Source organism: Streptomyces sp. NPDC058279, assembly GCF_042881255.1.
Taxonomy (GTDB): Bacteria; Actinomycetota; Actinomycetes; order Streptomycetales; family Streptomycetaceae; genus Streptomyces.
Genome location: NZ_JBHVYA010000020.1, coordinates 1 through 55,051, shown reverse-complemented (window position 1 = coordinate 55,051; position 55,051 = coordinate 1). Strand labels below are relative to the sequence as shown.

58 protein-coding genes (1 of these 58 cut by a window edge) are annotated in these 55,051 nt (G+C 71.7%); 21 read left to right on the top strand and 37 right to left on the bottom strand.

Annotation, left to right across the window (positions count from 1 at the left end; translation table 11 throughout):
- Together mqnE and ACFVXJ_RS27450 are read right to left on the bottom strand one after the other, a co-directional pair.
- A protein-coding gene (gene mqnE, locus ACFVXJ_RS27455; protein WP_389665660.1) for an aminofutalosine synthase MqnE crosses the window boundary here: on the bottom strand, window positions 1–1,138 show its 5' portion. The gene continues 26 nt to the left of window position 1, outside the view; 1,138 of the gene's 1,164 nt are visible here — the first part of the coding sequence; the start codon lies at window positions 1,136–1,138; its stop codon lies off the left edge, out of view.
- A gap of 116 nt (window positions 1,139–1,254) precedes the next feature.
- Window positions 1,255–1,710, bottom strand: coding sequence for an Lrp/AsnC family transcriptional regulator (locus ACFVXJ_RS27450; protein WP_389665658.1), 456 nt, complete (start codon window positions 1,708–1,710; stop codon window positions 1,255–1,257).
- A gap of 123 nt (window positions 1,711–1,833) precedes the next feature.
- Between ACFVXJ_RS27450 and ACFVXJ_RS27445 the strand changes: the two genes are divergently transcribed.
- Window positions 1,834–1,968 (top strand): hypothetical protein, encoded by a 135-nt coding sequence (locus tag ACFVXJ_RS27445; RefSeq protein ID WP_268250203.1) that lies wholly within the window; start codon window positions 1,834–1,836, stop codon window positions 1,966–1,968.
- On the opposite strand, the gene ACFVXJ_RS27440 is transcribed toward ACFVXJ_RS27445, so the two are convergent.
- From ACFVXJ_RS27440 to ACFVXJ_RS27425, 4 genes are all read right to left on the bottom strand, one after another.
- Entirely contained in the window at window positions 1,965–2,651 is a 687-nt protein-coding gene (locus tag ACFVXJ_RS27440) for a UbiX family flavin prenyltransferase (RefSeq protein WP_389665657.1), read from the bottom strand. The two genes, ACFVXJ_RS27445 and ACFVXJ_RS27440, sit on opposite strands and share 4 nt — an antisense overlap.
- Before the next feature lie 105 nt (window positions 2,652–2,756).
- Entirely contained in the window at window positions 2,757–3,680 is a 924-nt protein-coding gene (gene mqnP, locus ACFVXJ_RS27435; RefSeq protein ID WP_389665655.1) for a menaquinone biosynthesis prenyltransferase MqnP, read from the bottom strand.
- Window positions 3,677–4,156 (bottom strand): hypothetical protein, encoded by a 480-nt coding sequence (locus ACFVXJ_RS27430; RefSeq protein WP_389665654.1) that lies wholly within the window; start codon window positions 4,154–4,156, stop codon window positions 3,677–3,679. Before ACFVXJ_RS27430 ends, mqnP begins: the two co-directional genes overlap by 4 nt.
- Window positions 4,153–5,610: a menaquinone biosynthesis decarboxylase gene (locus ACFVXJ_RS27425; RefSeq protein WP_389665653.1), complete on the bottom strand. Its 1,458-nt coding sequence runs from the start codon at window positions 5,608–5,610 to the stop codon at window positions 4,153–4,155. The genes ACFVXJ_RS27430 and ACFVXJ_RS27425 overlap by 4 nt, the downstream gene beginning before the upstream one ends.
- Before the next feature lie 90 nt (window positions 5,611–5,700).
- On the opposite strand from ACFVXJ_RS27425, the gene ACFVXJ_RS27420 reads away from it, so the two are divergent.
- A complete protein-coding gene (locus ACFVXJ_RS27420) occupies window positions 5,701–5,991 on the top strand; it encodes a PLD nuclease N-terminal domain-containing protein (protein ID WP_389665651.1) in 291 nt (96 codons plus the stop codon).
- 41 nt (window positions 5,992–6,032) lie between these two features.
- On the opposite strand, the gene ACFVXJ_RS27415 is transcribed toward ACFVXJ_RS27420, so the two are convergent.
- The 8 genes from ACFVXJ_RS27415 to hemL form a co-directional block, all read right to left on the bottom strand.
- The gene (locus ACFVXJ_RS27415; RefSeq protein WP_389665649.1) at window positions 6,033–6,536 is read right to left on the bottom strand and encodes an SRPBCC domain-containing protein; all 504 of its coding nucleotides are present in this window, start codon (window positions 6,534–6,536) and stop codon (window positions 6,033–6,035) included.
- Between the two features lie 25 nt (window positions 6,537–6,561).
- On the bottom strand, window positions 6,562–7,641 hold the full coding sequence (gene ccsB / locus ACFVXJ_RS27410; RefSeq protein WP_389665648.1) for a c-type cytochrome biogenesis protein CcsB: 1,080 nt from the start codon (window positions 7,639–7,641) through the stop codon (window positions 6,562–6,564).
- Complete coding sequence (locus ACFVXJ_RS27405) at window positions 7,638–9,392, bottom strand: cytochrome c biogenesis protein ResB (protein ID WP_389665646.1); 1,755 nt, start codon at window positions 9,390–9,392, stop codon at window positions 7,638–7,640. The genes ccsB and ACFVXJ_RS27405 overlap by 4 nt, the downstream gene beginning before the upstream one ends.
- Before the next feature lie 13 nt (window positions 9,393–9,405).
- Entirely contained in the window at window positions 9,406–10,194 is a 789-nt protein-coding gene (locus tag ACFVXJ_RS27400; RefSeq protein ID WP_389665644.1) for a cytochrome c biogenesis CcdA family protein, read from the bottom strand.
- A gap of 4 nt (window positions 10,195–10,198) precedes the next feature.
- On the bottom strand, window positions 10,199–10,828 hold the full coding sequence (locus ACFVXJ_RS27395; RefSeq protein WP_389665642.1) for a redoxin family protein: 630 nt from the start codon (window positions 10,826–10,828) through the stop codon (window positions 10,199–10,201).
- Window positions 10,829–10,894: 66 nt separating this feature from the next.
- Entirely contained in the window at window positions 10,895–12,121 is a 1,227-nt protein-coding gene (locus tag ACFVXJ_RS27390; protein WP_389665741.1) for a hypothetical protein, read from the bottom strand.
- Window positions 12,122–12,319: 198 nt separating this feature from the next.
- Window positions 12,320–13,009 (bottom strand): histidine phosphatase family protein, encoded by a 690-nt coding sequence (locus ACFVXJ_RS27385; protein ID WP_389665640.1) that lies wholly within the window; start codon window positions 13,007–13,009, stop codon window positions 12,320–12,322.
- A complete protein-coding gene (gene hemL, locus ACFVXJ_RS27380; RefSeq protein WP_389665638.1) occupies window positions 13,006–14,328 on the bottom strand; it encodes a glutamate-1-semialdehyde 2,1-aminomutase in 1,323 nt (440 codons plus the stop codon). The genes ACFVXJ_RS27385 and hemL overlap by 4 nt, the downstream gene beginning before the upstream one ends.
- A 295-nt stretch (window positions 14,329–14,623) precedes the next feature.
- Here hemL and ACFVXJ_RS27375 point away from each other — a divergent pair, with 295 nt between their 5' ends.
- The gene (locus ACFVXJ_RS27375; RefSeq protein WP_136216611.1) at window positions 14,624–15,061 is read left to right on the top strand and encodes a hypothetical protein; all 438 of its coding nucleotides are present in this window, start codon (window positions 14,624–14,626) and stop codon (window positions 15,059–15,061) included.
- A 48-nt stretch (window positions 15,062–15,109) separates the two neighbouring features.
- Here the strand turns inward: ACFVXJ_RS27375 and ACFVXJ_RS27370 are convergent, their stop codons facing one another.
- Window positions 15,110–16,195 carry a serine hydrolase domain-containing protein gene (locus tag ACFVXJ_RS27370; protein ID WP_389665636.1) on the bottom strand — a complete coding sequence of 362 codons (1,086 nt, stop codon included), beginning with the start codon at window positions 16,193–16,195 and terminating at the stop codon, window positions 15,110–15,112.
- 185 nt (window positions 16,196–16,380) lie between these two features.
- The gene (locus ACFVXJ_RS27365; RefSeq protein WP_389665634.1) at window positions 16,381–17,310 is read right to left on the bottom strand and encodes an RNA polymerase sigma-70 factor; all 930 of its coding nucleotides are present in this window, start codon (window positions 17,308–17,310) and stop codon (window positions 16,381–16,383) included.
- 180 nt (window positions 17,311–17,490) lie between these two features.
- Here ACFVXJ_RS27365 and ACFVXJ_RS27360 point away from each other — a divergent pair, with 180 nt between their 5' ends.
- The 3 genes from ACFVXJ_RS27360 to ACFVXJ_RS27350 all read left to right on the top strand — a co-directional run bounded on the left by ACFVXJ_RS27360 (window position 17,491) and on the right by ACFVXJ_RS27350 (window position 20,720).
- Window positions 17,491–17,976 carry a carboxymuconolactone decarboxylase family protein gene (locus tag ACFVXJ_RS27360; protein WP_389665632.1) on the top strand — a complete coding sequence of 162 codons (486 nt, stop codon included), beginning with the start codon at window positions 17,491–17,493 and terminating at the stop codon, window positions 17,974–17,976.
- A 404-nt stretch (window positions 17,977–18,380) separates the two neighbouring features.
- Window positions 18,381–19,163, top strand: a complete 783-nt coding sequence (locus ACFVXJ_RS27355) for a Mut7-C RNAse domain-containing protein (protein WP_389665630.1) — start codon at window positions 18,381–18,383, stop codon at window positions 19,161–19,163.
- 21 nt (window positions 19,164–19,184) lie between these two features.
- Complete coding sequence (locus ACFVXJ_RS27350; protein WP_389665628.1) at window positions 19,185–20,720, top strand: FAD-dependent monooxygenase; 1,536 nt, start codon at window positions 19,185–19,187, stop codon at window positions 20,718–20,720.
- 3 nt (window positions 20,721–20,723) lie between these two features.
- Here the strand turns inward: ACFVXJ_RS27350 and ACFVXJ_RS27345 are convergent, their stop codons facing one another.
- Entirely contained in the window at window positions 20,724–21,218 is a 495-nt protein-coding gene (locus ACFVXJ_RS27345; RefSeq protein ID WP_389665627.1) for a hypothetical protein, read from the bottom strand.
- 202 nt (window positions 21,219–21,420) lie between these two features.
- Between ACFVXJ_RS27345 and ACFVXJ_RS27340 the strand changes: the two genes are divergently transcribed.
- Together ACFVXJ_RS27340 and ACFVXJ_RS27335 are read left to right on the top strand one after the other, a co-directional pair.
- Window positions 21,421–22,182 carry an SDR family oxidoreductase gene (locus tag ACFVXJ_RS27340; protein WP_361313036.1) on the top strand — a complete coding sequence of 254 codons (762 nt, stop codon included), beginning with the start codon at window positions 21,421–21,423 and terminating at the stop codon, window positions 22,180–22,182.
- A gap of 145 nt (window positions 22,183–22,327) precedes the next feature.
- Window positions 22,328–22,915, top strand: a complete 588-nt coding sequence (locus ACFVXJ_RS27335; RefSeq protein WP_389665625.1) for a Uma2 family endonuclease — start codon at window positions 22,328–22,330, stop codon at window positions 22,913–22,915.
- Between the two features lie 58 nt (window positions 22,916–22,973).
- Here ACFVXJ_RS27335 and ACFVXJ_RS27330 read toward each other — a convergent pair whose 3' ends face one another.
- Window positions 22,974–24,167 carry an RtcB family protein gene (locus tag ACFVXJ_RS27330; protein ID WP_389665623.1) on the bottom strand — a complete coding sequence of 398 codons (1,194 nt, stop codon included), beginning with the start codon at window positions 24,165–24,167 and terminating at the stop codon, window positions 22,974–22,976.
- Window positions 24,168–24,360: 193 nt separating this feature from the next.
- Here ACFVXJ_RS27330 and ACFVXJ_RS27325 point away from each other — a divergent pair, with 193 nt between their 5' ends.
- From ACFVXJ_RS27325 to ACFVXJ_RS27315, 3 genes are all read left to right on the top strand, one after another.
- Window positions 24,361–25,251 (top strand): DUF3558 domain-containing protein, encoded by an 891-nt coding sequence (locus tag ACFVXJ_RS27325; protein ID WP_389665621.1) that lies wholly within the window; start codon window positions 24,361–24,363, stop codon window positions 25,249–25,251.
- 182 nt (window positions 25,252–25,433) lie between these two features.
- Complete coding sequence (locus ACFVXJ_RS27320) at window positions 25,434–26,294, top strand: DUF3558 family protein (protein ID WP_389665620.1); 861 nt, start codon at window positions 25,434–25,436, stop codon at window positions 26,292–26,294.
- Window positions 26,295–26,521: 227 nt separating this feature from the next.
- Entirely contained in the window at window positions 26,522–27,847 is a 1,326-nt protein-coding gene (locus ACFVXJ_RS27315; RefSeq protein WP_389665618.1) for a DUF2637 domain-containing protein, read from the top strand.
- A gap of 93 nt (window positions 27,848–27,940) precedes the next feature.
- On the opposite strand, the gene lysS is transcribed toward ACFVXJ_RS27315, so the two are convergent.
- Window positions 27,941–29,668 carry a lysine--tRNA ligase gene (gene lysS, locus ACFVXJ_RS27310; protein ID WP_389665617.1) on the bottom strand — a complete coding sequence of 576 codons (1,728 nt, stop codon included), beginning with the start codon at window positions 29,666–29,668 and terminating at the stop codon, window positions 27,941–27,943.
- A 181-nt stretch (window positions 29,669–29,849) separates the two neighbouring features.
- Between lysS and argS the strand changes: the two genes are divergently transcribed.
- Entirely contained in the window at window positions 29,850–31,631 is a 1,782-nt protein-coding gene (gene argS / locus ACFVXJ_RS27305; RefSeq protein ID WP_389665615.1) for an arginine--tRNA ligase, read from the top strand.
- Between the two features lie 68 nt (window positions 31,632–31,699).
- On the opposite strand, the gene ACFVXJ_RS27300 is transcribed toward argS, so the two are convergent.
- Entirely contained in the window at window positions 31,700–32,656 is a 957-nt protein-coding gene (locus ACFVXJ_RS27300) for an NAD-dependent epimerase/dehydratase family protein (RefSeq protein ID WP_389665613.1), read from the bottom strand.
- A 70-nt stretch (window positions 32,657–32,726) separates the two neighbouring features.
- On the opposite strand from ACFVXJ_RS27300, the gene ACFVXJ_RS27295 reads away from it, so the two are divergent.
- From ACFVXJ_RS27295 to ACFVXJ_RS27280, 4 genes are all read left to right on the top strand, one after another.
- Window positions 32,727–33,644 carry a LysR family transcriptional regulator gene (locus tag ACFVXJ_RS27295; protein ID WP_389665611.1) on the top strand — a complete coding sequence of 306 codons (918 nt, stop codon included), beginning with the start codon at window positions 32,727–32,729 and terminating at the stop codon, window positions 33,642–33,644.
- A gap of 74 nt (window positions 33,645–33,718) precedes the next feature.
- Entirely contained in the window at window positions 33,719–34,147 is a 429-nt protein-coding gene (locus tag ACFVXJ_RS27290; RefSeq protein ID WP_389665610.1) for a DUF3995 domain-containing protein, read from the top strand.
- A complete protein-coding gene (locus tag ACFVXJ_RS27285; protein WP_389665608.1) occupies window positions 34,144–34,653 on the top strand; it encodes an RNA polymerase sigma factor in 510 nt (169 codons plus the stop codon). The genes ACFVXJ_RS27290 and ACFVXJ_RS27285 overlap by 4 nt, the downstream gene beginning before the upstream one ends.
- Entirely contained in the window at window positions 34,650–35,105 is a 456-nt protein-coding gene (locus ACFVXJ_RS27280; protein ID WP_389665606.1) for a hypothetical protein, read from the top strand. The genes ACFVXJ_RS27285 and ACFVXJ_RS27280 overlap by 4 nt, the downstream gene beginning before the upstream one ends.
- Here ACFVXJ_RS27280 and ACFVXJ_RS27275 read toward each other — a convergent pair.
- Window positions 35,102–35,476, bottom strand: a complete 375-nt coding sequence (locus ACFVXJ_RS27275; protein ID WP_389665739.1) for an ATP-binding protein — start codon at window positions 35,474–35,476, stop codon at window positions 35,102–35,104. The two genes, ACFVXJ_RS27280 and ACFVXJ_RS27275, sit on opposite strands and share 4 nt — an antisense overlap.
- Window positions 35,477–35,615: 139 nt before the next feature.
- Between ACFVXJ_RS27275 and ACFVXJ_RS27270 the strand changes: the two genes are divergently transcribed.
- Together ACFVXJ_RS27270 and ACFVXJ_RS27265 are read left to right on the top strand one after the other, a co-directional pair.
- Entirely contained in the window at window positions 35,616–36,440 is an 825-nt protein-coding gene (locus tag ACFVXJ_RS27270) for a helix-turn-helix domain-containing protein (RefSeq protein ID WP_389665605.1), read from the top strand.
- Window positions 36,437–36,679, top strand: coding sequence for a DUF397 domain-containing protein (locus tag ACFVXJ_RS27265; protein ID WP_389665603.1), 243 nt, complete (start codon window positions 36,437–36,439; stop codon window positions 36,677–36,679). The genes ACFVXJ_RS27270 and ACFVXJ_RS27265 overlap by 4 nt, the downstream gene beginning before the upstream one ends.
- Here the strand turns inward: ACFVXJ_RS27265 and ACFVXJ_RS27260 are convergent.
- The 8 genes from ACFVXJ_RS27260 to ACFVXJ_RS27225 all read right to left on the bottom strand — a co-directional run bounded on the left by ACFVXJ_RS27260 (window position 36,661) and on the right by ACFVXJ_RS27225 (window position 44,364).
- A complete protein-coding gene (locus ACFVXJ_RS27260; RefSeq protein ID WP_389665602.1) occupies window positions 36,661–36,933 on the bottom strand; it encodes a DUF1876 domain-containing protein in 273 nt (90 codons plus the stop codon). The two genes, ACFVXJ_RS27265 and ACFVXJ_RS27260, sit on opposite strands and share 19 nt — an antisense overlap.
- A 56-nt stretch (window positions 36,934–36,989) precedes the next feature.
- Window positions 36,990–37,355 (bottom strand): hypothetical protein, encoded by a 366-nt coding sequence (locus ACFVXJ_RS27255; RefSeq protein WP_389665600.1) that lies wholly within the window; start codon window positions 37,353–37,355, stop codon window positions 36,990–36,992.
- Between the two features lie 146 nt (window positions 37,356–37,501).
- On the bottom strand, window positions 37,502–38,503 hold the full coding sequence (gene hemB / locus ACFVXJ_RS27250; protein WP_389665598.1) for a porphobilinogen synthase: 1,002 nt from the start codon (window positions 38,501–38,503) through the stop codon (window positions 37,502–37,504).
- 167 nt (window positions 38,504–38,670) lie between these two features.
- Window positions 38,671–40,338 (bottom strand): uroporphyrinogen-III synthase, encoded by a 1,668-nt coding sequence (locus ACFVXJ_RS27245; protein WP_389665596.1) that lies wholly within the window; start codon window positions 40,336–40,338, stop codon window positions 38,671–38,673.
- Window positions 40,335–41,303: a hydroxymethylbilane synthase gene (gene hemC / locus ACFVXJ_RS27240; RefSeq protein WP_389665595.1), complete on the bottom strand. Its 969-nt coding sequence runs from the start codon at window positions 41,301–41,303 to the stop codon at window positions 40,335–40,337. Before hemC ends, ACFVXJ_RS27245 begins: the two co-directional genes overlap by 4 nt.
- Window positions 41,300–42,985 carry a glutamyl-tRNA reductase gene (locus ACFVXJ_RS27235; protein ID WP_389665593.1) on the bottom strand — a complete coding sequence of 562 codons (1,686 nt, stop codon included), beginning with the start codon at window positions 42,983–42,985 and terminating at the stop codon, window positions 41,300–41,302. Before ACFVXJ_RS27235 ends, hemC begins: the two co-directional genes overlap by 4 nt.
- Window positions 42,982–43,812, bottom strand: a complete 831-nt coding sequence (locus ACFVXJ_RS27230; protein ID WP_389665591.1) for a redox-sensing transcriptional repressor Rex — start codon at window positions 43,810–43,812, stop codon at window positions 42,982–42,984. Before ACFVXJ_RS27230 ends, ACFVXJ_RS27235 begins: the two co-directional genes overlap by 4 nt.
- 273 nt (window positions 43,813–44,085) lie before the next feature.
- Window positions 44,086–44,364 carry a glutaredoxin family protein gene (locus ACFVXJ_RS27225; RefSeq protein ID WP_361313009.1) on the bottom strand — a complete coding sequence of 93 codons (279 nt, stop codon included), beginning with the start codon at window positions 44,362–44,364 and terminating at the stop codon, window positions 44,086–44,088.
- A 124-nt stretch (window positions 44,365–44,488) separates the two neighbouring features.
- On the opposite strand from ACFVXJ_RS27225, the gene ACFVXJ_RS27220 reads away from it, so the two are divergent.
- From ACFVXJ_RS27220 to ACFVXJ_RS27210, 3 genes are all read left to right on the top strand, one after another.
- Window positions 44,489–45,475 (top strand): HAD-IB family hydrolase, encoded by a 987-nt coding sequence (locus tag ACFVXJ_RS27220; protein ID WP_389665589.1) that lies wholly within the window; start codon window positions 44,489–44,491, stop codon window positions 45,473–45,475.
- 341 nt (window positions 45,476–45,816) lie between these two features.
- Complete coding sequence (locus ACFVXJ_RS27215; protein WP_361313006.1) at window positions 45,817–46,626, top strand: ECF subfamily RNA polymerase sigma factor, BldN family; 810 nt, start codon at window positions 45,817–45,819, stop codon at window positions 46,624–46,626.
- Window positions 46,627–46,848: 222 nt separating this feature from the next.
- Window positions 46,849–48,054 carry a DUF5667 domain-containing protein gene (locus ACFVXJ_RS27210; protein ID WP_389665586.1) on the top strand — a complete coding sequence of 402 codons (1,206 nt, stop codon included), beginning with the start codon at window positions 46,849–46,851 and terminating at the stop codon, window positions 48,052–48,054.
- Window positions 48,055–48,108: 54 nt separating this feature from the next.
- On the opposite strand, the gene ACFVXJ_RS27205 is transcribed toward ACFVXJ_RS27210, so the two are convergent.
- The 8 genes from ACFVXJ_RS27205 to ACFVXJ_RS27170 all read right to left on the bottom strand — a co-directional run bounded on the left by ACFVXJ_RS27205 (window position 48,109) and on the right by ACFVXJ_RS27170 (window position 54,859).
- Window positions 48,109–49,116: a lysophospholipid acyltransferase family protein gene (locus tag ACFVXJ_RS27205; RefSeq protein ID WP_389665584.1), complete on the bottom strand. Its 1,008-nt coding sequence runs from the start codon at window positions 49,114–49,116 to the stop codon at window positions 48,109–48,111.
- Window positions 49,116–50,189: an NAD-dependent epimerase/dehydratase family protein gene (locus tag ACFVXJ_RS27200; protein ID WP_389665582.1), complete on the bottom strand. Its 1,074-nt coding sequence runs from the start codon at window positions 50,187–50,189 to the stop codon at window positions 49,116–49,118. The genes ACFVXJ_RS27205 and ACFVXJ_RS27200 overlap by 1 nt, the downstream gene beginning before the upstream one ends.
- A 95-nt stretch (window positions 50,190–50,284) precedes the next feature.
- The gene (locus ACFVXJ_RS27195; RefSeq protein WP_003948845.1) at window positions 50,285–50,383 is read right to left on the bottom strand and encodes a 30S ribosomal protein bS22; all 99 of its coding nucleotides are present in this window, start codon (window positions 50,381–50,383) and stop codon (window positions 50,285–50,287) included.
- A 140-nt stretch (window positions 50,384–50,523) separates the two neighbouring features.
- Window positions 50,524–50,733, bottom strand: a complete 210-nt coding sequence (locus ACFVXJ_RS27190; protein WP_008738568.1) for a helix-turn-helix domain-containing protein — start codon at window positions 50,731–50,733, stop codon at window positions 50,524–50,526.
- Between the two features lie 114 nt (window positions 50,734–50,847).
- Window positions 50,848–51,678, bottom strand: coding sequence for a phosphatase (locus tag ACFVXJ_RS27185; RefSeq protein ID WP_389665737.1), 831 nt, complete (start codon window positions 51,676–51,678; stop codon window positions 50,848–50,850).
- A 102-nt stretch (window positions 51,679–51,780) separates the two neighbouring features.
- Complete coding sequence (locus ACFVXJ_RS27180; protein ID WP_389665735.1) at window positions 51,781–52,929, bottom strand: acetoin utilization protein AcuC; 1,149 nt, start codon at window positions 52,927–52,929, stop codon at window positions 51,781–51,783.
- Window positions 52,901–54,130, bottom strand: a complete 1,230-nt coding sequence (locus ACFVXJ_RS27175) for an MFS transporter (protein WP_389665580.1) — start codon at window positions 54,128–54,130, stop codon at window positions 52,901–52,903. The genes ACFVXJ_RS27180 and ACFVXJ_RS27175 overlap by 29 nt, the downstream gene beginning before the upstream one ends.
- Window positions 54,131–54,205: 75 nt before the next feature.
- Window positions 54,206–54,859 carry an HAD family hydrolase gene (locus ACFVXJ_RS27170; protein WP_389665578.1) on the bottom strand — a complete coding sequence of 218 codons (654 nt, stop codon included), beginning with the start codon at window positions 54,857–54,859 and terminating at the stop codon, window positions 54,206–54,208.
- Window positions 54,860–55,051: the final 192 nt, after the last annotated feature.

The window sequence follows — 55,051 nt, the reverse complement described above, 5'->3', positions numbered from 1 at the left end:
CGCGCAGGTCCGCCTCCGGGCCGGGGTACTCACGGATGATCTCGTAGCGCGTGTTGCGCTCGACCGGGCGGAAGCCGGCTTCCCGGATGAGCTCCAGGAGGTCGTCGCGGCCCAGCTTGTTCGGGGTGCCGTAGTTGTCGGCGTCGTGCGTGATCTTGTACTCGACGACCGAGCCGTCCATGTCGTCCGCGCCGTGCTGGAGCGCGAGCTGGGCGGTCTGCACGCCGTGCATCACCCAGAAGACCTTCACGTGCGGCACGTTGTCGAACAGGAGCCGGGAGACCGCGAAGGTCTTGAGCGCCTCGGCGCCCGTCGCCATCGTCGTGCGCGCCTGGAGCTTGTTGCGGACCTTGCCGTCCTGCATGTCCACGAAGTCGTGCTGGTAGCGCAGCGGGATGAAGACCTGGAAGCCGCCGGTCTCGTCCTGGAGCTCGCGCAGCCGCAGCACGTGGTCCACGCGGTGGCGCGGCTCCTCGATGTGCCCGTAGAGCATGGTCGAGGGGGTCTTGAGGCCCTTCGAGTGCGCCAGGCGGTGGATGCGCGACCAGTCTTCCCAGTGGGTGCGGTGGTCCACGATGTGCTGACGGACCTCCCAGTCGAAGATCTCGGCGCCGCCGCCGGTCAGCGACTCCAGCCCGGCCTCGATCAGCTCGTCCAGGATGTCGGAGGCCGACATGCCGGAGATCGTCTCGAAGTGGTGGATCTCGGTGGCCGTGAACGCCTTCAGCGAGACGTTCGGCAGCGCCTCCTTCAGCGCGGAGAGCGAGCGCGGGTAGTAGCGCCACGGCAGGGTCGGGTGCAGGCCGTTGACGATGTGCAGCTCGGTGAGGTTCTCGTTCTCCATGGCCTTGGCCAGGCGGACGGCCTCCTCGATGCGCATCGTGTACGCGTCCTTCTCGCCCGGCTTGCGCTGGAACGAGCAGTACGCGCAGGACGCGGTGCACACGTTGGTCATGTTGAGGTGGCGGTTGACGTTGAAGTGGACGACGTCGCCGTTCTTGCGCGTGCGCACCTCGTGGGCGAGGCCGCCGAGCCAGGCCAGGTCGTCGGACTCGTAGAGGGCGATGCCGTCCTCACGGGTCAGCCGCTCGCCGGAACGGACCTTCCCCTCCAGCTCACGCTTGAGCCCAGCGTCCATGCCGGTCCTCTCCTCTGTCTGTCCTGATCTGTCCTGCACTGCCCGTGCCCTGCCTACGCGCTGCCGCCGCCCGCGACCCGTGGTCCGGGTGGCCGCAACCGCCACCCACCGTACTCTCAGCCCTCCTCGGGCAGTTCCCCGACCCGGTTCTCCCACTTGGTGGAGAGCACGATGGTGGTGCGGGTGCGCGAGACGCCCTTGGTCCCGGAGAGCTTACGGATGATCTTCTCCAGGCCGTCCACGTCGTTGGCGCGCACCTTCAGCATGAAGGAGTCGTCTCCGGCGATGAACCAGCAGTCCTCGATCTCGGCGAGGTCGCGCAGCCGACGGGCCACGTCCTCGTGGTCCGCGGCGTCGGAGAGGGAGATGCCGATCAGCGCGGTGACACCGAGGCCGAGCGAGGCCGCGTCCACGGTCGCGCGGTAGCCCGTGATCACGCCCGCCGTCTCCAGGCGGTTGATGCGGTCGGTGACGCTGGGGCCCGAGAGGCCCACGAGACGGCCCAGCTCCGCGTACGAGGCACGACCGTTTTCCCGGAGTGCCTGGATGAGCTGCCTGTCCACCGTGTCCATTACGTGGAGCCTTCCATTATTCGGCGATTCTGCGAGTCTAGGTATAGAATCTAAGGCACACAGGGGTCAACGCCCTGTGAAATCTTTCAACAGATCAAAGACGATCTTCAGGAGTGGTTCACCGTGTACACGATCGAGATGGCCTACGCGCACATGCGACAGCTCCAGGAGCTGGCCAACCGATCCCGCACCGACCAGCCGTCCGCCGCCCACCGCGTCGACAAGATGCGCAAGCCGCGCACCGACAAGAAGCGCTAAGCACCGCTCGCCTCCCGGGGGGCACGGGAACCTCCGAGCTCCCCCTCCCACCTGCGGTACAGCCGGTGCGGCACACCCGCCGCATCGAGCACGCGCCCCGCGACGAAGTCCACCAGATCCTGGATGTGCGTCGCACCCGCGTAGAACGCCGGAGAGGCGGGCAGCACGACCGCGCCCGCCTCGTCCAGCGCCACCAAGTGCTTCAAGGTCTGCCCGTTCAGCGGAGTCTCCCGCACCGCGACCACCAGCCGGCGCCGCTCCTTGAGCGTCACGCTCGCGACGCGCTGGAGCAGGTCCTTCGACAGTCCCAGCGCCACCCCCGCCACGCACGCCGTGGACGCGGGCACGATCAGCATCCCCTTCACCGGGTACGAACCCGAGCTCGGGCCGGCGGCCAGGTCCCCGGCCCCCCAGTGGCGCACGTCGTCCAGCGCGGGCGTCGCGAAAGCGCCCGGTTTGCCGTCCGCGCCGCGTTCCAGCCACTGGGCGAGGTCCTCGCGCCAGTGGGCGTCACGGAAAGCGATGCCGGTTTCGTCCAGCAGGGTGAGGCGCGACGCCCGGCTCACCACCAGGTCGACGCTTTCCCCCGCCGCGAGGAGCCCCCGGAGCACCGCCGCCGCGTACGGCGTCCCGGACGCCCCGGAAACCCCGACCACCCACGGGGTGCGCTTGCCGTCAGTCATGACTCCGAGACTATCCGGCCACCGCGAGCGGGCACGGAGTAAGGTGCCCGGACGTTCAAGGGGTGGACACGAAAGACTTGCGGCGTTCGCCCCGGCACCGCCCGGTTACAGGGTGAGTCCCCGCACGGCCAGGTCCAGGACGGCGCAGACGAAGAGCGCGATCCCGATGAAACCGTTCACCGTGAAGAAGGCGCGGTTCAGCCGGGACAGGTCGTGCGGCGTGACGATCGTGTGCTCGTAGAGGAACGCGGCCACGACGATCACCAGGCCGGCCCAGAAGAACACCCCGGCGTGCGTGGCCACCGCGTACCAGGCCAGCAGGCCGGTGGTCACGACGTGCGCGCCGCGCGCGCCCCACAGCGCGGCCGGGATGCCGAAGCGGGCCGGGACCGACTTGACGCCCTCCGCGCGGTCGGCGGCCACGTCCTGGCAACCGAAGATCAGGTCGAAGCCGCCGATCCACACGCCCACGGCGAGGCCGAGGATCACCGCGTCCCAGGACCAGGTGCCGGTGATCGCCAGCCAGGCCCCGACCGGACCCATCGCCTGGGCCAGGCCGAGGATCGCGTGCGGGAAGTTCGTGAACCGCTTGCCGTACGGGTACACCACCATCGGGACCACGGCGAGCGGCGCGAGCGCCAGGCACAGCGGGTTCAACAGGGCCGCCGAGCCGAGGAAGACGGCCAGCGCGATGCCGGCTCCCGTCCAGGCGGAGCGCACGGACACGGCGCCGGTGACGAGTTCGCGCCCGGCGGTGCGTGGATTGCGGGCGTCGATCTCGCGGTCGATGATCCGGTTGGCGGCCATCGCGAAGGTCCGCAGACCCACCATGCAGACGGTGACGAGCAGCAGCTTCAGCCAGTGCATCGTCCCGTCGAGCCGGAACATGGCGGTCAACGCCGCGATGTAGGCGAAGGGCAGCGCGAAGACCGAGTGCTCGATCATCACGAGCCGCAGGAACGCCTTGACCCGGCCGGGGGCCTGCGGTGCGGGGCCGGAACCGACGACCCCGTCGGCTGTGGTCATCATGCGAGGCTCCCGCGGAAGTCTTCGAGATCGGCGCGCAGCGCGTCGGCGTCCACGGCCGGGATCTCCAGGGTGAGCGGGGACAGCTCCTCGCCCTCCGGCGGGGTGATGGTGGCCAGGAAACGGCAGTCCGCGCCGCCCGCGCCCGGGTATGCCTGGAGGCGCAGCACCTCGCCCGCCCCGACGATGAACGGCCCGGTCTCGAAGGACAGTTCGGCCAGCAGGCGGGCGGCGAAGTCCTCGGCCTCCGCGTCCCGGAGGCCGGGCAGCTCGAAGCCGCCGCCCGCACCGGTCTCGTCCTCCCACATCAGCGCCCAGACGTTGCCGGGCCCCGCGAACTCCTCGGGCGTCACGCCCGCTTGTTCGGCGGCCAGCCGGACTCCCGGGTCGGCCGGGTCCAACCGCGGTCGCACCAGGGCCACGTAGGCCGTGTCGGTGCCGATGAAGAGCTCGGGGCCGCTCACACCGATCGGGCTCACAGGCCGTACTCCTTCCAGCGGCTGTCGACCAGGGCGGCCGTCGCGGGGTCGGACTCCACCATGTCGGGCCAGCCACCGTCGCGGGTGTAGCCCTCCTCGGGCAGTTTCCTCGTCGCGTCGATGCCCGCCTTGCCGCCCCAGAACTGCTGGTAGGAGGCGTGGTCGAGATGGTCGACGGGGCCTTCCACAACGGTGAGGTCGCGGCTGTAGTCGGTGTTGCCGAGCGCCCGCCAGGACACCTCGTGCAGGTCGTGGACGTCGCAGTCCTTGTCCACCACGATGATCAGCTTGGTCAGCGACATCATGTGCGCGCCCCAGATGGCGTGCATGACCTTCTGGGCGTGCTTGGGGTACTTCTTGTCGATCGAGACGATCGCGCAGTTGTGGAAGCCGCCGGACTCGGGGAGGTGGTAGTCCACGATGTCCGGGACGATGATCTTGAGCAGGGGCAGGAAGAAGCGTTCCGTCGCGCGGCCCAGCGGCCCGTCCTCGGTCGGCGGCCGGCCGACCACGATCGACTGGAGCAGCGGGCGCTTGCGCATCGTCACGCAGTCGATCGTCAGCGCCGGGAAGGGCTCCTGCGGGGTGTAGAAGCCGGTGTGGTCGCCGAACGGCCCCTCCGGCAGCATCTCGCCCGGCTCCAGCCAGCCCTCGATGACGACTTCGGCGTTCGCGGGCACCTGGAGCGGGACGGTCTTGCAGTCGACCATCTCGATGCGCTTGCCCGCGACGAAGCCGGCGAACAGGTACTCGTCGATGTCCCCCGGCAGCGGCGCGGTGGACGCGTACGTCACCGCCGGCGGGCAGCCGAAGGCGATCGCGACGGGCAGCCGCTCGCCGCGCGCGGCGGCGACCGCGTAGTGGTTGCGGCTGTCCTTGTGGATCTGCCAGTGCATGCCGATGGTGCGCTTGTCGTGGCGCTGGAGGCGGTAGAGCCCGAGGTTGCGCACGCCCGTCTCCGGGTGCTTGGTGTGCGTCAGACCGAGGTTGAAGAAGGAGCCGCCGTCCTTGGGCCAGGTGAACAGGGCCGGGAGCCGGTCGAGGTCCACGTCGTCGCCGGTGAGGACGACCTCCTGGACGGGGGCGGAGTCGCCCTTCACCTTCTTCGGCGGCACGTGCACCATCGAGCCGAGCTTGCCGAACGCCTCGCGCACCCCGATGAAGCCCTGGGGCAGCTCCGGCTTGAGCAGACCGCCGATCTTGTCGCTGATCTCCGCGTACGACTTGAGGCCGAGGGCCTTGAGCAGTCGGCGGTCGGTCCCGAAGACGTTCATGGCGAGCGGCATGGCCGAGCCCTTGACGTTCTCGAAGAGCAGCGCGGGCCCGCCGGCCTTGTTGACTCTGTCGACGATCTCCCCGACCTCCAGGTAGGGGTCCACTTCGGCCTTGATGCGCTTGAGGTCGCCCTCCCGCTCCAGAGCCCGGAGCAGCGAGCGGAGATCGTCGTAAGCCATGGGGCCCAGTATCCGTCACCTACTACCCTGGGGGCGTCACCGGGGCTCCGCGTGGGCCCGCCGCCACTGCCTGGGAGTCGGTCCCGCACCGTGCTGCGCTACCTGCCGTTCCTGCTGATCATCGCGCTGACCATCTACGCCTTCATCGACTGCCTGAACACGCCGGAGGAGGAGGTCAAGCACCTGCCGAAGGTGGTGTGGGTGCTGATCATCCTGCTGTTCTCGATCGTCGGACCGGTGGTGTGGCTGTTCGCGGGCAGGACCCGGACGACGGCCGGCGGCGGCCGGGCCCGCCGCACCGAATGGGTGGCCCCCGACGACAACCCGGAGTTCCTGCGGTCCCTGCGCGAGGAGCGCGACAAGAACGAGGACAAGGACTGAAGACGAGGACTGAAGACGAGGACTGGGCGTGGCGCCCGCGCTCAGGGCCGCCGGGCGAGGGGGCGCGCGTAGGAGTCGCGCAGCTCGGCGCGGCGGGCGCGCGACCAGCCGACGGGGGCCGTGAGCGCCGCTTCCAGGAGTTCGAAGTGCTGGTGCCAGTCCGCCAGGACCTCCGGCGGGACGGGCCCCGGGCCCTCGCCCTCGCGCTCGTTCAGGAACCGGATCACCGTCGAGTCGGTACCGACCGGCTCCAGGTGGAAGCGGATCCGGCCGAGCCCGCCGAGGGTGTACTCCACGACCCGCTCCACGTCCCAGGCCGTGATCCGGCCCGATGCCGGCGGGCCGCCGTCGAGCGGGCGCAGGGTGACGGCCCCGCCGAGGTGCCGCTCCAGGACCTCCGCCTCGCCCAGCCAGCCGCGCAGCCCGTCCGCCGTGGTCAGCACGGGCCACAGGGCTTCGTACGCGTACGGCAGGTGCGGCTCGAAGCGGATCAGCCGGCGGTCCTCGCCGCGGCTCTCGCTGGTGCCATGGCTCACGGGAGACATGACACCAGCGTCCCACTCCCGCCGGTCAGACGCCCGCGTACGAGTGCTTGCCGTTGAGCAGGATGTTCACGCCGTAGTAGTTCCAGATCCAGCAGGCGAAGGCGAACAGCGCCAGGTAGGCGGCCTTGCGGCCCTTCCAGCCGGCCGTGGCCCGCGCGTGCAGGTAGCAGGCGTACGCCACCCACGTCACGAAGGACCAGACCTCCTTGGGGTCCCAGCCCCAGTACCGGCCCCAGGCGTCGCCCGCCCAGATGGCGCCGGCGATGATCGTGAAGGTCCACAGCGGGAAGAACGCCGCGTTGATCCGGTACGAGAACTTGTCGAGCGTGGCCGCCGAGGGCAGCCGCTCCATCACCGAGGTCATGAAACGGCCGGGCTGCTCGCCGCGCTCCAGCCGGGCCTCGTAGCCGTCGCGGAACAGGTACAGCAGCGTGCCGGTCGCGCCGATGTAGAAGACCGCGCCGCAGATGATCGCGGTGGAGACGTGGATCCACAGCCAGTACGAGTGCAGGGCCGGGACGAGCTGGTCGCTGGCGGTGTAGAGCCAGGTGGTGGCGATGCCCAGGTCCAGCAGGACGGTCGTGACCAGGATCAGACCCATCCAGCGGACGTTCTTCCCCAGCACCAGCAGGATCAGGTACGCGGCGACGGCCACCGTGGAGAAGGTGAGCGAGAACTCGTACATGTTGCCCCAGGGGGCCCGCTTCACGGACGTCGCGCGCGCGACGACGCCGGCCGCCTCGATGAGGAACGCGAGCGCGGTCATCGAGACCGCGATCCGCCCGTACAGGTCGCCCTGCTCGGTGCCGCCCGCGGCGCCGGGGCCGTCCGGGACGTCACGGGTGCCGGCGGCGGACCGGGTGACGACCTTCGGCCGGTCGAGGACGGCGGTGCCCCCCTTGGCGCGCACCTGCACCGCAGGGGCCGCGGCGGCCTTGGCACCCGTCAGCGCGGCGGCCGTACGGCCGACCTTGCTGCGGCTGCCGAAGATCCACTCGGCGATGTGGGCGAGGAAGGCGAGCGTGTAGACCGCCATCGACGAATAGACCAGGTAGTTGCTGATCTGGGCCAGGTTCTCATTGGCCTCGGCTGCGAGCGGCGTCATCCGCGCTCCCCTTCAACGGTTTCCTTGACAGGTTGGTCGGGCGCCGTGGGCGCCTGCTGGTGGAGCGCGGCGGCGAGCGCGGCCAGCTCCTCCGGGAGCTTGGTGGACTCGCTGCGGCCGAGACCCGCCATCTCGACGACGGTCACCCCGTCCTCGCCCGTGACCGCGCGGACCCAGATCCGGCGGCGCCGGATGAACAAGGAGCCGGCCAGGCCGCCGATGGCGGCGATGGCGCCCGCGAGCGCGAGACCGCTGCCCGGCTGGTGGGTGATCGAGAAGGTGGCCCAGCGCTCGATGCCCTCGAACTTCACGGTGCCCGCGCCGTTCGGCAGGGTCATCGTCTCCCCGGGCAGCATCTTCTGCTTGAACAGCTGACCCGAGTCGTCCTTGAACATCTGCATCTTCGACGTGTCGAGCTGGTAGACGTTCTGCGGCAGACCGGAGTCCACGCCGAGGCTGCCGTGCCAGGCGCTGAGCATGAGCGCCGGGAAGTCCAGGTCGGGGAACTGGGAGAACATCGTCCCCTTGCCCTCGCCCGCGAACGTCGGCACGAACATGGCGCCGAAGCCGAGCTGCTCCTTCTTGCCGTCCTTGTCCTTGTAGCCGTCGGTGACCTTGATGGCACCGGAGGAGGTGAGGTTGGAGTCCTGCGGGAGCATCGGCACGGCGTCCTTGAAGATCACCTTGCCGGTGGGGTCGGTCACCGAGACGATCGGCGCGTAGCCGTGGCCCAGGAGGTAGACCTTGGAGCCGTCCACCTCCAGCGGCTTGTTGACCTCGATCTCGCGCTTGTGCGGTGCGCCGTTCGCGCCGTCGCGGAAGGTGACGTACGCCTTGAAGTCGCGGGCGGTGCCCTTCTGCGGGCCGGTCTTGGCGTACGAGGCGTCGAACCGGTCCAGGGTGAAGGAGAACGGCGGCAGGTCGTCGGGGGTGAAGAAGGACCCGGACTTGAAGTCGTCGTACTGGGTGAGGGTGTTGGAGAAGCCCTTGCCGCGCAGGACGAGCTTGCCGCCCTCGGACTTGTAGAGCTGCCCCCAGGCGAAGGCCACCAGCATGACGATGAGCGCGACGTGGAAGGCCAGGTTGCCGGCCTCGCGCAGGTAGCCCTTCTCGGCGGCCACGGAGCCGGAGCGCGCCTCGGTGGCGCGCGTCTCGGTGCGGAAGCGGCTGCCGCCGAGCACCTTCCCGGCCGCCGCGACGACCTCGTCGGCGGGCTTGTCGGTACGCCACGTCGTGTACGCGGGCAGCCGGTCGAGCCGCTTGGGCGCGCCGGGCGGCCGGCCGCGGAGCTGGCCCACGAACTGCCAGGAGCGCGGCAGGATGCAGCCGATCAGCGAGACGAACAGCAGCAGGTAGATCGCGGAGAACCACACCGAGCTGTAGACGTCGAAGAGCTGGAGCTTCTCGGCGACCGTCACCCAGGAGGGGTGCTCGCGCTTCCAGGTGGCGACCTTCATCGCGTCGACCTGGGTCTGCGGGATGAGCGAGCCGGGGATCGAGGCCAGGGAGAGCAGGAACAGCAGGATCAGCGCCACCCGCATCGAGGTGAGCTGGCGCCAGAACCAGCGCAGCCAGCCGAGCACGCCGATCCCGACGGGGGCGCCGGGGGCGTCCTCCAGGGGGGCGGTGGACAGCTGCGCCCCGGCGGCGGCGTCGTCCGTCTGCCGGGACGCGTCGGTCTCCGGCGTCTCGGTCTGCGGCGTGTCGGTCTGCTGGGACGCCTCGGGGGACGCCTTGTCGGTCGTACTCATGTCCGTGTAGTCCTCAGATCCCCACCGTGAAGCCGTTGGTCCAGCTCTGCATGTCGCTGATGAGCGTGCCCCACCAACCTGTGACGAGGAGCAGTCCGGTGACGATCAGCATGCCGCCGCCGATCCGCATCACCCACGCGTAGTGCCGCTTCACCCAGCCGAACGCGCCGAGCGCCTTGCGGAACGCGAGGGCCGTGAGGATGAACGGCACCCCGAGGCCCAGGCAGAACACCGTGGTCAGCAGGGCGCCGCGGCCCGCGGTCGCCTGGTCGATGGAGAGCGTGTTGACGGCCGCGAGGGTGGGCCCCATGCAGGGGGTCCAGCCGACGCCGAAGAGTACGCCGAGCAGGGGCGCGCCGATCAGTCCGGCGGCCGGCTTCTTGTGGAAGCGGAACTCGCGCATCGTCAGACCGGGGATCGCCCCCATGAAGAACAGGCCGAGCACGATCACCAGGCCGCCGAGGACGCGCGCTATGACGTCCTTGTTCTCCGCGAGCGTGTCCCCGAAGTACCCGAAGAGCGCGCCCGTCGAGACGAACACGGCGGTGAAACCGAGGACGAACAGGGTCGCCCCGGCCAACATCCGGCCGCGCCGCGCCTCGGCGAGGTCGGCGCCGCCCACCCCGGTCACGTAGGAGAGGTAGCCGGGGACCAGGGGCAGCACGCAGGGCGAGAAGAAGGAGACCAGGCCGGCCAGCAGCGACAGGGGCAGTGCGAGCAGCAGCGCCCCGTTGAGGACGGTGGTGTTCACGCCGGTCGCCTCGGCGGCGAGGAGGTGGAGCTCGGTGACCTCGGTGACCACGGGGTCACTTCTCCGCGAGCAGCGGGTCGATCATCGAGCGCAGTTGGGTCTCGTTGAGCGCCACCAGCGTGCGGGCGGCGATCCTGCCCTCCTTGTCGAGGACGACCGTGGAGGGGATCGACTGCGGGTTCAGCGTGCCCTTGGGGAAGCGGAGGATCAGCCGGCCGTCGGGGTCGTAGAGGCTCGGGTAGGTGATCCCGAAGTTCTCTTCGAAGGCGGCGGCGTTCTGCTTGCTGTTGTCGCGGATGTTCAGGCCGACGAAGGCGACGTCCTTGCCGCCGTCGGTCAGCTCCTTCGACACCTTGGCGAAGTACGGGGCCTCGGCGCGGCACGGCGGGCACCACGAGCCCCAGACGTTGAGGACGACGACCTTGCCCTTGAGGGCGGTGGTGTCGAGCGTCTTGCCGTCGACCGTCTCGCCGTCGAGCTTGGGCGCCTGGGTGCGCTCGCCCTTGGCGACGGTGGAGATCCCGCCGGCGCCGACGACGTAGTTCCCGCCGGCGGAACCGGAGGGTTTGCTGCTGCCCGAATCGCCGCACGCCGTAAGGGTCAGGGCGCTCGCGAGGGTCACCGCGGTCAGCAGACTGACGCGGCCGCTGATCGAGCGGCGGCGGGGGGCTTGGCCAAGGCTCATGTGAAAAGTTTCGCATGACCGATTTGCGGATCTTCCGCGCCCCCCGGGGGTGTGTTAAGCCGCTGGTCAGCCGAGGGTGAGATACGTGCGCCAGCCACCGGCCGGCTCCTGACCGGGGGCGAGGGCGCCCAGCTTGGCCAGGAGACGCTGGTCCTGGACGTCGAGCCAGTCGACGAACTGCCGGAAGGACACGAGCCGTACATCCTTTTTGTCCGAAATGCCTTTGAGGGCTTCCTCGACGGCGTCCATGTAGATCCCGCCGTTCCACTCCTCGAAATGGTTTCCGATGAACAGCGGCGCCCGGTTGGTCTCGTACGCGCGCCTGAAGCCCCCGAGGTAGGCCGCGGTGGCCTGGGTGCGCCAGGCGGGGTAGTTGCCGGGAACGCCCCGGGTGGTGTTGACGGACTGGTTCGCGAGGATGTTGTAGTCCATCGACAGCACCTCGAAGGAGTGCCCGGGGAAGGGCATCGACTGCAGGGGCAGGTCCCACAGTCCCTCCCGCTTTCCCGGCCACCGCTGTTCGCCGCCGGGCGAGGAGGCGTCGTAGCGCCAGCCGAGCTTGCGGGCGGTGAGCAGCAGGTTGTCCTGGCCGAGGAGGCAGGGGGTGCGGGCGCCGACCAGCTCCTTGCCGTAGTCGAAGGGCAGCGGCTCCAGGTCGGTGAAGCCGGTGTTGGTCCGCCAGTTGGTGACGAACGACACGGCCTGGTCGATCTCGCTCTGCCAGTCCTCCGGGCTCCAGTGGGCGACCGAGCCGGAGCCGGCGCAGAAGTGGCCGTTGAAGTGGGTGCCGACCTCGTGCCCGTCCAGCCACGCCTGGCGCACGTGGGTGAGGGTGGCGCGGATGTGCTCGTCGCTCAGGTAGCCGATGTCGGAGGCGCCGACGGGGTTGCCGGGCGGCCGGTAGAGGTCCCTCTTGGACTCGGGCAGCAGGTAGAGCCCGGAGAGGAAGAAGGTCATGGCCGCGCCGTGGTCCTTGGCGACCTTGAGGAAGCGCGGGAAGAGGCCGTTGCCGACCTCGCCGGCGCCGTCCCAGCTGAACACCACGAACTGGGGTGGGGTCTCACCGGGCTGGAGCGGCACGGGGGTGGGCGGCTGGTGGGGCTGGGGGCCGGTGTCGGCGGTGGAACCGTCGCCGATCGGCTTGATCACGGGCGCACCGGCCTTGGCGCCGCCCCTGGGCTTCGCGGGGCCCGGACCGCCCGGGCCCGACGTGGCGCCGCCGCATCCGGCGACGCCGGCCGCCGCGGCGCCAAGTCCGAGGCCGAGCAACACCCTTCGGCTGTAGTCGCGCACATCGCTCATGAAATGTCATACAAACTGACATTCAGGCGGAGCGGGAGGGCGACACGGTCACCCCGGAGCGACTTGTACGAAAATAGGCCAACCCTTGGCACATCCCAGGCCAAGCCCGGGCGGCGGACGGGCGGGCGGCCGGGGCCCGGGCGGTGGCGGGCGGCCGGGGCCCGTAGCCCCGTACCGCCCGGCCCGGGACTACGCGCCGAACGCCTTGGACTTCCCCTTCACCGGCTTCGCCCCCGCCAGCAGATGCGCCGGCACCAGGTCGCGGGCCGGCTCGCTGTACCCCACCGACACCAGCGCGTCGCCCTGGAACGTGAACGAGGTCAACGACGCCAACGTGCACTGACGGCGACGCGGGTCGTGCCACAGCCGCCGCTTCTCCGCGAAGCTGCGCACGATCCAGATCGGCAGCTGGTGGCTCACCGCCACCGCCTCGTGCCCGCGCGCCGCGTCCCGCGCCGCCTCCAGCGCGCTCATCATCCGCACGACCTGCTCGACGTACGGCTCGCCCCAGGACGGCTTGAACGGGTTCGTCAGGTGCTTCCAGTTCGCCGGCTTGCGCAGCGCCCCGTCACCGACGCCGAACGTCTTGCCCTCGAAGACGTTCTTCGCCTCCAGCAGCCGCGCGTCGCTCGCCACGTCCAGCCCGTGCGCCTTCGCGACCGGCGCGGCCGTCTCCTGCGCCCGCTCCAGCGGCGAGGACACCACGTAGGTGATGTCCCGCGACCGGAGGTGCTCCGCGACCCGCTCGGCCATCTCCCGACCCAGCTCGGAGAGGTGGTAACCGGACCGGCGGCCGTAGAGCACGCCGTCCGGGTTGTGCACCTCGCCGTGCCGCATCAGGTGGACGACGGTGATCTCGCCCAACGTGTCGCCGCTCATGCGGTGGCCTCCGCGGCGGCTCGGGCGGCGGCGGGCAGCGCGGCGGCGATGCGCTCGACGGCCTGCTCGTCGTGGGCGGTGGACACGAACCACGACTCGAACGCCGACGGCGGCAGGTAGACGCCCTGCGCCAGCATCGAGTGGAAGAAACCGTTGAAGCGGAAGGCGTCCTGCTTCTTCGCGTCGTCGTAGTTCCGCACCTCGTCCTCGGTGAAGAACACCGAGAACATGTTGGAGGCGGTCTGCAACCGGTGCGCGACGCCCTCCTTGGCCAGCGCCTCGGTGACCAGGCCCTGGATCTGCCGCGACACCGCGTCGACCTTCTCGTACGCCGCCTCGTCCAGCAGCCGCAACTGCGCGAGACCGGCCGCGGTGGCGACCGGGTTACCGGAGAGCGTGCCCGCCTGGTAGACCGGGCCGGCCGGGGCCAGGTGGCCCATCACGTCGGCGCGACCGCCGAACGCCGCGGCCGGGAAGCCGCCGCCCATGACCTTGCCGAAGGTCATCAGGTCCGGCTTGACGCCGTCGACGCCGTACCAGCCGGCGCGGGAGGTACGGAAGCCCGTCATCACCTCGTCGGAGATGTAGAGCGCGCCGTTCTCCCGGCACAGGTCGGCCAGGCCCTGGTTGAAGCCCTCGCCGGGGGTGACCACGCCCATGTTGCCGGGCGCGGCCTCGGTGATCACACAGGCGATCTCGCCCGGGTGCGCGGCGAACGCCGCCCGGACCGCCGCCAGGTCGTTGTAGGGGAGCACGATCGTGTCGCCGGCCTGCGCGCCCGTGACACCCGGGGTGTCGGGGAGCGCGAACGTCGCCAGCCCCGAACCGGCCGAGGCCAGCAGCGCGTCGACGTGACCGTGGTAGCAGCCGGCGAACTTCACGACCTTGGCCCGGCCGGTGAAACCGCGGGCCAGTCGGATCGCCGACATGGTCGCCTCGGTGCCCGACGACACCAGACGCACCTGCTCGACGGGCTCGATGCGCGCGACGATCTCCTCGGCGAGCGCGACCTCGCCCTCGCCCGGCGTACCGAAGGAGGTGCCGCGGGCGACGGCGGCCTGGACCGCCTCGATCACGGCGGGGTGGGAATGGCCGAGGATCATCGGCCCCCACGAGCAGACCAGGTCGACGTACTCGCGGCCGTCGGCATCGGTCAGATACGGACCGGTACCAGACACCATGAACCTGGGCGTACCCCCCACGGCGCGGAAGGCACGCACGGGAGAGTTCACGCCGCCGGGCGTCACTACGGACGCGCGCGCAAACAGGTTCTGCGAGACTGGGGCTTCATAGGGATACGGGTAGCTCACACCAGCCATGGTCTCAGAGGCCGCGACGGACTTGCGGACGGGCGTTTCACCGCGCCGCCCCGGGGGAGGTCACTGCCATGATGATCAGGCTGCGTGGCGGGGGCCGCGGGGCCGGGGCAGGCAATACCAGTCGGGTGGAGATATGCAACGCGGTGGTGGACCGGGCGAGGGTACGGACGGCCTGGATCCGCAGCGCGCCCGCGATGCCCGCCGCCGCGGCAAGCACCGGCGGCGCGGCACCGAGGCCGCCGATGCGGTACCCGAACCCGCCCGCCCGGCGGACGACCTGCCCAAGGGACGTGGCATGGGGGTGACCTACAAGTACTTCGGCGCCCCGGACGGCGCCACGGCGGCGCGGGTGCCCGTCACCATGCGGCCCGAGGAACTCGGCGGGGACGAACTGGGCATGGGCGGCCTGTTCACCAAGATCAAGCCGGAGACTATGGCGGCGATGGTCCTGACCGGCATCGAAGGCATACCCCTGCACAAGGTGCCCCCGCTGGAACTGGTCGTCCTCCACCCCGACTACGCGGTGGTCAAGCTCCCGATGACGGTGGTCGACCCGCTGCGCGGCGTCGGCGAGGAGTCGGTCGGCGCGGCGGCCTTCATCTGGTCCACGGTCCCCGACCGCGGGGGACCGAGCGACGCGTTCAACGTGTACCAGCTCCTGCACGAGTGGCAGGACTTCTCCCACCGCCTCCACGAGGCGGGCCACCAGGCGTACTGCCTCGTCTGGCCGTGACGCCGTGAGGCGATGAGGCCGTGACGCCCGACCCCTCCGCGTGCCGCCTCACCCGGTGAGGGTCTTGAGGGCGCGCTCGCGCAACGGGGCCAGGGGGACGCGGGGGGCGCCGTTGTGGACGGCGTTGGTGGTGATGACCACGTAGCGGCCGGTGGCGGGGGCGAGGAAGAGGCTCGTTCCGGTGAAGCCGTGGTGGTACGCCACCGTTCCGCCGGCGGCGATGATCCAGCCCAGGCCCCGGTAGAGACCCGGCTCGATCTCGACCTGCGGGGCGAGGCTCTCGCGCAGCCACTGGACGAGCGGACTCGCGTGGTCGGGGTCCGTGTGGTCGGGGTCCGCGGGGTCGGTGCGCGTGTGGCCGGTGCCGGTGTGGCCGCCCAGCAGGTGCTCGGCGTACGTGGCGAGGTCGGCGGCCGGCGCGAAGACCCCGGCGTGGCCGGCGACCCCGCCCATCGTCGCGGCGTTCTCGTCGTGCACCACGCCCCAGAGCCGGTCGTGGCCGTCGGGGTGCTCGGTCGGCGCGACATCGGGCGCCTGCGGGATCGGCCCGTAGCCGGTGCGGCCCATGCCCAGCCCGGCCCAGAAGTCGGCGGCCTGACGGGCCAGGGGCCGGCCGCCGACGTGGGCCAGGGCCAGGCCGAGCAGGATGTAGCCGCGGTTGATGTAGCGGTGGGTGCCGGGGAGGTTCTCCATCAACTCGTGGCAGATCAACTCGTGCAGCGGCCGGGAGGTGAGGTCGTAGAGGTCGAGGCGCGTGGCGGCCTGGAGGCCCGAGGTGTGCGACAGCAGTTGGCGCACCGTGGCCTCGCCGCTGGGCATGTGGCCGTCCATCGGCGGCAGGTACGCCCGCACCGGGGTGTCGAGGTCGAACAGCCCGTCGGCCACCGCGCGACCGACGAGCGGCCAGGTCGCGGTGACCTTGGTGAGGGAGGCCAGGTCGTAGACGGTGTTCTCGTCGGGGGCCTTGGGGTTGGTGTACGGGGAGACCACCCCGGCGGAGATCACGGTCCGCTCCCCCGCGGCCGTACCGCAGACGATGACGCCGCCGGGGGTGGCCCCGGCGGCGACGATCTCGTCCAGCGCGTCGCGCAGCCCGTGGGTCTCGGCGGTCGTGAACGGTACGGCCTGGGTCATCTCTGCCTCCGGGGTGGTGCCGTGCGGTGGTGGTGCCGTGCGGTGGTGGTGCCGTGCGGTGGTGATCTCCGCGCTTAGCGTGGCCAGAGCGGGCGCGGGCCGCCCGTCGCCGCGCCGGACCGTCCGCCGGGTCCCCCGCGCGGGTGGTTCCCGTACGCCCCCGGGGCGTTCCGTTCCCGCCCGGGTCAGCGGCGCAGGGCGGTCTCCCTCCCCATGTGCGACAGCTTCTGGGGGTTGCGCACGGCGTACAGCCCGGTGATCAGGCCGTCGTCGATGCGCAACGCCAGGACGGTGTCCAGTTCGCCTTCGAGGTGGAGGACCAGCGCCGGGTGGGCGTTGACCTGCGCCGGGCGCAACGTCGCCGCGGCGACCCGGCCGAGGCCGGCGGCCAGCAGGCGGGCCACCTTGTCGGCCCCCGTGACGGGCCGCAGGACGGCCTGCTTGATCCCGCCGCCGTCGCCGACGAGGACGACGTCGGGGGCGAGGAGGTCGAGCAGCCCCTGGAGGTCGCCCGTCTCGACCGCCCGCCGGAACGCGTCGAGCACGCCCCGGGTCTCGGCCCGGGAGACGGCGCCGCGCGGCCGGCGTGCGGCGACGTGCGCCCGCGCCCGGTGGGCGATCTGACGGACCGCGGCCGGGCTCTTGTCGACGGCCTCGGCGATCTCGTCGTAGCCGAGGTCGAACACCTCGCGCAGCACGAACACCGCCCGCTCGGTCGGTGCGAGCGTCTCCAGGACCAGCATCATCGCCATGGACACGCTGTCGGCCAGCTCGACGTCCTCGGCCACGTCCGGTGCGGTCAGCAGCGGCTCGGGCAGCCACTCGCCGACGTACGTCTCCTTGCGCCGGCCGAGCGCGCGCAGCCGGCTCAACGCCTGGCGGGTCGTGATCCGGACCAGGTACGCCCGCCGGTCCCGCACCGTGTCGAGATCGACCCCCGCCCAGCGCAGCCAGGTCTCCTGGAGGACGTCCTCCGCGTCGGCGGCCGAGCCGAGCATCTCGTAGGCGACGGTGAACAGCAGGTTGCGGTGGGCGACGAACGCCTCGGTGGCGGCCGCGGACCCGCCCGTGTCCCCCGCGCGCTCACGGGCCTCACTGTGCTGTTCGTTCTTCACCGGCTGCTCCTCGTCCGTTCGTTCCGACGCTGACCCGCGCACAAGACGCCGCTCCCCGCGTCCCTGTGACATCCCGGCATCGTGGCGCTCGTCACAGGGCCGCACCTGTCACAGCGAGCGGGCCGCCGGCATCTCGTGTTCGTCACCGCAACACCACGAGCCACGAGTGAGGACGAGGTCATGGACGCCCGATTCAACCTGTTCGACAACGAGATCGCGGTCAGGTTCGCCAAGCGGTTCGCCAACGCCGGTCTGGCCATCCAGCAGTCGCCGCTGGCGAAGTCCACGCAGGAGCTGGTGTCGCTGCGCGCCAGCCAGATCAACGGCTGCGGCTGGTGCATCGACATGCACACCAAGGAGGCCACGGCCGCCGGCGAGAGCGCGGTCCGGCTGCACTTGGTCGCCGCGTGGCGCGAGTCCACGGTGTTCACCGAGGCGGAGCGGGCCGCGCTGGCGCTGGCCGAGGAGGGCACCCGGCTCGCCGACACCCACCAAGGCGTCTCCGACGAGACGTGGGCGCGGGTGCGCGAGCACTACGACGACGACGAGATCGCCGCGTTGGTCTCGCTGGTCGCCCTGATCAACGCGGCCAACCGACTGGCCGTGATCGTCCACCAGCGCGGCGGCTCCTACGAACCCGGCATGTTCACCGCCGCCCTCGCCTGACCGCCACCCCCACCGGCCGGCGACCCGTGGCCCCGCAGGCCCCGACCCCGGCACGGGTGCCGAGCCACCGGCCGACCGCCGGACCGTTACGCCGGGGCCTGTGGCCGCGGGCCGGGCGGTGCCGGGGCCCGGTCGGCCGCGGCGCCGCCGCGCGAGCGCCCCCGGGCTCCGCCCGGGCCTCACGGGGCTCCACCCCGCACCCCGCGCCTCAAACGCCGGCGAGGCTGAATTTCCTCGCCGCCGCCGGCGCGGGGCGGCATCCGGCGCTCCGCCGCTGGCACGGGTGGGGGTCCGCCCGCCGGACTGGCGGCAGCCGGCACCCGGCCCGGGCCGGCGGTCGGCGCCCGGGGGCCCGGTGCCGAAATTCCCCCCGGGGCGCCGGGGGCGAATGGCATGCTGGCAGGGTGAACGGACCCGGCATTCAGCTCACCCTCGCGCCCGAACTGCACGTCTTCGCCGCCCCCAGTCGGCGCGCCGCGCGCGTTCCCACCGCGACCGACGGCGCCTCCAGCCTCGGGCACGTCGTCGAGTCCGCCGGCGTCCCGCTCACCGAGGTCGGTCGGCTGCTCGTGGACGGCCACGAGGTGCCGGTCTCGTACGTGCCCCAAGCAGGCGAACTCGTCGAGGTGTTCGGCGTCGACCGACCCCAGCGCGTCCCGCAGCGCAACGGCCACGGCGAAGGCCACGGCGACGACGACGGCACCACCGCCCTCCGCTTCCTCCTCGACGTCCACCTCGGCACGCTCGCCCGCCGCCTGCGCCTGCTCGGAGTCGACGCCGCCTACGAGAACGAGGACATCGGGGACCCCGCCCTCGCCACCCGCTCCGCCGCCGAGCACCGCATCCTGCTCTCCCGCGACCGCGGCCTGCTGCGCCGCCGCGAGATCTTCGCCGGCGCCTACGTCTACAGCGACAACCCCGACGAGCAACTGCGCGACGTACTCAGCCGCTTCGCCCCGCCCCTCGCGCCCTGGACCCGCTGCACCGCCTGCAACGGACCACTGCGCGAGGCCGACAAGGACAGCGTCGGCGACCGCCTCCAACACGGCACGCAGCGCTCCTACGACGTGTTCGCCCAGTGCGCCGACTGCGAGCGCGTGTACTGGCGCGGCGCCCACCACGCCCGCCTGGAGCGGATCGTCTCCGAAGCCCTCGCCGAGTTCGGCGGCGGTGACGCCGCCGCCTGATCTGCGGCAGACTGCCGAGGCATGACTGCCGCAGAGGACACCACCCCGCACGCCGTCGTCGACGTCGCCGTGGTCGGCGCCGGACCTACCGGTCTCCTGCTCGCCGGCGACCTCGCCGCCGCCGGCCTCTCCGTCACCCTCATCGAGCGACGCCCCCGCACCGCCGCCAATCTGACCCGGGCCTTCGCCGTCCACGCCCGCACCCTCGAACTCCTCGACGCCCGCGGCGTCGCCGACCAGCTCGTCTCCACCGGCCGACGGATCGACCGCCTTCGCCCCTTCGGTGGCATGACCCTCTCCCTCCAACAGCTGCGCACCCGCTACCCGTTCGTACTGATCACCCCCCAATATGAGACAGAGAAACTGCTGGAGCGTCGCGCTCTGTCCACAGGGGCGGTCATCCGATATGACTGGCAAGTCACCGGCCTCCACCAGGACGACGACACCGTCACCCTCGATATCACCACCCCCACCGGCCCCGTGCGACAGACCGCCCGCCACGTCGTCGGTACCGACGGCGTCCGCTCCACCGTCCGCCAGGCCCTCGCTCTGCCCTTCCCCGGCCAGGCCGTCGTCCGCTCCATGGTCCTGGCCGACGTACGCCTGACCCGGCCCCCCGAGGACTTCCTCGCCGTCAACGGCAGCGCCGACGCCTTCGCCCTCGTCGTCCCCTTCGGCGACGGCTGGTACCGCGCCATCGCCTGGCACCGCGACGGCCGCGCCGCCGACACCGACCCCGTCGACCTCGAAGAGCTGCGCACCATCACCCGCGCCGCCCTCGGCACCGACCACGGCATGCACGACCCCCGCTGGATGTCCCGCTTCCACAGCGACGAACGCCAGGTCCCCCGGTACCGCGTCGGCCGCGTCTTCCTCGCCGGCGACGCCGCCCACGTCCACTCCCCCGCCGGCGGCCTCGGCATGAACACCGGCCTCCAGGACGCCGCCAACCTCTCCTGGAAGCTCGCCGCCGTCCTCCACGGCCACAGCCCCGACCCCGAGGCCCTCCTCGACAGCTACCACCGCGAGCGCCACCCCGTCGGCCGCCTCGTCCTGCGCGCGAGCGGCGCCCTCCTCCGCACCGCCATGGTCAGCGACCCCGCCCGCCGCGCCGCCCGCGCCCTCGGCGCCGCCTTCCTCGCCCGCTCCCGCCCCGCCCGGGAACGCGCCCTCGGCCTGGTCTCCGGCATCGGGATCGGCTACCCGCCCCCGCCCGGCACCCACCGCCCCACCACCGCGGGCCGCCGCGCCCCCGACCTGCCCCTCGCCGGCGGCCTGCGCCTCTACGAGGCTCTGCGCACCGGCGGCTTCGTCCTCGTCACCCCTCCCGACCGGCCGACTCCGCCCGGCAGCCCGCTCGCCCACCACCACTGGCCGACCGGGCGGCGTACGACGGCAGCCGTCCTCGTACGCCCCGACGGCTACGTCGCCTGGAGTTCCGAGCACGCCGACGACGCCGCCACCGCGTCCGCCGTCGCGTCCTGGCTCCTGCCGCGGCCCGCGCCGCACAAGGAGGAACCGCACAAGCAGGAACCCCGCGGCCCCTTCGAGGAGTAGCCCTCAGAAGGCGTACGGGTCCCCGGTGTCCAGCGCCAGTACCGCCTGCTCGTTGTTGACGCTGTTGCGGTCGGCGACATCGCCGTTCCACCACGTGTCGATCCGCACCACCACCTCCGGAACCCGCTCCCGCAGCCCGAGCAGCAGCGCGATGTGCCGGCCCTGCCCGTGCGCGGGCAGCGGCCCGGTCTCGCACACCACCTCGCGCCGTCCCGCCCGCGCGCAGCCCTCCGCCGGCTCCTGCCGGTCCGCGAGGTCCGCCGACAGCCGCACCCGCAGCGTGGCGCCGGCCACCGCGTCGGGCCCCTCGTTGCGCGGGACCAGCCACACCCGCAGCCGTCCGTCGTCCAGCGAGACCCGCCCGTGGTACGAGACGTCCGCCTCGGGCTCGGGCGTCCGCGCCCCGGCGCTGCCCGCGCCCCACGCACCGCCCAGCACCAGCAAGCCCGCCACCACCACACTCCGTACGGCACCACGGCGCACCGCCACCACCTCCACGCGCGGACGCTAGACCGCCCGGACGCACGCCGATCGGACCATCACACGAACGAGGGCGCGGCGCGGCACCTGACGGCGGCCAACCGGCCGCACCCCGCGCCCGACCGCTGTCCGACCGGCGCCACCGTGTCATCCGCCTATGCTGGCCGGGAATCGACCGTACGAACGAACGACGCACGACGAACGAACGAGGAGCACGCCCATGAGCCCCGCCACCCGGACCGCCGTAGTCACCGGCGCGAGCAGCGGCATCGGCGCGGCCACCGCCCGACAGCTCGCGGCGGCCGGCTACCACGTCGTCCTCACCGCCCGCCGCAAGGACCGCATCGAGGCCCTCGCCGCCGAGCTCACCGACGCCGGACACGAGGCCACCGCCCACGCCCTCGACGTCACCGACCGCGCCGCCGTGGACGCCTTCGCGGCCTCCCTGCCGCGCTGCGACGTGCTCGTCAACAACGCCGGCGGCGCACTCGGCGCCGAGCCCGTGGCGACCGGCGACCCCGCCGACTGGCGCACGATGTACGAGGTGAACGTCATCGGCACGCTCCACGTCACCCAGGCCCTCCTCCCGGCCCTGGTCGCCTCCGGCGACGGCACGGTGGTCGTCCTGTCCTCCACCGCCGGGCACTCCACGTACGAGGGCGGCGCCGGCTACGTCGCCGCCAAGAACGGCGCCCGCGTCCTCGCCGAGACGCTCCGCCTGGAGATCGTCGGACAGCCCGTCCGCGTCATCGAGATCGCGCCGGGCATGGTCAAGACGGAGGAGTTCGCGAAGACCCGCTTCCGGGGCGACGCCGAGAAGGCCGAGAAGGTCTACGCGGGCGTCGCGCACCCCCTGTCCGCCGACGACGTGGCCGACACCATCACCTGGGCGGTGACCCGCCCCAGCCACGTCAACATCGACCTGCTGGTGGTCCGCCCCCGCGCCCAGGCGTCCAACACCAAGGTCCACCGCGAACTCTGACCGGTCCAAGTGCTCGCCCCGGCGCCGCAGCCCCCTGGTCGCCGGGCCGGCACACCGAACCGGCGCATCGAACGGGTGAAGTCTCACGAAGTGTCAGCACACGCGGCTACGCTCCGAAAGTGTGAGTCACGAAAAGGAGGAAGCTGTGGCCGTGATACAGCACGAGACCACGATCGCCGAGGCCGCCGATCGTCTCTCCAAGGAGCTTCCCGGACACCGAGTGGAGATTCTCCAGGGGAGGCTCACCGTGACACCACCTGCCGACGGGGCGCACGCGGAGTCCTTGACCTGGCTCATCGAACAATTCTTCACGGCCGGGGCCCGGCAGGCAGGTATGAGATACCTCCAGGGCATCGGTCTCTGGCTGCCATCGGGACCGACAGACTTCGCGATCCCGGACTTCTCCCTCGTCGAGGCCGACTACCGCGACGCACACGTCGAGAAGAACTGCTTCGCGCCGCACGTCTTCCGCATGGTCCTTGAGGTCACTTCGTCCAACTGGTCCGACGACCTGGGCTCCAAAGTCGACTGCTACGCCCAAGCCGGAATCCCGGTGTACGTCGTGGCCGACCGCCGCCACGACGAGGCCGTCCTCTACACCGACCCGCGCGGCGGCGAATACCGCTCGCGCAAGTGCTTCAAACGGGGCACGTCCCTCCCTCTCCCCGGGTCCACCGGGGTAACGCTGGAACTGCCTGTGGACCGCCTCCTCGACGGCGACGAGGGTCGATGACACGCGGAGGGTCCCGGACCGTTGACGGTCCGGGACCCTCCGCTCCCACCGGTGCTCGTCAGCCCTTGACGCAGATGACCTGCTTGAGCTTCGCGACCACCGCGACCAGGTCCGTCTGTTGGTCGATGACCTGCTCGATCGACTTGTAGGCACCCGGGATTTCGTCCACCACACCTGAGTCCTTGCGGCACTCCACGCCCTTCGTCTGCTCGGCGAGGTCCCGGGCCGAGAACCGCTTCTTCGCCGCCGTCCGGCTCATCTTGCGGCCGGCGCCGTGCGAGGCGGAGTTGAAGGACTTCGCGTTGCCGAGACCCTTCACGATGTACGAGCCCGTCCCCATCGAGCCCGGGATGATCCCGTAGTCACCACTGCCCGCGCGGATCGCGCCCTTGCGCGTGACCAGCAGGTCCATCCCGTCGTACCGCTCCTCCGCCACGTAGTTGTGGTGGCAGCTGATCTCCTGCTCGAAGGAGACCTTGGCCTTGCGGAACTCCTTGCGGATGACCTCCTTGAACAGGCTCATCATCACGGCGCGGTTGAACTTCGCGTACTCCTGCGCCCAGAAGAGGTCGTTGCGGTACGCCGCCATCTCCGGGGTCGCCGCCAGGAAGACGGCCAGATCCTGGTCGACCAGGCCCTGGTTGTGCGAGAGCCCGCGAGCCACCTCGATGTGGAAGTTCGCCAGTTCGTTGCCGATGTTGCGCGAGCCCGAGTGCAGCATGAGCCAGACCGAACCTGACTCATCAAGACAAAACTCGATAAAGTGGTTGCCCTGGCCAAGGCTTCCCATCTGCCGCATCGCACGGTCCCGCCGGTACTTCACCGCGTCCGTGACGTAGTCGAAGCGCTCCCACAGGTCCCCGAATCCCGCCGCCCCGAAGCCGTACAGCCGGGCCGGGTCCACCGGCTCCCTGTGCAGGCCCACGCCCACCGGGATGGCCCGCTCGATCTTCGACCGGAGCGCCGACAGGTCCCCCGGGAGGTCGTTCGCCGTGAGGGAGGTCTTCACCGCCGACATGCCGCAGCCGATGTCGACGCCCACCGCCGCCGGGCAGACCGCGTCCTTCATCGCGATCACCGAACCGACCGTGGCGCCCTTGCCGTAATGCACGTCCGGCATGACGGCCAGGCCCTTGATCCACGGGAGCGTGGCGACGTTGTGCAGTTGCCGCATCGCGTGGTCCTCGACCGACGCGGGATCGGTCCACATCCGGATCGGGACCTTCGCCCCGGGCACCTCTACATACGACATAACAGCCTCAAAACCCCGTTACCCACAGGAAAGTAGGAATACGCAAAAAGCCTCGCTCATGGCTCCAAAGCGGACAAGGAACCGGCGCCGGCACCAGCGTGTGCGATAGACATTGTGTCCAGCCGTGCCCCAGCCACGGCAAAGCAATTTCCTGACCGCCGGGCAGCCGGCCGGCCGAAGGGAGCCATGGGACGTGCAGCGCAAGGCGGTACGACGGCGGGCCCTGCCAGGCGTCGCGATCCTCACCGCGCTCGTGGCCGGGGTCACCGGCCTCACCGGGTGCACCGAGACGAGCGGCTCCGGGGCCACCACCGACGCGAAGGCCGGCGGGAGCACCGCCGTCCCCGTCCAGCCGGGGAAGTACCGCAACCTCCCCGCGCCCTGCAAGGCCGCCGACGCCAAGCGGCTGCGGGCCATGCTCCCGGCCGACGAGAGCCTCACCACCGAACAGCGCGAGCGGCTCTACGCCGGCACCGCGGACGCCTCGTACGACGCCGACCGGCGCGTCGGCTGCCGTTGGACCGCGCAGACGCCCTCCGAGACCCGGCTGCTGTCCATCGGCTTCGAGCGCGTGGTCTCATACGACCGGGCCACCACGAGCGACGACGACAAGGCGCGCCAGGTGTACGTGCGCCGCCTCACCGACGCGCACCTGCCGTTCCCCGGCGCTTCGGCGACGCCCTCCCCGACCGCCTCCGCCGCCGCCCCGAGCACCGCCCCGAGCGCGGCCCCGAGCGCGCCCCCCGGCCAGGGCGGCAGCCCCGGTGCCAGTGCCGGTAGTACGAATGCCGGTACCAGTACGAGTGCCGGCGCCGGCCCTACCCCCACCGCCCCGCCCGAGCTCGGCTCCCGCGTGCTGGAGGGGCTCGGCAACGAGGCCTACATCGAGGACAAGCTGAGCCCCGCCGGCACCACCGCCCCCCAGTCGCGCACCGTGCGCACCGTGTTCCGCACCTCGAACGTCATCGTCACCATCGAGTACAGCGTCCAACCCGCCCAGCCCGGCGTCGTGCCCTCCAGCGTGGAAACCCAGGGTCAGGTACGACAGTTGGCGCAGGCGCTCGTCGAGCGTTTCAACGAATGACCGCACGCGCCGGAAAGGGGCGCGCGCGGCCCGCGTGACGGCGCGCACAGCAGCCGGGCGCCGGGTCGGGCTACCGTTGTTCGAGTCCCGCGCCCGCAACGCGCCGACACCAAGGGCCGCACCAGGGCCGCAGCAAGGCCCGCACGAAGGCCCGTGAGACGGCCCCAACGACTGAAGGAACCATGCACCGATCAGCCTCGCGCCTCACCCGCGTTCTCGCCTGCGCAGCCGTCCCGGTGATCCTCACCGTCGCCGGATGCTCCTCCGATTCAGGCGGCAAGGGTACGGGCTCGGACGGCAAGAAGTCCGATTCCTCCGCATCCTCCAAGCCGGGCGGGAAGAAGACGCCCGCCCTGGAGAAGGTGGCGTTCACCACGCTGCCCGAGCCCTGCAAGGCCGTGCAGTCGAAGACCATCGACACGCTCGTACCCGAGGCGAAGGACAAGAACGGCACGGCGACGAAGTCGAACGACCTCTCCAGCCGCGCGAGCTGCTCCTGGAACGGCCTCGACGAGGACGGCCTCAAGGGCTCGCAGTACCACTGGCTGTCCATCTCGCTGGTCCGCTACGACTCCCACGCCACCCTCGGCAGCGGCGACAAGCGCGCCGAGGACCAGTACAACAAGCAGGTCGAGACGGCGAAGAAGGTCGACGGCGCCCACGACGTCAAGGTGGAGCAGGCCGGCGGGATCGGCGACCAGGGCACCTCGGTCGTCTACGGCGTGAAGAAGGACGTCGACTTCTTCAACAACACCATCGTCGTCCGCGACAAGAACGTCGTGATCACCCTGGACTACAACGGTGCCGCCTACGAGGGCGCCTCCGCCCCCGACCAGGGCAAGCTGCTCCAGGACGCCATCGCCGCGGCCAAGGAGACGGCCGCCTCGGTGGAGGCCGCGGGCACCGGACAGCCGACCCCCAACCAGCCGGCCCCCGGACAGGGTGCCGGGCAGGGCGCGTCGCAGTCCCCGCAGTCCCCGCAGCCGTCGCAGTCGGCCCAGGAGTCCAAGTCCCCGGAGCCCTCGAAGTCCCCGGGCCAGTAGTCGGGGTGCGGTAGTCGATGCGGTAGCCGGCGCGGGACGGCGGTGGCCGCCGGTAGTCGCCGGGGGTGGCCGGTGGCTGCGGGCTGCCGGCGGCCCACGACGCCGGGAAACGGCAGGACCGGGGGCAGCGGTAGGGCTGACATCCAGTCACCCGTACTCTGTGCCTGCCCGGGCTCGTCACAGTCCCGGCAGCAGCTCGTAGCACGTCGAAGGGGAGGGGATCTCGGGTGGCCGCGATGCAGCTGACTCGTACGCACCGGATACTCATCGGTGTCGTGGTCGCCGGAGCCGTGGTCATCGCGGGCATCGGTTTCGCGGGGTCGTACTCCGCAGTGCGCGCGCTGGCCTTGAAGAAGGGCTTCGGCAACTTCTCCCTGGTGTTCCCCATCGGCATCGACGCCGGCATCTGCGTGCTGCTGGCGCTCGACCTGTTGCTGACCTGGATCCGGATACCCTTCCCGCTGCTGCGCCAGACGGCGTGGCTGCTGACCGCCGCGACGATCGCGTTCAACGGCGCGGCGGCGTGGCCGGATCCGCTCGGTGTCGGCATGCACGCCGTGATCCCGATCCTGTTCGTGGTCACCGTCGAGGCGGCCCGGCACGCGGTCGGCCGGATCGCGGACATCACCGCCGACCGGCACATGGAGGGCGTCCGGATCACCCGCTGGCTGCTCTCCCCCGTCCCCACCTTCAAACTGTGGCGCCGGATGAAACTGTGGGAGCTGCGCTCCTACGAGCAGGCGGTCGGCATGGAGCAGGACCGGCTGATCTACCAGGCCCGCCTCCAGGCCCGCTACGGGCGCGCCTGGCGCCGCAAGGCCCCCGTGGAGGCGCTGATGCCGCTGCGCCTGGCCCGTATCGGCGTGCCGCTCGCCCAGACCGCCCCGACGGGTCTGGCCGCGGCCGGCATCGACCCGCTGCTGCTGCCCCCGGCCGAGGCGGGCGCGGACCCCGCGGCCGGCGCCCCCGCCCTCGAAGCGGCGCCCGACGCCCCGGCCACCGCCCAGGCCCGGGCCCAGGCGTCCGAAACCCCCGCCCCGCAGGCCCAGGCCGCCCAGGGCGCCCCCCAGCCGGTGGTCCCGGGCCCGCTCCCGGCGCAGCTCCCCTTCGCGGTGGAGCCGACCGCCATGCCCGCGGCCCACAACAGCGCCTGGTTCGCCGCGCCCCTGGCCCCGCAGGCGGCGTACGAAGGCGGCTACAACCCCCAGTACGTCGAGGGCCTGGAGCCGACCCCGGTGATGGCCCCGGCCGGTCCCGACCAGCAGGAGCAGGCCGCCGCGCCCGCGACCGCCCCGGCCCCTGAGCACGCCGCGGGACCGGAGTACGGCCCGGACCCGGACATCGACGAGGTGAAGTTCGCGGAGGCCGCCTACGAGGTCTTCCGCGCCTTCCTCGACGAGCACTCCCAGTTCCCGACCCCGGAACAGGTGGACATACACCTCTCGGACCGCCACGGGATCGTGCACCCGCGCAGCGCCTCGATGATCCGCCGCCTGATGCCGGAGCTCAAGCTCCGCTACCAGCGCGACCTGGAGAACGAGCACATCGCCTGACCCGCCCACGACACGTGGGAAGGGCCCGTACCCCCGGAAACCACCCCGGGGTACGGGCCCTTCCCATGTCCTACGGACGGGTCCTACGAGGACTCAGGCGGCCAGCAGCTTGCGCACCCGGTCCGCCCCCACCGCCAGCAGCAGCGTGGGCAGCCGCGGCCCGGTCTCCCGGGTCACCAGCAGCCGGTACAGCAGCGCGAAGAACGTGCGCTGCGCGACCTTGAGCTCCGGCGTCGGCTTGGCGTCGGGCTCCAGCCCGGCCATCACCTTCGGCACGCCGTAGACCAGCGTGGTCAGCCCGTCGAGCGACCAGTGCGAGTCCAGTCCCTCCAGGAGCAGCCGCAGCGACTCCCGGCCCGCGTCGTCCAGCGAGGCGAGCAGCTCGGTGTCGGGCTCCTCGCGCACCAGGGTGCGCTGGTCGGCCGGGACCTGGGTGGTGATCCAGTTCTCGGCGCGGTCCAGCCGCGGCCGTACCTCGTCCAGCGAGGCCAACGGCCGCTCCGGCTCCAGGTCGGACAGGATGCGCAGCGTCTGCTCGTCGTGTCCGGCGGTGATGTCGACCACCGAGGCGAGCGTGCGGTACGGCAGGGGGCGCGGGGTGCGCGGCAGCTCGCCCGCGGCGGTCCGCACGGCGCGGGTGTGCGCGGCGGCGTCGGCCGGCAGCACGGAGCCGTCGGCGACCTTGGCCTCCAGCTTGTCCCACTCGTCGTACAGCCGCTGGATCTCCTGATCGAAGGCGATCTTGAAGGACTGGTTCGGGCGGCGGCGCGCGTACAGCCAGCGCAGCAGCTGCGGCTCCATGATCTTGAGCGCGTCGGCCGGGGTCGGGACCCCGCCCTTGCTGGACGACATCTTGGCCATGCCGCTGATGCCGACGAACGCGTACATCGGTCCGATCGGCTGCTCGCCGCCGAAGATGTGCACGATCTGCCCGCCGACCTGGAACGACGAGCCGGGCGAGGAGTGGTCGACGCCGGAGGGCTCGAAGATCACGCCCTCGTAGGCCCAGCGCATGGGCCAGTCGACCTTCCAGACCAGCTTGCCGCGGTTGAACTCGCTGAGCGCGACCGTCTCGGTGAACGCGTCCTCGGTGCAGACGTAGGTCAGCTCCGTGGTCGCGTCGTCGTACGAGGTGACCTTGGTGAAGTCCTTGCCGCACTGGCCGCAGTACGGCTTGTACGGGAAGTACTCCGCGCCCTCGGCGCTGCCGTCGTCCTCGGCGGCGGCGCCCGACCCCTCGGCGGCCTCCAGCTCGGCCTCGTCCACCGGCTTCTGCTGCGGCTTCTTGCCGCCCGGCTTCTGCTTCGTGCGGTACTGGTCGAGTACGGCGTCGATGTCCGCGCGGTGCTTCATCGCGAACAGCACCTGCTCGCGGTAGACGCCGGTCGTGTACTGCTCGGTCTGGCTGATCGGGTCGTACTCGACGCCCAACTCGGCCAGCGACTCGACCATCGCGGCCTTGAAGTGCTCGGCCCAGCTGCCGTACGGGGACCCGGCCGGGGCCGGGACGGCGGTCAGCGGCTTGCCGATGTGCTGCGCCCAGCTCTCGTCCACGCCCTCGACGCCCGCCGGCACCTTGCGGTAGCGGTCGTAGTCGTCCCAGGACAGGACGTGCCGGACCTCGATGCCCCGGCGGCGGATCTCGTCGGCGACCAGGTGCGGGGTCATGACCTCGCGCAGGTTGCCCAGGTGGATCGGGCCGGAGGGGGAGAGTCCGGACGCGACGACGACAGGTTTGCCGGGTGCTCGGCGCTCCGCCTCGGCGATGACCTCGTCCGCGAAACGGGAGACCCAGTCGGTCTCGGTGCTGCTCTGAGCCACGACACGTCCTTCTATCTCGAATGCTGGCTTACGCCATTCTCCCAGACGGAAGAGGCCGCTCCGGGGTTGCTTTTCTCCCGGGAAAGCGCGGGGCCTCCCGTGGGATACTCGGGCTTTGTCGGAACAACCAAGTTCACCTCCCAGCGTGCCCCCGGGCGCGACCTCACAGGAACGGCAGCTCATGGCCTCGGTCCCTTCCCTCGCTTCGTCCGTCGACCAGCGCGTCGCGGACGCCCTCGCCTCCGCCCTGCCGGAGGCCGGTGCCGTGGACCCGCTGCTGCGCCGTAGCGACCGGGCCGACTTCCAGGCCAACGGCATCCTGGCGCTCGCGAAGAAGGCCAAGGCCAACCCGCGCGAGCTGGCGGCGGACGTGGTCGGCGCGATCCCGACCGGTGACCTGATCCAGGAGATCGAGGTCTCCGGCCCCGGCTTCCTCAACATCACGATCACCGACCGGGCGATCATCGAGACGCTGGCCGCCCGCGCCGCCGACGACCGCCTCGGCGTCCCGTACGCCGCGAACGCCGGCACCACCGTGATCGACTACGCGCAGCCCAACGTCGCCAAGGAGATGCACGTCGGCCACCTGCGCTCCGCCGTGATCGGCGCCGCGATGGTCGAGATCCTGGAGTTCACCGGCGAGACGGTGGTCCGTCGCCACCACATCGGCGACTGGGGCACCCAGTTCGGCATGCTCATCCAGTACCTCCTGGAGCACCCGCACGAGCTGGACCACAAGGCCGAAGGCGCCGCCGAGGACGTCGAGGTCTCCGGCGAGGAGGCCATGTCCAACCTGAACCGCCTCTACAAGGCCTCGCGCGCCCTCTTCGACTCCGACGAGGAGTTCAAGACGCGGGCCCGCGCCCGGGTCGTGGACCTCCAGGCCGGGGACCCGCAGACCCTCGCACTGTGGCAGCGGTTCGTGGACGAGTCGAAGATCTACTTCTACTCCGTCTTCCACAAGCTGGACATGGACATCCAGGACCCGGACGTCGTCGGCGAGTCCGGCTACAACGACATGCTCGCCGAGACCTGCAAGCTGCTGGAGGACTCGGGCGTCGCCGTCCGCTCCAACGGCGCGCTGTGCGTCTTCTTCGACGAGTACAAGGGCCCGGACGGCAACCCGACGCCCCTCATCGTCCAGAAGTCGGACGGCGGCTTCGGCTACGCCGCGACCGACCTCTCCGCGATCCGCAACCGGGTGGGCGACCTCAAGGCCGACACCCTCATCTACGTGGTGGACGCCCGCCAGTCCCTGCACTTCAAGATGGTGTTCGAGACGGCCCGCCGGGCCGGCTGGCTGAACGACGGGGTCAAGGCCGTCCAGCTGGCCTTCGGCACCGTCCTGGGCAAGGACGGCAAGCCGTTCAAGACCCGTGAGGGCGAGACCGTCCGCCTGGTGGACCTGCTGGACGAGGCCGTCGAGCGGGCGACGGCCGTCGTGCGCGAGAAGAGCGAGAAGATCGGCCTGACCGAGGAGGAGATCGTCTCCAACGGCCGGTACGTCGGCATCGGCGCGGTCAAGTACGCGGACCTGTCCACCTCCGCCGGCCGCGACTACAAGTTCGACCTCGACCAGATGGTCTCGCTGACCGGTGACACGTCCGTGTACCTCCAGTACGCGTACGCCCGTAACCGCTCCATCCTGCGCAAGGCGGGCGAGGTCCGGCCCGTCGCGCACCCGGAGCTGGCCCTGGCCCCCGCCGAGCGCGCGCTGGGCCTGCACATCGACCAGTTCGGCGAGGTCATCGCGGACGCGGCCGCCGAGTACGCCCCGCACAAGGTCGCGGCGTTCCTCTTCCAGCTGGCGACGCTCTACTCGACCTTCTTCGACCAGTGCCCGGTCCTGAAGGCCGAGACCGCCGAGCAGATGGAGAACCGCCTCTTCCTCTGCGACCTGACCGCCCGCACCCTCTCCAAGGGCATGGCGCTCCTCGGCATCCGCACCCCCGAGCGCCTCTGACGGGCCCGGGGCGGCCCCGTACGGCCGCTCAGGTCCGCTCGGGTCCGCTCGGGTCCGCTCGGGTCCGCTCAGAGCGCCTCGGCGACGGCGCCGGGCAGCCAGTCGGCCGTGCGGGAGAAGGCGAAGCCCAACTCCCGCGCCCGGTCGTTGGCCATGGCGTAGTGCCGGTCGACGGAGAACGGCGACGCGACCGCGCCCGGCGCGACGGTCCGGTACCCGGGCCGTCGCCCGGTCTGCCCGGCGATCACGGCCACCAGGTCGCGTACGTCGAGCAGACCGTCGGAGCAGGCGTTGACCGGGCCGGTGAACGCGGTGGCCGTCGCCGCCCACAGCAGCACCTCGGCCAGCTCCCGGTAGTGGATGAAGACCGTGGGCCGCGCCCCGGCGTGCACGGCGATCTCCTCGCCCCGGGCCACCCGCTCGACGTAGTGCGCCAGCCGCCCGGTGAACTCCCGGGCGCCGCCGCCGAGTACGTGGGCGCTGCGCACGCAGGCGAAGTCGAACCGGCCCTCGCGGGTGAAGACCGCCTCCGCCTGGCGCTTGCCCTCGGCGTAGTGCGCCTCCCGGTACGCCGCGTCGTGCCAGGGCAGATCGGTGCGCACCGGCCAGCCGGCCGGGTCCACGACGTCCTCCGCGACCGGCGTACCGGGAGCGCCGGCCGCGAGCGCCCCCGGCGCGGCGGTCGCCGGGTCGTACACCTCGATCGTGGAGGTCATCACGTACCGCCGGGTGCGCCCGGCGAAGGCGCGGACGGCGATCGCGGCCTGCACGGGGGTGTAGCAGACCTGGTCGACCACCACGTCGAAGGTGCGGTCACCGAGCGCGGCGGTGAGGGCGGCCTCGTCGTCGCGGTCCACGACGAGGTGCTCCACGCCCGCCGGCGGCCGGGCGGAGCCGCGGTTGATCACCGTGACCCGGTGTCCGGCGGCCCGCAGCCGCTCGACCAGGAGCTTCCCGAAGTACCGGCTTCCGCCGATGACGCAGACCTCTTGCTTGTGGACCTGGGGCTTGTCGACCGTGTGCATGCCGCCATCCTGAAGACGTACGGCCCCCAGCAGAAGTGCCCACTTCCTGTCCACGCGTGAAGGAAAACTGTTGATCGATGTGCAACGGCTCCGCGTCCTGCGGGCGGTGGCGGAACACGGCAGCTTCAACCGGGCCGCGGTCGCCCTCCACCTCACCCCCTCGGCCGTCTCCCAGCAGATAGCCGCCCTGGAACGCGGCCTCGGCGCGCGGGTCGTGGCGCGCAGCACCCGCGGGGTCACCCTCACCCCCGCCGGGCGGATCATGGTCGGCGCGGCCGAGTCGGTCGCCGCCGAACTCGCCCACGCGACACGGCAGGTCGACCGGCTCGGCACCGGCCGCACCCGGCTCACCCTCGCCACCTTCACCAGCGGCGGCAGGCTCCTGCTCCCCGACGCCCTCGCCGCGCTGACGGCCGCCCACCCCGACACGGTCGTCCACGTCCGGGAGGACGAGCCCGAGGAGAGCCTGGCGCTGGTCCGCCGGGGCGCGGCCGACCTCGCGCTCGCCTACCGCTTCGACGGCCCGCTGCCCGGACGCACCGGCCGCAGCCCCGCCCCGGAGTGGATTCCCCTGATGGAGGACCCCCTGTACGCGGTCCTCCCCGAAGGGCACCGCCTGGCGGACCGCGCGACGCTCGACCTCGCCGAGCTGGCCGCCGAACCCTGGGTGCTCGGCTGCCTGAAGACCGAGGCGTACCTGCGGCGTTACGCCGAACGCGCCGGCTTCGACCCCCAGGTGCGCGGCACCACGACCGACTACTTCTTCGCCCGCTCCCTCGTCGCCTCGGGCCTCGGCCTCTCGCTGATCCCGTCCATCGCCCTCGCGCCCCCGGTGCCGGGCCTGCGCGCCGTCCCCCTCGAAGCGCCCACCCCGACCCGGCACATCGGCGTCGCCACCCTCGGCAGCCGCCGCGACCAGCCGGAGGTCGCCACCCTGATCCGCGCCCTGCGGGAACGGGCCGCGGCACAGCCCGACACCCCGCTGTGACGCGGAACACAGGGAACGTTCCGCACGGGCGGCTCCTCTTCGGGGTGTTGGTACCCGATACCGAGGGGGAGCACATGAACGACACCACCCGCCGCAGCCTGGGCACGGCGCTCGCGGCCCTGCTGGCCGTGGACGGCCTCGTCCACCTGTACTGGGCGACGGGGCGGACCTGGCCCGCCCCCGACGCGCACGCGCTGTCCCTCGCCGTTCTCGGCACCGAGGTCTCCTTCGCCCCGCCCGTCGTCCTGCCCCTCGCCGCGCTCACCCTCACCGGAGCCGCCGCCGTCCTCGCCCACTCCCACCGCCGCGGCGGTCCCGCGACCCGCCTGGTGACCGGCGCCGTCGCCGCCGGACTCGCCGTACGGGGCCTCGCGGGCCTGGGCTGGGCCGCCCGGGTCATCGACAGCCCGCCCGGGCCCTTCTACGTACTCAACCTCGCGCTCTACACCCCCGCCTGCCTCGGCTTCGGCTGGGCCGCCGGCCGCCTGGCGCGCGCCCGGTGAGCCCGGACGAACGCGAGCGCGGAGTCGCCCTCGCCCGGGCCGCCCGCGCCGGCAACACCCTCGCGATGCACGACCTCCTCGACCACCTCACCCCGTACGTGGCCCGCGTCTGCACCCCGATCGCCCTCGCCGACGGCCCGGACGCCACCCAGGAGGCCCTCGTCACCGTCTTCGGGGCGCTGCGCACCCTGCGGGACCCCGAGGCCCTGTACGGCTGGGTGCGGGCCATCGCGGTCCGCGAGGCGGTGCGCACCGCCCGCCGCGCGGCCCGCGCCCGGCCCGCCGAACTCGCCGACGTACCCGGGCGCGGCGACCCCCAGCTCGCCGCCGACATCGACGACGTGCTGGCCCGGCTGTCCCCCGACCACCGCGCGGTGCTGGTGCTGCGCGATGTCGAGGGGCTGGACGAGGAATCCGCCGCGGCCGTCCTCGGCGTACCGCCCGGCACCGCCAAGTCCCGGCTGCACCGGGCCCGTACGAGCTTCCGGAAGGCGTGGTTCTCATGACGTACGCGATCGACACGGTCGCCCGACTGCGGGTGATGGCGGCCGGCATCCCGGGCGCACGGGTCGCCGAACGAGTGCTGCCCGCCGACCCGGAGACCGTCTGGGCGGTGATGGCCGACCTTGAGGGCGAGTTCGGCCGCTTCCAGCCCGACATGCGCACCGTACGGGTGCTGCGGGTGAGCGGCGACCGGGTGGAGGCCCTGGCCCGCAGCAAGTACGGGCTGCGGGCCCACTTCCGGGGGGTGCTGCGCCCGGGCTGGTGCTGGCTCCAGAGCCGCTTCCTGATCATCGGCATGGCGGCGGCCCCGGAACCGGGCGGCGGCACCCGCGTGGCCCTGACCGGCGGCGTACGGGTCCCGGCCCGCGCGGCGATCGTCCCCTGGGGCACGGCCGCCGAACTGGCCCGAGCGATGTCCCGGCTGGCGCAGCGGGTCGAGGAGGTGCGTCTCTAAGGCACGTCCAGCTCGCACCACACCGTCTTGCCGGGGCTGCGCAGCCCGACACCCCACCGGTCGGCGACGGCCGCAACGAGCAGCAGTCCCCGGCCCCGCTCGGCGGCGGCGTCCCGGTTCCCGACGCGCGGCCGGCCGCCGCCGCTGTCGTGCACCTCGACCCGGACGACGCCGTCGAAGCGGAACAGCCGCAGGCGGTAGCCCCGGCCGGGGGGCACGCCGTGCAGCAGGGCGTTGGTGGCCAGCTCGCTCACGCAGAGCAACACGTCGTCCAGCCGGGCCCGGGCGTCCCACGCGTCCAGCGTCTGGGCCGCGAACTCCCTGGCGGCGCCCACCGTCTGACGGCTGCGCGGGTAGAACCGGTCCCGCATCAGGGCGGGTTCATTCGTCACGTTCACCTGACGAGCGTCGCGGTGTGTGACTAGCGTCATAGAGGCGACCGACCCGTACTCCTCACCGAGTACGGGTTGGCACGGCTATCACTCGTGCTCAGGTGGGGAGTTCACTTTCATGCCACCAAGGAAAAGGGTCCGGCCGAACGCGACGGCCATGAAGATGGTCGGCGAGCTGGTCGCCGTCGCCCGCGTAGCAAAAGGACTGACCCAGCGCGCCCTGGCCGAACTGGTCGTCATCGACGTCGAAACGCTGGCCTCCATCGAGCAGGGCAGACGCGTCCTGATGCCGGACGTCGCCGAGCGGATGGACCGGATCCTCGGCCTGCCCGGCCTGCTGACGGTCGCCGCGAACCGGCTGCCGGAGGTCGACACCATCCCGGCCTGGGCCGAGGAGTACATGGAGCGCGAGCGGGAGGCCCTGGCACTGTCCTGGTACGACACGATGACCGTGCCGGGACTGCTCCAGACCGAGGCGTACGCCCGCGCGGTGCTCGGCTGCCGCGTCCCGTACGCGGGCGAGGACTGGATCGAGCTCCAGACCGCCCTGCGCATCAAGCGGCAGGAGATACTGCGCCGCCCCACCCCGCCCACCCTCAGCTTCGTCATCTGGGAGGCGGCCCTGCGCGACCGGATCGGCGGCGACGAGGTCTGGCGGGAGCAGCTCCGCCACCTGCGCGCCTGCGCCGACCGGCCGGCCATCGCCCTCCAGGTGCTGCCCCTCGGCATCACGGCCCACGCGGGTCTCGACGGCCCGTTCACCCTGCTCGAAACCCCCGAGCACCAGCACCTGGCGTACTCGGAAACCCAGCGCGGCAGCATCCTCGTACGGGACCCCAATGAGGTCAGCATCCTCACTCAGAAATATGCGATGCTGCGGTCACAGGCCCTCAACTTCGTGGAGACGAAGGCCCTGTTGGACCGGCTGCTAGGAGAGCAATGAGCACCGAACTCGTGTGGTTCAAGTCCAGCTACAGCGGCAGCGAAGGCGGCCAGTGCCTCGAAGTGGCGATGACCTGGCGCAAGTCGAGCTACAGCGGCGACGAGGGCGGGCAGTGCGTCGAGATGGCCACCTGCCCCGCCGACCAGGTACACGTGCGGGACTCGAAGGTCCCGCACGGTCCCGTCCTCACCCTCTCACCGGCTACCTGGACCCGCCTCGCTCACTGGGTCAGCGGGTAGGAGTGCCGGCCCGATTCCGCGTCGATCTCGGTGTGGGCCTTGTCCAGTAGTTGCGACGCGAGATCCATGAGCGCCCGCGCGCCCGCGATCTCCTCACCGACCCGGAGCTGGTCCGTGTCGGACGGATGGCGCATGGCGTAGCCGTGCGCCCGCAGTTCGGAGCCGTCCATGAGCCTGAGCAGGGCTGCCGCGCTGGTGCGGTGGCCCTCCTCGGTGAATTCCAGTTCCACATGCCACCCGGCGAGCGTGGCCATGAGGGATCACCTCCAGAGGTCGACCTCTTCCCTCCAGGGTGCGCCCACCGCTCGGCCTACGGCCAGTCGACCATGCCGTAGAAGAGCACCCAGGCCAGGACGACGGCCGAGGGCGCGAGCGCGGCGAGGACCACGCGCTTCGCGGCGTGCCGGCGCTGCCAGGGCAGCGCCCAGGCGGTGACCAGCAGGACGAGCGCCACGGCCAGGCCGGCCTGGAACACGGTGAAGGCGGCGGCGAAGCTGTCGTCGAAGGAGTGGGCCTCGTCGCCGTTGCAGGAGTCACAGGCCATCGGGCTGATCCCGGCGAAGCACAACGCCACCAAGCCGAGCGGCAGCGTGATCAGGGTCGCCACGAGCGGCGCGACGAAGGCGCGGGGGTCCCGGGCGGCGGCGGGGGTGGCGGTGGTGGCGTTCTGGCTCATGCCCCCATCCAGCCACGGCGTGGCTTCCCGGCGCATGAGTGCCCGTACTCATCGCGGCGGGCGGGGCTACCCAGGCGGGGGCGGTGTTCCCTTCCTCGGAATCAGGGAGGTGCTGGGGGCGTCCCGCCGGAACCCCGCCCCGCCCCTCAGCCCTCGCGCCCCAGCCGCTGCGCGACCTCCGTCGCCCAGTACGTGAGGATCGTGTCCGCGCCCGCCCGCTTGATGCCGAGCAGCGTCTCCATGACGGCGCGGTCGCGGTCGATCCAGCCCTTCTCGGCTGCCGCCTCGACCATCGCGTACTCGCCGCTGATCTGGTACGCGGCCACCGGCACGTCCACCGCCTGCGCGACCCGGTACAGGATGTCCAGGTAGGGGCCCGCGGGCTTGACCATGACCATGTCGGCGCCCTCCTCCAGGTCCAACGCCAGCTCCCGCAGGGACTCGCGCGCGTTCGCCGGGTCCTGCTGGTAGGTCTTGCGGTCGCCCTGGAGGGAGGAGGCGACGGCCTCGCGGAAGGGACCGTAGAACGCCGACGAGTACTTCGCCGTGTACGCGAGGATCGACACGTCCTCGTGGCCCGTCTCGTCCAGCGCGTCGCGGATCACCCCGACCTGGCCGTCCATCATCCCGCTGGGCCCGACCACGTGGACACCCGCGTCGGCCTGGACCTGCGCCATCTCGGCGTACCGCTCCAGCGTCGCGTCGTTGTCGACCCGGCCGTGCTCGTCGAGCACCCCGCAGTGGCCGTGGTCGGTGTACTCGTCCAGGCAGAGGTCGGACATGATCACCAGATCGTCGCCCACCTCGGCCTTCACGTCGCGGATCGCGACCTGGAGGATGCCGTCCGGCTCCGTGCCCGCCGTGCCCAGCGCGTCCTTGTTCTCGTCCGCCGGGACACCGAACAGCATGATCCCCGCGACGCCCGCCGAGACGGCCTCCACGGCGGCCTTCCGCAGGGTGTCGCGGGTGTGCTGGACCACGCCCGGCATCGCGGAGATCGGCAGGGGCTCGCTGATGCCCTCGCGCACGAAGGCGGGGAGGATCAGGTCCGAGGGGTGCAGGCGGGTCTCCGCGACCATCCGCCGCATCGCCGGGGTGGTGCGCAGCCGGCGGGGGCGCGAGCCGGGGAAGGATCCGTACGTGCTCATCTTCTAGTCGCCTCTTCGAGCGTCGAGAACAGTCGGGAACCAGCGTAGGCCGTGCCCGCCCGCGCCCCCGCGCCGCACCACGCCCCGTACGCCCCCGCACGTCCCCCGGGTACGCCGCGGGGCCCGGACGCAACGCGTCCGGGCCCCGTCGAGTCCTACGACCGCCCTCAGGTGGTGCGACGGCGGCGCGCGCCCGGGCGGCGCTCGCTCGGCCGGTACACCGACTCGCCGGCCTCCTTGGCCGCCTCGCGGCGCGCGGCCCCGTACTCGGCCAGCGCCTCCGCCAGCTTCGACACCGACGGCTCGGGCGACAGCACGTCGACCCGCAGGCCGTGCTCCTCCGCCGTCTTGGCCGTCGCCGGTCCGATGCAGGCGATCACGGTGACGTTGTGCGGCTTGCCGGCGATCCCGACGAGGTTGCGCACCGTGGAGGACGAGGTGAAGAGCACGGCGTCGAAGCCGCCGCCCTTGATCGCCTCACGGGTGTCCGCCGGCGGCGGCGACGCGCGCACCGTCCGGTAGGCGGTGACGTCGTCGACCTCCCAGCCGAGCTCTATCAGGCCCGCGACCAGCGTCTCGGTCGCGATGTCGGCGCGCGGCAGGAAGACGCGGTCGATCGGGTCGAAGACCGGGTCGTACGGCGGCCAGTCCTCCAGCAGTCCGGCGGCCGACTGTTCGCCGCTCGGCACCAGGTCCGGCTTCACACCGAACTCGACCAGCGCGGCGGCGGTCTGCTCGCCCACCGCGGCGACCTTGATGCCCGCGAAGGCGCGCGCGTCGAGCCCGTACTCCTCGAACTTCTCCCGCACCGCCTTCACGGCGTTGACGGAGGTGAACGCGATCCACTCGTAGCGGCCGGTCACCAGGCCCTTGACGGCCCGCTCCATCTGCTGCGGGGTGCGCGGCGGCTCCACGGCGATGGTCGGCACCTCGTGCGGCACCGCGCCGTACGAACGCAGTTGGTCGGAGAGCGAGGCGGCCTGCTCCTTGGTGCGCGGAACGAGCACCCGCCAGCCGAACAGCGGCTTCGACTCGAACCAGGCCAGGTCCTCGCGGCGCGCGGTCGCGCCGTGCTCGCCGACCACGGCTATGACCGACCGCGAGCCCTCGGGCGAGGGGAGCACCTTGCCCTGCTTGAAGACCTGCGCGATGGAACCCAGCGTCGCGCTCCAGGTCCGCTGTCGGGTCGTCGTACCGGCCACGGTCACCGTGAGCGGGGTGTCGGGCTTGCGCCCGGCGCCCACCAGCTCGGCGGCGGCGGCCGAGACGGTCTCCAGCGTCGCGGAGACGACCAGGACGCCATCGCTGGCGCCGACCTCGCTCCAGCAGCGCGCGGAGGCGGTCCGGGCGTCCAGGAAGCGCACGTCGGCGCCCCCCTGGCCGCGCAGCGGCACACCGGCGTAGGCGGGCACGCCGACGGCGGTCGCGACGCCGGGCACCACCTCGAAGGGGATGCCCTCGGTGGCACAGACGAGCATCTCCTCGGCCGCGTTGCCGTCGAGTCCGGGGTCGCCGGTGACGGCTCGCACGACCCGCCTGCCGGCCCGCGCGGCCTCCATGACAAGATTGGTGGCGTCGCGGATCACCGGCACGCCGGCGGCTGCTGACATTTCGTCAGCTACCGTCAGCTGCGGCGTGTCGACACCCGCGCGCGCATGGGTACGGACGACCTCCAGCACCTCGGGCTCCGCGATCAGCACGTCCGCCGAGGCGAGCGCCTCGACGGCGCGCAGCGTCAGCAGGCCGGGGTCACCGGGGCCCGCGCCCAGGAAGGTGACGTGCCCGTGGGCGGCGACCGCCGCGAAAGCGGAAGGGGTGGGACGTGAGGGGTTCAAAGCGATCGCTCCCCCATCAGACCGGCCGCGCCCTTGGCCAGCATCTCGTCCGCGAGTTCGCGGCCGAGCGCCATGGCCTCGTCGTAAGACTGGGGCACGGGACCGGTGGTGGACAGCTGCACCAGCGTCGAGCCGTCGAGGGTTCCGACGACTCCGCGCAGGCGCATCTCATTGACAGTCTGCCCGTCGGCCAGCAGGTCGGCGAGCGCGCCCACGGGGGCGCTGCAGCCGGCCTCCAGGGCGGCGAGGAGGGACCGCTCGGCGGTCACGGCGGCCCGGGTGAACGGGTCGTCGAGTTCGGCGAGGGCGGCGATCAGGGCCGTGTCCGACGCGAGGCACTCCACGGCCAGGGCTCCCTGGCCGGGTGCCGGCAGCACGTTGTCCACGGACAGCAGGTCGGTGGCCTCGTCGCCGCGCCCGATCCGGTTCAGGCCGGCGGCGGCCAGGACGACGGCGTCGAGCTCACCGGCGCGCACGTACCCGATCCGGGTGTCGACGTTCCCGCGGATCGGCACGGTCTCGATGACCTTGCCCAGGCTCTTGGCGTACGCGTGCAGCTGCGCCGTGCGGCGCGGCGAACCGGTACCGATCCGCGCGCCGTCGGGCAGCCGCTCGAAGGTCAGGCCGTCACGGGCGACGAGCGCGTCCCGCGCGTCCTCCCGCTTCGGCATGGCCGCGATCACCAGTTCCCCGGGCTGCGTGGTCGGCAGGTCCTTGAGCGAGTGGACGGCGAAGTCCACCTCGCCCCGGGCCAGCGCGTCCCGCAGGGCGGTGACGAAAACGCCGGTGCCCCCGATCTGCGCGAGGTGCTCCCGGGACACGTCACCGTAGGTCGTGATCTCCACGAGCTCGACGGGCCGGCCGGTGACCGCCCGTACCGCCTCGGCGACGTGCCCGGACTGGGACATGGCCAACTTGCTGCGTCGCGTGCCAAGCCGGAGGGGCTGGTCGGGACGTGTGTTCATGATGCCCGTCCTGGGTCGTCGTTCTTCGGATCGGCCGCGTCCGCCCGGCTGACGGAGGCCACCGTCTGAGGGTCGAGGTCGAAGAGTTCACGCAGCGCCTCCGCGTACCCGGCTCCGCCGGGCTCGCTCGCGAGCTGCTTGACGCGCACGGTCGGCGCGTGGAGGAGCTTGTCTACGACGCGCCGCACGGTCTGCGTCACCTCGGCCCGCTGGCGCTCGTCCAGATCCGGCAGGCGTCCGTCGAGCCGGGCCACCTCCATGGCCACCACCTCGGCGGCCATGGCGCGCAGCGCGACGACGGTGGGCGTGATGTGCGCGGCCCGCTGCGCCGCGCCGAAGGCCGCCACTTCCTCGGCGACGATCGCGCGCACCGCGTCGACGTCGGCCGCCATCGGGGCGTCGGCCGAGACCTCGGCGAGCGACTCGATGTCGACGAGCCGCACGCCGGGGATCCGGTGGGAGGCCGCGTCGATGTCGCGTGGCATGGCCAGGTCGAGCAGTGCGAGCCGGACCGGCCGGACGTCGACCTGGCTCCGGGCGCCCTTGCGGGGCTGCCGGTGCGCGGCGGCCTCGCCCTGGTCGGCCCAGGTGCCGTGCAGCTCCAGGGAGTTGGCGTCCACGCCGGTGAGCGCGGAGCGCCCGTCGGGGCCCACGGGGCACCCGTCGGTCTCGGCGGGGGCGCTGGTGATGGTGCGCGCCGCCCCGGCGTCGGCGAGCCGTCGGCCGCCTTCGGCGGCGGCGACCAGCCGGGCGAGTACGTCCCGGTCCAGCCCGGCCACGTCCGGCGCGGCGGGGGCCGCGCCGGCGGGGTCCGCGGGGGTGTGGGGCACGGGTTCGGGCGCGGTGTCGCGGGAGACGGCGGCGAGCACGTCGTCGGCGGTCAGCACCAGCCCGGTCGCCCCGGTACAGGAGACGACCACGTCGGCCCGCGTCAGCTCGTCCGCGACCGAGGCCATCGGAACGGCCCGCGCCGTCACCCCGGTGCCCGAGGCAACCAGAATCCCGGCCAAACGCTCCGCCCGCTCCGCGGTCCGGTTCGCCACGACGATCTCGGCGACGCCGACCCGGGCCAGCGTGGCCGCCGCCAGGGACGACATCGAACCGGCGCCGATCACCAGCGCCCGCTTGCCCGCGGCCCACGCGGGGACCTCGGCCCCCATCGACAGCTGTTCCAGCCCGAACGTCACCAGCGACTGCCCGGCCCGGTCGATCCCGGTCTCCGAGTGCGCCCGCTTGCCGACCCGCAGCGCCTGCTGGAACAGGTCGTTGATCAGCCGGCCGGCCGTGTGCTGCTCCTGCCCGAGCGCCAGGGTGTCCTTGATCTGCCCGAGGATCTGGCCCTCGCCGACCACCATCGAGTCCAGCCCGCACGCCACCGAGAACAGGTGGTGCACCGCCCGGTCCTCGTAGTGCACGTAGAGATAGGGGGTGAGCTCTTCCAGGGCCACCCCGCTGTGCTGCGCCAGCAACGTCGACAGCTCGGCCACACCGGCGTGGAACTTGTCCACGTCCGCGTACAGCTCGATGCGGTTGCAGGTGGCGAGCACCGTCGCCTCCGTCGCCGGCTCGGCGGCGAGGGTGTCGTGCAGCAGCTTGACCTTGGCGTCGGCGGACAACGAGGCCCGCTCCAGCACGCTCACCGGCGCGCTGCGGTGGCTCAGCCCTACGACCAGCAGACTCATGCCGGCATCACCGCCGGGACGTCACCCTCGGGGCCGCCCTTGCGGGCGGCGGACGCGGAGGCGGAGGCGGTGGTCGTGGCGGGAGAAATGGCGGCGGCTGCCGCGGCGGCGGTCACCGGGTTCGCGGCGGCGCCGGTCGCGGAGTCCGCGGCGGCGGCCGCTTCCTCGCCGGCCTTGCGCTGCTCGTGGAAGGCCAGGATCTGAAGCTCGATCGACAGGTCCACCTTGCGCACGTCCACGCCGTCCGGCACGGACAACACGGTCGGCGCGAAGTTCAGGATCGAGGTGACACCGGCGGCGATGAGCCGCTCGCTCACCTGCTGCGCCGCGCCCGCCGGGGTGGCGATGACCCCGATGGAGACGCCGTTCTCCTCGATGATCTTCTCCAGCTCATCGGTGTGCTGCACGGGCATGCCGGCCACCGGCTTTCCCGCCATCGCCGGGTCCGCGTCGATCAGGGCCGCCACGCGGAACCCGCGCGAGGCGAAACCGCCGTAGTTGGCCAGGGCGGCGCCGAGGTTGCCGATGCCGACGATGACGACGGGCCAGTCCTGGGTCAGCCCGAGTTCGCGGGAGATCTGGTAGACGAGGTATTCGACGTCGTAGCCGACCCCGCGCGTCCCGTACGAGCCGAGGTAGGAGAAGTCCTTGCGGAGTTTGGCGGAGTTGACCCCGGCGGCGGCCGCGAGCTCTTCGGAGGACACCGTGGGCACCGATCGCTCGGAGAGCGCGGTGAGGGCACGCAAGTACAGCGGAAGCCTGGCGACAGTGGCCTCGGGAATACCTCGGCTGCGGGTCGCCGGTCGGTGAGTTCGGCCAGTTGCCACGATGCTCCTGCGGGATGAGCGGGGCTGCAGGCGGTCACTTGTCCCAAGACCGCCCCGTCGGAAGCAGGCTATGTCTTTGTGAACGCGTGCACAAAGATTGTGTCCGCTTTGTCCGTCCAAAGTGACCGGGGTCACGCGGTCCGGTCGCCGGGGGGCGGAACCGGGAGCGGGCCGAACCCGTTCAAATCCGGAGGGGGGCAAAGCGGTACACACTCCTCATCGATACGCGCCCGAGCCCCCACAAAACGCCCATGATGGTAACCGGCCGGACGGTCAGCCCTCCAACGCCCGGCGCAGTCGCTCCGGGTTCACCCGCCAGAAAGTGTGCTGTTCACCGTCCACCAGCACCACCGGGATCTGCTCCCAGTGCAGCCGGTACAGCTCCTCGTCCTGCGAGATGTCCTTCTTCTCCCACCGCGCCCCGGTCTCGGCGCAGATCTTCTCGACCACCTCCTGTGCGTCGTCACACAGATGGCATCCCGGCTTCCCGATGAGCGTGACCAGCCGCTCCTCGGGGCGCTTCTTCTCCTTGCGGCGCAACAGAGGACTCATGTCCTCATTGTCCCGCGCCCCCAGGGGGGTCGCCGACGGGCGCGGAAGCGGGCGTTCCGAAGAGTTCACGCCCCCGTTCCTCCTCGGTTCGGGAACTCCCGAACACAATGGCTATGCTCGCGTCATGGCCGCTCTGGGATGGCTCACCCCCCGTAGGCGCTCCGCCACCGCGCGGAGCGTGCTGGCAGGCGAGGCTTCGGCCGAGGCCGCCCGCAAGAGCGCGCAGGAGGAGGCGCCACCGCTGCCCGGAGCGCCCGAAGCGGCCCCGCGCGAGTCCGCCCGGAAGGCTGCGGAGAAGCCCGCCGAGAAGCCCGCCGAACCCGAGTTCCCGGTCCGGGGCGACGATCTCGCCGCCGCCTTCTTCGACCTCGACAACACCGTCATGCAGGGCGCCGCGATCTTCCACTTCGGCCGCGGCCTCTACAAGCGCGAGTTCTTCCGCCGCCGCGAACTGGCCCGCTTCGCCTGGCAGCAGGCGTGGTTCCGGCTCGCCGGGGTCGAGGACCCCGAGCACATGCAGGACGCCCGCGACAGCGCGCTGTCCATCGTCAAGGGCCACAAGGTCTGCGAACTCATGGCGATCGGCGAGGAGATCTACGACGAGTACATGGCCGAGCGGATCTGGCCGGGCACCCGCGCCCTCGCCCAGGCCCACCTCGACGCCGGCCAGAAGGTGTGGCTGGTCACGGCCGCCCCGGTCGAGACCGCCACGATCATCGCCCGCCGCCTCGGCCTGACCGGCGCCCTGGGCACCGTCGCCGAGTCCGTCGACGGCGTCTACACGGGCCGCCTCGTCGGCGAGCCGCTGCACGGCCCCGCCAAGGCGGAGGCGGTACGGGCCCTGGCCGCCGCCGAGGGACTCGACCTCGAACGCTGCGCCGCCTACAGCGATTCGCACAACGACATTCCGATGCTGTCGCTGGTCGGACATCCGTACGCGATCAATCCCGATACAAAACTGCGCAAGCATGCCCAGGCACACGACTGGCGCCTGCGCGACTATCGGACCGGCCGCAAGGCCGTGAAGGTCGGCGTCCCGGCCGCCGCCGGAGTCGGCGCGATCGCAGGCGGCACGGCCGCGGCGATCGCCCTGCACCGCCGCCGCAAGTAGCCGGCGCCCGCACCCGCCGCCCGCCCGTGATCCCCGGCGGGCAACCCCGCACCTCTACCCGCGCCGTCGGCGCGGCACTCCGGCATGCCCGACTCGGTCGCGCCACACCCCGGAAGCGCCCATTCCGCGTATCCAACCGATCAAGAACCGATCACCAACTGCGACTGAATATGCCCTCGGTACGCAACAGAAGTGTCGGAACCGGTGATTTGAGCAACTGGGTGTAGCGCTGCCTGTACGAAGCGTTATTCTCCTCAAACGCATGCCACCGACCATCCGTCGCCACGACGGGTGAACGGTCCCGCACTGCACGTGATGGAAGCTCTGCCTCTGGGAGTCCCGTGTACCCACCTGTCGGGGTTGACGCCTCGGGCCTGGCTACGCTGCGCGCAACGGTCCTCGACCACCTGCGCGGCTTCGTCCCCACCGCGTACGCCGTCCCCGCCCTCGCCGCCGCGGTCCCTGCCGGCCTCGGCCCGGCCGGTCCTTGCTACGCCCTGACCGACGGTGGGGCGACGGTGGGCAGACGCGGTCGCGCGGGTGGTGCGGGCACCGCCACCGGCACGAGCGCGCCCGCCGCCCGCCGCCCCACCGCGGACAGCGACCAGGCCCGCATGATGGACCTGGTCGAACGCGCCCAGGCCGGCGAGGCCGAGGCGTTCGGCCGGCTCTACGACCAGTACAGCGACACGGTGTACCGGTACATCTACTACCGCGTCGGCGGCAAGGCGACCGCGGAGGATCTCACCAGCGAGACCTTCCTGCGCGCGCTGCGCCGTATCTCCACCTTCACCTGGCAGGGCCGCGACTTCGGGGCCTGGCTGGTGACGATCGCGCGCAACCTGGTCGCCGACCACTTCAAGTCCAGCCGCTTCCGCCTGGAAGTGACCACGGGCGAGATGCTGGACGCCAACGAGGTGGAACGGTCCCCCGAGGACTCCGTCCTGGAGTCCCTGTCCAACGCGGCCCTGCTGGAGGCCGTGCGAAAACTCAACCCGCAGCAGCAGGAGTGCGTGACCCTGCGCTTCCTACAGGGCCTCTCGGTCGCCGAGACGGCCCGGGTGATGGGCAAGAACGAGGGCGCGATCAAAACGCTCCAGTACCGGGCGGTCCGCACCCTGGCCCGCCTCCTGCCGGACGACGCCCGCTGACCGCCTCCCGCCCCCGATCCCCTTGATGACTCCGATGCCGCTGTGGTCCGATCATCCTTCGTCCGTAACCCAAGTGCCGCGCCGCTCGTTGTGCGGAATGCAGGCTCCCTGTGGACACGCCCTGCCCGAAGCCGCTCACTCGAAAGTGTGGATGTGCTCAAGGAAGGCAACCTTCCGGACACCTGGGGGAGTCGATCGTCATGACGAGAGGAGGTGCCGCCAGTGATCGCGAACGTGACTCCGCACCGGCGGGCGAACGCCTTCGCCCTGGCCCTGGAGGATCGGACCCCGTCCGACCTTTCGGAACCGGACCCGGCGGCCGAGCAGTCCGAGGCACCTGCCGAATCTGCCGACCACGACCGGTTGTTGGCCCTGGCGAACGTGCTCGGCGAGAGAATGCCGCGCCCGGTGCTGGATCCCGAGGTCAAAGTGGTGCAACGAGCACAGCTCGTCGCCGCCATGGAGGCCCTGGTAATGGAAGAGAGGGCCGGGGGCGGTGCCGCACCGGACCCTCTGGTGCCCGAACAGCGGACCGGCCGCGGCGCCCACCGGGCGACCTCGCTCCGGAAATTGCGGCCCCGCTCCCGCTGGTCCAAGGGCATCGCGGCGGGCGGCCTCACCGTGGGTGTGGCCGCGGGGGCCTTCGGCGGAGTGGCCGCTGCCAGCACCGACGCCCTGCCCGGTGACTCCCTCTACCCCGTCAAGCGGGGCATGGAGGACATCAAGCTGGGCATGGCCGACGAGGACTCGGACCGGGGCGAGCTCTACCTCGACCAGGCTTCGAACCGGCTGTCCGAGGCCCGCAGACTCATGGAGCGCGGCCGGACCGGCGTCCTGGACCACGAGTCCCTCGGCGCGATCCGCCGCGCCCTGGCAGGCATGAGCCACGACGCGGCGGAAGGCCACCGACTGCTCCAGGCGGCGTACGAGCGGGACGGATCGCTCGGCCCGATGCAGATGCTGTCCTCGTTCTCCCGCTCCCACCGCGACGCGTGGGGCAAGCTCCGGGAAAAGCTCCCGGCACAGCTCACCGACGTCGGGGGCCAGGTCGAGTCGGTCTTCCAGGCCATAGACGAAGACGTGGCGCCCATCCAGAACCTGCTGCCCAAGCCCCCGGAGCAATCCCGCGGGTCCACGGGCGGCCAGGCGAAGCCCAGCGCCTCCCCCGGCAAGCAGCAGTCCGAAACCCCCGCAGGCCGACCGGCGGCGTCTCCCCCGAGCGCGCCCCCGTCAGCGGCCGCCAAGCCCCCGACCCCCGGCGGGCTCCTGGGCGGAACCGGTGATCTGCTGCACCCGCCGGCCGACGGCCACTCCGCGCCGCCCCCCTCGGGAGCGGCCCCGGACCAGCCCCAGCCGGACATCACCCTCCCGCCGCTGCTGCCCGGCCTGCTCCCGGGCCTGGGCCTCAAGGCGGAGGACACCGAATAGCGCGAAGCGGTGCCCGGCGGACCATCCCGCCGGGCACCGCCTTGTCGTGTCCCGTCAGAAGAAGACCGACCGCCGCTGCACGAGCAACCGGTACAAGGTGTGCTGTATCTGCTCCCGCACCTGGTCCGTCAGGTTGAACATCAGCATGGGGTCCTCCGCCGCCTCCGCCGGGTACCCCTCCGTGGAGATCGGCTCCCCGAACTGGATCGTCCACTTCGTCGGCAGCGGCACCATCCCCAGCGGCCCCAGCCACGGGAACGTCGGAGTCACCGGGAAGTACGGCACCCCCAGCAGCCGCGCCAACGTCTTCGCGTTCCCGACCATCGGGTAGATCTCCTCCGCCCCCACGATCGAACACGGCACGATCGGCGTCCGCGCCAGCAGCGCCGTCGACACGAACCCGCCCCGCCCGAACCGCTGGAGCTTGTACCGCTCCCCGAACGGCTTCCCGATCCCCTTGAAGCCCTCCGGCATCACCCCGACGAGCTCCCCGGCCTCCAGCAGCCGCTGCGCGTCCTCCGCGCAGGCCAACGTGTGACCGGCCTTGCGCGCCAGCTCGTTCACCACCGGCAACATGAACACCAGGTCCGCGGCCAACAACCGCAGGTGCCGCTCCGCCGGATGGTGGTCGTGCACCGCCACCTGGAGCATCAGACCGTCCAACGGCAACGTCCCGGAGTGGTTCGCCACGATCAGCGCGCCGCCCTCCTTCGGGATGTTCTCGATGCCCTTGACCTCGACCCGGAAGTACTTGTCGAACAGCGGCCGCAGCATGGACATCAGGACCTGGTCCGTCAGCTCCTTGTCGTAGCCGAAGTCGTCGACCTCGTACTCCCCGGTGATCCGCCTGCGCAGGAACGCCAGCCCGCCGGCGATCCGCCGGTCCCAGTCACCCGACCGCGCCCCGGGCCCGGCGGCCTCCGCCGCCCGCACGGCCTCCGCGGCCGGCTCCGGTACGGGCTGCGCCACCGGCTCCCCCGCCGGTGGAGCCACCCGCACCCGTCGCGCCGGCCGCCGGCGCGGCCGCTCCTCGTCGAACGGGATGACTTTCGCGTCCGCCACTATCGCTCCGCTCCCTCAGCCGCCGGCCCGACACCCGACAGATCCGCGTTCAGCATCCCGGCCACCCGATCCACGGCCCGCCCCACCCGCTCCGGCGGCAACAGCCCGCTTCCCCGACTCCGCGCGAAGTCCGCGAACGTCTCGGCGGTCGTGTACATCGGCTCGAACCCTAGAGTGGACCGCATCTGCGTGGTCTCCACGACCCGCCCGTGCGTCAGCAGCCGGATCTGTTCGGGCGAGAACTCCGTCACCCCGACCGCCCGCAGCGCCGACCCCACCCACGTCACCGCGGGCATCACCAGCGGCAGCGTCGGCCGCCCCAGCCGCCGCGCGCACTGCGACAGCAGCAACACCCCGTCGCCCGCGATGTTGAAGGTACCGCTGTTCAGCGTCCCCCGCTCGGGCTCCCCGGCCGCCAGCCGCAGCACCTCCATCACGTCGTCCTCGTGGACGAACTGCAGCCGCGGGTCGTACCCCAGCACGGTCGGCATCACCGGGATCGAGAAGTATTCGGCCAACGCGGAATCCGCGTACGGCCCCAGGATGTTCGCGAACCTCAGCACGCACACCGCCACGTCCGGCCGCCTGCGCGCGAATCCCCGTACGTACCCCTCGACCTCCACCGCGTCCTTCGCGAAGCCGGCCGCCGGCAGCGACTTCGGCTGCGTGGTCTCGGTGAAGACGGCCGGATCGCGCGAGGTGCCCCCGTACACGCTGGTACTGGACTTCACCACGAGCCGCCGCACCGTCGGGGACTTCTGGCAGGCCCCGAGCAGCTGCATCGTCCCGATGACGTTCGTTTCCTTCACGGCGCTGCGGGCGCCGCCACTGCCCGCGCTGCCTCCCGTCACGGCGAGGTGCACCACCGTGTCGACGGCGTGCTCCGCCAGCACCCGGGCGATGGCCGAGCGTCTGATGTCCGTCCGCACGAACTCCGCCGTACCGAGCCGGTGCGCGGGACTCACCGAATCCACCGCGATCACCCGATCGACATCCGGCTCGCGCTGGATGCGGCGCACGAAGCGGCTCCCCAGCTGCCGGGCAGCACCAGTGACGAGAACGACCTTGCCCACGAGTTCAGCGCCTCCCTCGAAGAAGTCCCCCGGCTACACCGCAGCCCCTCCACCAGGATGGTGGAGGGGCTGCGGAGAACACGTACAGCTGCCGTTTACTTCTTGTTACGGCGCTGGACGCGGGTGCGCTTGAGCAGCTTGCGGTGCTTCTTCTTGGCCATCCGCTTACGCCGCTTCTTGATAACAGAGCCCACGACTACCCTCGCTCACTTCTCGGAACATCCCCGCGCCAGCGGGGATCGGTGCGGGGCGTCTGGGCCCACACGACCTACGTCGGCCTAGCCTACCCGCCCGAGCTCTGAGCTTGTAATCCGAGCCCAACCCGAGAGTCATCTCAAGCCGACTCCACCCCCACATAAGACTCCCGGAGGTACTCGTGCACCGCGTTCTCGGGGACCCGGAAGGACCGGCCCACCCGGATGGCGGGCAGATGACCGTTGTGCACCAGGCGGTACACGGTCATCTTCGACACTCGCATCACCGAGGCGACCTCCGCCACGGTCAGGAACTGAACCTCACTGAGAGGCCTCTCGCCAGCAGCCATGACACACCTTGACCTTCCGCGCATGACGGGCACCGGCTTCCCCTCCGGTTACGCCCCGTCGTCGCACGCTCACTCCCCAGAGTAGGGGCGGGTGATACGAGTGGGGAAGAGGAGCTACGGCCACTCCTGACGCCACGGCAGACCCACCCGGTCGAGCAGGTAGCGCGTGAGGGGTCTGTAGAAGTCCGCGGCCACTCCGTCATCAAGCGGAACCGTCACCGCGACCCGCCCCTCGGCCTCCCCGACGAACAGTGCCGGATCATCCGTATCCGCCAACCCGATCGCCTCCACACCCAACTGACCTGCACCGCAGACCCACCCGTGGTCCCCCACCACCAATTCCGGCAACGGCCCGCCGGCGGCCGCCAACGCTCCCAGCGCGACCCGAACCGGCAGCGGCGAATGGGTGTGCGCGCCGGTGACACTCGCGGGTGGACGCGCGCCGGGTTCCCGCACCAGTGCGACCCCCCGTACGTAATCGATGCGGTGGGGGCGTACGCCGAACCGGGTCGCCATGTCGACACGGACCCCCTGCGCCGGGGTGAGGACAACACAGCCCGCCGCCGACAGGGCCTGGGCCAAACTGGCGTAGAACCCCAGGAGGCGGTGCGGATGCCCCGTCCCGAACAACACGGGCGACCTCAGCCGCGCCGCCTCCCGCAGCCGCGCCGCGAACGCCTCCAACCCGGCCAAAGTCCGCTCCGGATCGATCACGTCCATCCCGCTGACCTGCGACGGGTCCGCCGACACCCCACACCGGTCGGCCATCAGCCGCAGCAGATCACCCTCCGCCCAACGCCACTGCGGCTCCAGCCCCAGCAGCACCCGCGGATCACCCGCCGCGAACAGCCTGTAACTGCGCAGGCTCTCCTCACGCGAGGTGGCGACGGGCCCGGCCAACCGGGAAGCCAGCAGATGCGCACGTAACGCGCCGGTGCTCAACACCCTCCGATGCTGCCGCACCGAACCCGGCGCCTCATCAATTCCGCCGAACAGCCCCACCGTTGGCGTAACGATGCTTCGCCACGAGCGCCCCCTACACGTCCGCTACACGAGCATCCCGCGCAGCGGGAACACCGCCCGCCGCGTCGCCAGGACGGCTTGATCCGTGCTGTCCGCCGGATCGTATCCCGCCTCCCAGTCCCGCCACCCGACCGTCCGGCCGTCCGTCATCCGCGCCGGCCCCGGCTGCCGGGTCCGCGCGTACACCTCGCTCCGCCACTCCTGCGGCACCTCCGCGGCCGGATCGACCGGCCGGTGCGCCGCGATCCCCACCAGATGGGTCCAGGAGCGCGGTACGACGTCCACCACCGCGTAGCCGCCCCCGCCCAGGGCGAGCCAGCGGCCGTCCGCGTACTCGTGCGCCAGCCGGTGACAGGCCTCCTGGACCGCCCGCTGCGCGTCCAACGACACCGCCAGATGGGCCAGCGGATCCTCGAAGTGCGTGTCGGCCCCGTGCTGGGACACCAACACCTGCGGCCGGAAGTCCGCGAGGAGCTCCGGCACCATCGCGTGGAAGGCGCGCAGCCACCCCTCGTCACCGGTCCCCGCCGGCAGCGCCACGTTGACCGCCGAGCCCTCGGCGGCCGGGCCGCCCGTCTCCTGCGGCCACCCGGTCTGCGGGAACAGGGTCCGCGGATGCTCGTGGAGGGACACCGTCAGCACCCGGGGGTCGTCCCAGAACGCCGCCTGCACCCCGTCGCCGTGGTGCACGTCGACGTCCACGTACGCGACGCGCTCGGCGCCCAGCTCCAGCAGCCGGGCGACCGCCAGCGCCGCGTCGTTGTAGACGCAGAACCCGGCCGCGCCGCCCGGCATCGCGTGGTGCAGCCCGCCCGCGAAGTTGACCGCGTGCCCGGCCTCCCGGCGCCAGATCGCCTCGGCCGCCGCCACCGACTGCCCGGCGATCAGCGCCGACGCCTCGTGCATCCCGCGGAACGCCGGATCGTCGACGGTCCCGAGCCCGTACGAACCGTCGGCCGTCCCGGGATCGGCCGACACCTCGCGCACCGCGGCGACGTAGTCCTCCCGGTGCACGAGCCGCAGCGTCGAATCCCCCGCCGCGCGGGCCGCCCGCACGACCATGGCCCGGTCCAGCCCGAAGGCCCGCACCAGGCCCATGGTCAGCGCCAGGCGCACCGGATCCATCGGATGGCCCGGCCCGAAGTCATACCTCGTTAGCGCCTCGTCCCACATCAACAGCCCGGTCACCGGCTCGCCGCTCATGCCCGACACCGTATCGGGCCCCGCCGATGCCGAAGGAACGGGCATAGAACAGCGTCACCAACACCAGCACCATCGGCACCAGCATCGCGCCCCGGTAGCTCCAGGCGTCCCCGATCCCACCGACCAGCGGCGAACCGACCAGGAACCCGACGTAGTTGAAGATGTTCAGGCGGGCGATGGCCGTGTCCGACGCCCCGGGGAACAACCTCCCAGCGGCGGCGAAGGTCTGCGGCACGATCACGCACAGCCCGATCCCCAGCAACGTGAACCCGAGCATCCCCGTCCACGCCCCGGGCGCGGCGGCCACCACCGCGAAGCCGGCCGCCGCGACGACCGTCCCCGCCCGTACCACCGCGACCGGCCCGAAGCGGCGTACGCCCAGGTCCCCGACGGCCCGCCCGAGCAGCGTGGTCACCATGTACACGTTGTACGGGACCGTCGCGAGCTGCTCCGAACTCCCCAGCACGTCCTGGAGGTACTTGGCGCTCCAGTTCGAGACGGTCGAGTCCCCGATGTACGCGCAGGCCATCACCAGGCACAGGGGCAGCAACAGCCCGAACCCGCCGGGCCCCAGTCCCCTCCCCGCGTCCTCGCCCGGCCCCGGGCCGCGCTGGTCCACGTAGAACCGGCTGCCCGCCAAGGCCGCCGGCAGCAACAGGACGACGGCCGGCAGGTAACTCGTGAAGAGCCCCAGATGCCAATGGGCCCCCGCCCACGCGGCGGAGGCCCCGACGATCCCGCCCAGGCTGTAGGAGGCGTGGAACCCGAGCATGATGCTGCGGCCGTACGTCCGCTGGAGGCTCACGCCGAGCATGTTCATGGAGGCGTCGAGCGCCCCGACCGACAGTCCGAACGCCCCCAGCGCCAGGGCCACGTGCCACAACTGCCCGCCGGCCCCGACCCCGAGGAGCGCGAGCAGCACCAGCGGCTGGGCCCACCTGAGGACCAGGCTGGGCGCGACCCGCTTCACCAGGTGCTCGGTCACCACGCTGGCGGCCCCGGCGAGGATCGGGACGGCGGCCAGGAAGGCGGGCAGCAGCCCGTCGGATATCCCGTACTGGTCCTGGATGGCGGGAATCCGCGTCACGAGCAGGGCGAAGGTGACGCCCTGCACGAAGAAACTGAACCCGAGGGACAACCGGCCACGGCGCAGCCGCACGTCATCTGTCATGGCGGCTCAGCGTAGGGCGCCGGGCTACCGGTGGGTAGAGCGATCACACACCAATCGCCGCCGGCTCCTGGGGAGTCACTCCTCGATGCCGAGCAGCCGGATCAGGTCCTTCATCTCCCCGAAGCACGCCTTCGCCCCGGCCAGCCGGTCGGCGGGCATCATCCCGGTGAACCCGAACACGTCCATCCCGGCGGCCACGGCCGCCTCCACCCCGAGCGGGCTGTCCTCGACGACCACGCACCGCGCCGGGTCGACGCCCATCCGGTCCGCGGCGTGCAGGAACAGATCGGGAGCCGGCTTGCCCCGGCCCACATCCTGCGCGCTGAAGATCCACTCCTCCTCGAACCACCCGTCGATCCCGGCGGCCCGGTGCCCGACCCTGATGCGCTCGTGACTCCCGGAGGACGCGAGGCAGTAGGCGATCCCGTGCGCGGTCAGCGCCCCGAGCACTTCCTCCACCCCGGGGACGGGCCGCAACTCCCGCGCGAACGCCTCGAACGTCCGGGAGTGGAGCTTCTCGTCGAAGTCCTCGGGCAACCGCTGCCCGGTCCGCTCCAACACCAGATCGTGCACCCGGTGTACGGCGCCCCCCATGTAGTCGCGGAGCGACTCGTCGTACGAGGTCGGATGGCCGAGCTCGCTGAGGTAGCCGGCGAGGATCGTATTGGCGAGCGGCTCGCTGTCCACCAGCACGCCGTCGTTGTCGAAGATGACGAGGTCGTAGCCCATACGAACACCCTACGAGTCAACGGCTCGGCAGCCCCGCCACCCCATGCCGGGCATCCGTAGGACTTTCACCGGTGGAGGGGGGATTGGATTGCCCCGAAAACGCAGAAAAGCCCCGCACCGAACCCGATAACGGGCTGGTGCGGGGCTTTCCCACAATGATTGTTCGGCGGCGTCCTACTCTCCCACAGGGTC

Coding starts and splice junctions, on each gene's coding strand:
- ACFVXJ_RS27450 (WP_389665658.1), bottom strand. CDS start 1,710: ATGGACACGGTGGACAGGCAGCTCATCCAGGCACTCCGGGAAAACGGT.
- ACFVXJ_RS27440 (WP_389665657.1), bottom strand. CDS start 2,651: ATGACTGACGGCAAGCGCACCCCGTGGGTGGTCGGGGTTTCCGGGGCG.
- mqnP (WP_389665655.1), bottom strand. CDS start 3,680: ATGATGACCACAGCCGACGGGGTCGTCGGTTCCGGCCCCGCACCGCAG.
- ACFVXJ_RS27425 (WP_389665653.1), bottom strand. CDS start 5,610: ATGGCTTACGACGATCTCCGCTCGCTGCTCCGGGCTCTGGAGCGGGAG.
- ACFVXJ_RS27415 (WP_389665649.1), bottom strand. CDS start 6,536: ATGTCTCCCGTGAGCCATGGCACCAGCGAGAGCCGCGGCGAGGACCGC.
- ccsB (WP_389665648.1), bottom strand. CDS start 7,641: ATGACGCCGCTCGCAGCCGAGGCCAATGAGAACCTGGCCCAGATCAGC.
- ACFVXJ_RS27405 (WP_389665646.1), bottom strand. CDS start 9,392: ATGAGTACGACCGACAAGGCGTCCCCCGAGGCGTCCCAGCAGACCGAC.
- ACFVXJ_RS27395 (WP_389665642.1), bottom strand. CDS start 10,828: ATGAGCCTTGGCCAAGCCCCCCGCCGCCGCTCGATCAGCGGCCGCGTC.
- ACFVXJ_RS27385 (WP_389665640.1), bottom strand. CDS start 13,009: ATGAGCGGCGACACGTTGGGCGAGATCACCGTCGTCCACCTGATGCGG.
- hemL (WP_389665638.1), bottom strand. CDS start 14,328: ATGGCTGGTGTGAGCTACCCGTATCCCTATGAAGCCCCAGTCTCGCAG.
- ACFVXJ_RS27375 (WP_136216611.1), top strand. CDS start 14,624: ATGGGGGTGACCTACAAGTACTTCGGCGCCCCGGACGGCGCCACGGCG.
- ACFVXJ_RS27370 (WP_389665636.1), bottom strand. CDS start 16,195: ATGACCCAGGCCGTACCGTTCACGACCGCCGAGACCCACGGGCTGCGC.
- ACFVXJ_RS27360 (WP_389665632.1), top strand. CDS start 17,491: ATGGACGCCCGATTCAACCTGTTCGACAACGAGATCGCGGTCAGGTTC.
- ACFVXJ_RS27350 (WP_389665628.1), top strand. CDS start 19,185: ATGACTGCCGCAGAGGACACCACCCCGCACGCCGTCGTCGACGTCGCC.
- ACFVXJ_RS27340 (WP_361313036.1), top strand. CDS start 21,421: ATGAGCCCCGCCACCCGGACCGCCGTAGTCACCGGCGCGAGCAGCGGC.
- ACFVXJ_RS27330 (WP_389665623.1), bottom strand. CDS start 24,167: ATGTCGTATGTAGAGGTGCCCGGGGCGAAGGTCCCGATCCGGATGTGG.
- ACFVXJ_RS27320 (WP_389665620.1), top strand. CDS start 25,434: ATGCACCGATCAGCCTCGCGCCTCACCCGCGTTCTCGCCTGCGCAGCC.
- argS (WP_389665615.1), top strand. CDS start 29,850: ATGGCCTCGGTCCCTTCCCTCGCTTCGTCCGTCGACCAGCGCGTCGCG.
- ACFVXJ_RS27300 (WP_389665613.1), bottom strand. CDS start 32,656: ATGCACACGGTCGACAAGCCCCAGGTCCACAAGCAAGAGGTCTGCGTC.
- ACFVXJ_RS27290 (WP_389665610.1), top strand. CDS start 33,719: ATGAACGACACCACCCGCCGCAGCCTGGGCACGGCGCTCGCGGCCCTG.
- ACFVXJ_RS27280 (WP_389665606.1), top strand. CDS start 34,650: ATGACGTACGCGATCGACACGGTCGCCCGACTGCGGGTGATGGCGGCC.
- ACFVXJ_RS27275 (WP_389665739.1), bottom strand. CDS start 35,476: ATGCGGGACCGGTTCTACCCGCGCAGCCGTCAGACGGTGGGCGCCGCC.
- ACFVXJ_RS27270 (WP_389665605.1), top strand. CDS start 35,616: ATGCCACCAAGGAAAAGGGTCCGGCCGAACGCGACGGCCATGAAGATG.
- ACFVXJ_RS27265 (WP_389665603.1), top strand. CDS start 36,437: ATGAGCACCGAACTCGTGTGGTTCAAGTCCAGCTACAGCGGCAGCGAA.
- ACFVXJ_RS27260 (WP_389665602.1), bottom strand. CDS start 36,933: ATGGCCACGCTCGCCGGGTGGCATGTGGAACTGGAATTCACCGAGGAG.
- ACFVXJ_RS27255 (WP_389665600.1), bottom strand. CDS start 37,355: ATGAGCCAGAACGCCACCACCGCCACCCCCGCCGCCGCCCGGGACCCC.
- hemB (WP_389665598.1), bottom strand. CDS start 38,503: ATGAGCACGTACGGATCCTTCCCCGGCTCGCGCCCCCGCCGGCTGCGC.
- hemC (WP_389665595.1), bottom strand. CDS start 41,303: ATGAACACACGTCCCGACCAGCCCCTCCGGCTTGGCACGCGACGCAGC.
- ACFVXJ_RS27235 (WP_389665593.1), bottom strand. CDS start 42,985: ATGAGTCTGCTGGTCGTAGGGCTGAGCCACCGCAGCGCGCCGGTGAGC.
- ACFVXJ_RS27225 (WP_361313009.1), bottom strand. CDS start 44,364: ATGAGTCCTCTGTTGCGCCGCAAGGAGAAGAAGCGCCCCGAGGAGCGG.
- ACFVXJ_RS27220 (WP_389665589.1), top strand. CDS start 44,489: ATGGCCGCTCTGGGATGGCTCACCCCCCGTAGGCGCTCCGCCACCGCG.
- ACFVXJ_RS27190 (WP_008738568.1), bottom strand. CDS start 50,733: ATGGCTGCTGGCGAGAGGCCTCTCAGTGAGGTTCAGTTCCTGACCGTG.
- ACFVXJ_RS27180 (WP_389665735.1), bottom strand. CDS start 52,929: ATGTGGGACGAGGCGCTAACGAGGTATGACTTCGGGCCGGGCCATCCG.
- ACFVXJ_RS27175 (WP_389665580.1), bottom strand. CDS start 54,130: ATGACAGATGACGTGCGGCTGCGCCGTGGCCGGTTGTCCCTCGGGTTC.
- ACFVXJ_RS27170 (WP_389665578.1), bottom strand. CDS start 54,859: ATGGGCTACGACCTCGTCATCTTCGACAACGACGGCGTGCTGGTGGAC.